Genomic DNA, 56,600 nt, shown 5'->3' with positions numbered 1-56,600 from the left:
GCGGCGCGTGCATCGGCTGGCGTCAGATAAACCGGCTGGATATCTTTGATACTGAGGCCCGCTTCTTCCAGCGCACGTAACAGCAGATTGTGCGAGCTGGACCCCTTTTGAAACGCCACCTTTTTGCCTTTGAGATCGGCAACCGACTTCAACGGACTGTTCTGGCTGACCAGGATAACCTCAGCTTTCGGCTTAGGCGGCTCTGAGCCGATATACAGCAAATCTGCCCCGGCTGCCTGGGCGAAAATAGGCGGAATGTCACCGGTGCTGCCAATGTCAATACTGTTAACGTTCAGCGCTTCCAGCATTTGCGGTCCGGCCGGGAATTCGATCCATTGAATACGGGTAGCAGGGAAACGCTTTTCCAGCAGCTGATGCTCCTTGGCCAGCACCATACTGACCGATCCTTTTTGATAGCCGATACGAACCTGTGCAGGGGCAGGTTCTACGGCATTCACCTGTGCGCCTGCCATTAACATCCCTGCCATTAACCACGCGCCGATTATTCGTTTCATCATTGTTTCCTTACACAGCCAGCGCAACGGGCTGATGACGTCGTGACAGCGCCAGCCAGAACGTGTGCACCGCCTCCTCCAGACGGGTAGCCAGTACCGGATCCAGTTCCGGCTGGCGATCATAGTGATGAATTTGTTTATCTTCGGCGTAAACACCATGAAGCACTTCTTCGGCTTTCAGGGCGTTTAATACGGGCTTGAGTGCGTAATCCAGGGCCAGCATATGACCAGCGCTGCCCCCGCTGGCTAACGGCAGCACCACTTTTTGGGCCAGCGCGCGTTCAGGTAACAGATCTAAGACGGTTTTTAGCGCGCCCGAGAAAGACGCCTTATAAACTGGCGTGGCAATGACCAGGCCATCAGCCTGAGCCAGGTCTTCGCTCAGGGCGAGAATAGCCGGGGAATCGAAGCGGGCGTTGATCAGATCCTCAGGCTGAAAGTTATGGATATTCCAGGGGATAACCTCAACACCGGATGCTTCCAGTTTGCGCTGGCACAGCGCTAATAACGATGTGGACCGTGAAGGAAATCTCGGACTACCTGCCAGCGTGAGCACTCTCATGACGACTCCTTATAACTGAAAGTTATTGATTATCTTTTGTTGAGAACTGATGCTTTCATCCTGGCAGAGGCGACGGCACGGCTTAAATGATTTTTCTGACAATCTAAAGGTGAAAACCGGCAAAAGGCCTGAAGCGAGACCGCCGCATCTCTGAGTAAGACCTGATGCGACAAATCTTAAAAACGCCAGGACGGGCGAGTCGATACATTAATCCGGGTGAATAAAATTCGTTTAAACCCGGAAATCCGTACATTTGGTTACTTGAGTATCAGAAAAGTGAAACATTCAGGTGAAACAAAAAACACGCCTTTCGCTTTTTTAAATTCACAGGAGGAAGGACGAAGAAAAAAGAATTAAAATTCAACGTTATTTAACGCGATGGCGCGAGAAGATTAGGAATAGTTGCATCAGGCGGTGCGTGTTAAGCGCAGCAGTCTGGCGAAGTTTTTAACAACAATTCATTTTTAGTTACAGATGTCCGGCCTGAAAACCTTCTGAACAGAAGGCCGTGCCTAAATGGTTGCTCAACGGGAAGAGGATTATGAGTGAACTATTCTTTAGATTTTCTAACCATGGTTTTTGTCACATTCGGACCCTGTTGAGATTGAGGCAGGCATTTTAGTCATTCAGGCAGTAAAATGTCTCTGCTCAATGTAAGCGCCTGTTATTTTAAAATTACTGTTCGCCTTTGGTCAGTGCCTGTCTCGGGCTGGTGGATTTATTTGTCCTTTTCTAACAGCAGAGAAAACCTGTATGTCTGACATCCTGTTATCGGTCATTATTCCCACTTACAATGTTGAAAAATATATTGTCGAATGTGTGGATTCATTATTAAGACAAATTAGCGCGCCAAACGAAATTATCATTGTTAACGACAGTTCTACCGATGGAACCGTGGCGTTAATTGAACAGCACTATGGCCATCTTCCCCAGGTGAAACTGATCACTATTGCCAACGGTGGCGCAGGTAATGCGCGTGATAAAGGCGTAGAGGTCGCTGAAGGGCAGTTCCTTTTCTTTTGCGACCCGGATGATGTGGTGATGGATGGATTCGTCAATGAGCTGGCCCAGGTTGTCGACAATTATCCCGATACCGATTTGTTTTGTTTTAATTCCAGCGCTTACCGCGAAGACAAACCAGACGTGACGTGGCCTAAAGTCAGGCATAACCTGACCGGCATTCAGAAGCCACAGGATGTCCTGCTAAGTTTGCTGCATAATGGCTCCTATACGTCCGCGGCCTGGAATTATGTGGTAAGAAAAACCGTTATCCAGCAGCATCATTTGCGCTTCGTCGATCGCGTGCATGAAGATCACAAATTTACCTTATCGGTATTTATGCATTGCCAACAGGCATGGGTCACTCGCCAGACGTATTACAAACAGCGTATCCGCGTTGGCTCACTGACTAACAGCAGTAAAAGTCCTTCCTTTTTCGCCCAACGCTACAATGCGTTTATCGCCACCTATGACACCTTATGTTGTGCGCAGACGCAAAGTGAATTAAAAAAGGCGCTGGAAAAAGCTTACCTTATTCACTCCTTCCGTTTAATGATCTATCTGTCGCTCTACAATCAAACGCCTGTACCGGAATATGTGCTTAATGCGATTCGATATCTGGGGCGCCGAATTAAATCCGGCAGCCTCAAAGAATGGCTGCTGCTTAACCGTCCGGAAACCTTCATTTTATTGCAAAGCCATAAAGTGAAGAAAGAACTCAAACGCGTTCCGTAATTCCTAAAAATGGGACCTGATGTTGTTTGCACCTGAGCGAAATGAGAAGGTGAGACATGCAATGTGTATAAGGTTGTTGCGACATGGCAAAAGTGCTCGATAAAAGTTTAGTAGTGAATATCTTATCTTTGCTGGCGTACCGGGGAGCCTCGTTCCTGTTTCCGCTGGCGACGCTCCCCTATCTGGCGCGCGTGCTGGGAGTGGACCATATGGGGATTCTGGCGCTGGCGATTGCCTGCGTCCTTTACTGCAGTACCATTTCCGACTGGGGATTCAATGTTTTTACCACGAAGGACATTGCCCATCACCGTGACGATAAGGCACGTGTTACCCAGCTTTTTTGGTCCACCTTTAACGCCAAGCTGATGCTGTTACTGGTGACCAGCGGTACGTTACTCACTGCGACGTGGTTTAATCCGTCCTGGCATTCGCTGTTCTTTATTATTTTGGCCAACTGCACCACCTTAATCGGTTCACTGTTTTCGTTTGGCTGGTTAATGCAGGGCTTCGAAAAGCTCGGCAAAACCGCAGTGATTGCCACTTTTGGTAATTTTTGTGCCATTCCGCTCACGTTCCTACTGGTTAAAACGCCAGACGATACCTGGCTGGCTGCGTTGATACCGGGCGCGGTATCGATCATCAATGCCATCATTACGCTGAAGTTTGTGCTGGAAATGAAGGTGATTGGCGCGTATCGCTTTGAACCACGTGAAATCAAACAGCGCATCACCGACAGTGCCGATGTCTTTATTGCCATCGCAGGTGCTAATCTGTTTAACAGCGTAAACGTCGTGATTCTGGCGTCGTTTACCTCGCACTATATGGTGGGGATCTATAACGGTGCGGACAGGCTGCGCAAGGCCGCCAATTCGGTGCCGGAGCAGATTGGTAGCGCGTTTTTCCCCCGCGTAAGCCACTTATTTGGGCGTGATAAAGCCGCCGCAGTGGCGGCGACGCGCAAAAGCCTGATGCTGTCATTTGCGTTGAGCCTGTCTATCGTGATCTTCACCTGGCTGTTTGCCGATGAGGTTGTGGCACTGCTGTTAGGGAAAGACTTCCTGCCGTCAGCGGATGTGCTGCGCGTCTTTGTACTCTGCTTCCTGTTTGGCAATATTGCCTATCCGGCGGGCCTGCAGATTTTGATTCCGCATGGACTGGCGCGGCAACGTATGATGGTAATGATGGTTGCGGGGGTGGTTAACGTCCCGGTGTGCTGTCTGCTGGCATGGAAGTTTGGTGCCATCGGTGCGGCCTGGTCGATGGTGCTGGCAGAGGTGCTGGTCTGTATTGGTATCTTCGGCATTATGGTACGGCATAACATCTGGCGCGACTATGCTTTTCCGGACAGGCTGAATTCACCTACAGCAAACGATTCCGTTGTGTAAGATCAAAACGGCTTTAAACAGTCTCCCGACTTAGCGCCCCGCGATTTACTTTTGCGCCAGAGCACCTTACCATTCTGGCGCACAATTTCCCGTGCACTGATTTTCACCATCGCTTCCGTCTTCCAGGAGAGTGCATGTTTTACTCAATTGTCCGACCGGCGTTATTCAGGCTCGATCCTGAACGTGCGCACCATCTCACCTTTCAGCAATTACGCTTTATGAGCGGCACGCCGCTGGAAATGATCATTCGCCAGCATTTACCCTCGCGTCCGGTTACCTGCATGGGGCTGACCTTCGACAATGCGCTTGGCCTGGCGGCGGGCCTGGATAAAAACGCCGAGTGTATTGATGCATTTGGGGCAATGGGATTCGGCTTTGTGGAGGTCGGAACGGTCACGCCGCGCGCGCAGGCGGGCAATGACAAGCCACGCATGTTTCGCTTAGTGGAAGCCGAAGGGATTATTAACCGCATGGGATTTAATAATCTCGGCGTTGATAACCTGGTTGAAAACGTAAAAAAATCCCGCTTCAAAGGCGTACTCGGGATCAATATTGGCAAAAATAAAGACACACCCGTGGAGCAGGGGAAAGACGATTATCTGATCTGTATGGAGAAGGTGTACGCGCACGCCGGTTATATCGCGATCAATATTTCATCACCGAATACGCCGGGTTTACGCGCGTTACAATATGGTGAGGCGCTGGACGATCTGCTCATTTCCATAAAAGCCAAACAGAAAGATCTGGAAAAACGGCATCTCAAATATGTGCCGGTGGCTGTTAAGATCGCGCCGGATCTTTCTGAAGAGGAATTGATCCAGGTTGCCGACAGTTTACTACGTCACCAAATTGATGGTGTCATTGCGACAAATACCACACTCGATCGTTCTCTGGTAATGGGCCTGAAATATGGCGAAGAAACCGGTGGATTAAGCGGTCGACCGGTACAGTCACGCAGTACCGCCGTCATCCAGCGACTGTCGCAGGAGTTACAGGGAAGATTGCCCATTATTGGCGTTGGCGGTATTGATTCGCTTACTGCTGCGCGTGAAAAAATAGCAGCGGGCGCGACATTGGTTCAAATTTATTCTGGCTTTATTTATAAAGGGCCCGGTTTAATTAAAGATATCGTGACCCATATCTAAGACATTCGCCATAATAATGCGCCGGGGGGTTTATTTATCCCTCCGGCTCGTTTATATTTTGTCCTGTTGCACGATTTTTCAGCATGCATTTTATTTTATGGATTTTTAGCTTTAGCGCAGCGGTAAATACAGGGCACATGATGAAAATTAAACCCGATGACAAATGGCGTTGGTTCTACGACGCAGAGCACGACCGTATGATGCTCGATCTGGCTGACGGTATGCTTTTTCGTTCCCGCTATGCACGTAAAATGCTGACCCCTGATGCTTTTACCGAATCCGGATTCTGTGTTGACGATGCGGCGCTTTATTTCACCTTCGAAGAGAAGTGTCGTCAAAGCCCGCTAAGTAGCGACCAGCGTGCCGAGCTGGTTTTAAATGCGCTGGTTGCCGCACGTTTCCTCAAGCCACTAATGCCAAAAAGCTGGCATTTCTCCGCGCACCGCCAGCCTATGCAGCCTGCGGTGGGTGAGATGGTGGCGGTGACGCTGGCGGACAGCGGCGAGCAGGCGCGACTGCTGGTGGTTGAAAACGGCGATAATGCCGCACTCTGCTTACTGGCTCAGCCCGCGCTGACGCTGGCGGGCAAAGGGATGGTGCTTGGCGATGCGATTAAAGTGATGAACGATCGGCTACAACCGCACCAGCAGGAAAAAACCACGCGCTATGCGCGCGCGGTGTAATTCAGATCACCTCGATATCGCTTGCAGGAATACAGCTGCAACTCAATATAGTGCCATCGTGACGGATGGCGCTTTGCTTTAAGGCGTTCACCTTTCCCGCAACCAGCGTTATTTTACAACTGCCGCACAGACCCGCCCGACATGAGTAGGGGATGCGAAAGCCCTGGGCTTCAAGCTGCTCAAGTAAGACCTGCTGATTATCACCGCTGAAACGCTGGCCCTGCCAGGTGATGGTTACCTGCGCGGCGGGTTGCCGTTGCGGTTTCAGTGTTTCAGTCACCTCTCCTGGACCATAGGCGCGCGGCGGCTGGCGTTTCAGTATCCTGACGGCGTCGCCAGCGCGAATAATACCGCTGTTGAGCGCGATCAGATTCAGGCCAAAATCAATGTCCCCGCTGCCATCCTGCGCCGTACGAAAGCCCTGCAGCGTGGTCAAAGGTTGCCCCTCAGGATGCTTCTGACCACTCTCCACGCCAATCGTGGTAAAAACACAGCGGCTACAGGGCTTTGGAACGGCGAAATTAACCTGACCGATAGCGATCTCCGCCCAGCTGTCTTCATCCCACGCAGGTGCGCCACTCACGACCAGGTTCGGCCTGAATTGTTCGATTCGCACGCTGGCGGGACAGCGCTGCTGTAAATCCTGCAGCGAAGCACTGTTCACAAGCAGGTAGGGATATCCATCGGCAAAACCCAGTGGCACATCGGTAAAACGCTTGACGCGGCGTGAAGGCTGCGGTCCGACCCAGCGTAGCTGCACCGGTCGTGGAAAAAATGCACTCAGCCACTGGTTGATCGTCTCGGGTGCGATTCGCGAGGTAAACGTATTGCCCCAGACCTCCGTGGGCTGCTCAGCATGGGTAAAGTCGGCAAAACGAATGAGCGACTGGCTGCCGTCGGGGGCCTGTAAGAACAGACCGTCTGGCGTAATCGCCGGCGTGAACTGCACCATCTCCGGAAACTGACGCGCCGTAATAAAGGTTCCGTCAGGTTCGGTCACCATAAAGATACGGTCATAGGTTAACCCGCTACTGGCAGCCCAGGCATGTGAGACCTGCAATCCGCGCATGGATTTTACGGGATGGATAAATAAGCGGGAAAGCGTGATCATGAAAGTCTCCAGAAGCGGGCGCGCAAGACAAAAGAAGCTAACTTTATGACATAGGTCTGCGATTCGCTATAATGCGCAACAATTTTCTCAAGAGTAAAAAAGTGACGATATGAATTCTCTGTTTGCCAGCACGGCGCGTGGGCTCGAAGAGCTGTTAAAAAATGAGCTGGACGCGCTGGGCGCGCAGGATTTGCAAGTGGTACAGGGAGGCGTTCACTTCAAGGCCGATGACCGCGTAATGTACCAAAGCCTGATGTGGAGTCGTCTGGCTTCGCGTATTTTGCTGCCTCTGACCGAGGTCGGCGTTTACAGCGATCTCGATCTCTATCTGGGCGTGCAGAGCATTGACTGGCCCGCCATGTTCGGTAGCGACAAAACTTTCGTGGTGCACTTTAATGGCACCAACGATGAGATCCGTAACAGTCAGTTTGGCGCGCTGCGCGTCAAAGATGCGATTGTCGACAGTTTTACCCGTCGTAACCTGGCACGCCCGGACGTGGATCGTGAACAGGCCGATATTCGTATCAACGTCTGGCTTGATGACGACCGCGCCAGTATAGCGCTGGACTTAAGCGGCAGCGCCCTGCATCAGCGCGGCTATCGTCAGCAAACGGGTCAGGCGCCGCTGAAAGAAAACCTGGCCGCAGCGATTGTGATGCGTTCAGGCTGGCAGCCGTCCACGCCGCTCATCGATCCGATGTGTGGTTCAGGCACCTTACTGATCGAAGCGGCGCTGATCGCCTGCGACCGCGCGCCGGGTTTACTGCGTAACCAGTGGGGCTTCACGGCATGGGCCGGTTTTAACGAAAGCCTGTGGCGCGAGGTCAAGAGCGATGCTCAGGCCCGCGCCCGTGCCGGGACGGTGGCGTGCCAGGCGCGCTTTTATGGTTATGACAATAATGGCCGGGTGCTGGAATGGGCAAAAGCGAATGCACGTCGTGCCGGGGTTTTTGAACTGTTCACCTTTGGCCAACAGGATTTGCTGAAGCTGCAGAATCCTCTTCAGACTGAGGTGACGGGAACGGTGCTCAGTAACCCACCTTACGGTGAACGTCTTGAAAGTGAGCCTGCGCTTGTTGCGCTGCACAGCCAGCTTGGCCGGTTGATGAAGCAGCACTTCGCCGGCTGGAGTCTGTCGCTGTTTAGCGCATCGCCCGAACTACTGAGCTGTCTGCAACTGCGTGCCGACCGTCAGTTCAAAGCTAAAAATGGCCCGCTGGACTGTGTGCAGAAAAACTATCAGCTGTCGGCGAACAGCGCTGAGCGCGGTAATCAGATTGCTGAAGATTACGCGAACCGCTTGCGCAAGAACCTCAAGAAGCTGGATAAGTGGGCGCGCCAGGAAGGCATCGAGTGCTACCGCATTTATGACGCCGATCTGCCGGACTATAATGTGGCTGTGGATCGCTATGCGGACTGGGTGGTGGTGCAGGAATATGCGCCACCCAAAACCATTGACGCGAATAAAGCCCGTCAGCGCCTGTTTGACGTGATTAGTGCCACGCTGAGCGTGCTGGCGCTGCCGTCAAACCGCTTAATCCTCAAGACGCGCGAACGTCAGAAGGGCAAAGCGCAGTATCAAAAGCTGAGTGAGAAGGGCGACTATTTTGAAGTGCAGGAATTTAACGCCCGTTTCCTGGTGAACCTGACTGACTATCTGGATACGGGATTGTTTCTCGATCACCGTATTGCCCGCAAGATGCTGGGTCAGATGAGTCAGGGCAAGGATTTCCTGAACCTGTTTGCTTACACCGGCTCTGCCAGCGTGCATGCGGGTCTGGGCGGCGCGCGCTCCACCACCACCGTGGATATGTCGCGTACCTATCTGGAGTGGGCAGAGCGTAACCTGCGGCTGAACGGCCTCACCGGTCGTCAGCATCGCCTGCTTCATGCCGACTGCCTGAGCTGGCTGAACGAGAGCGACGAAAATTTCGACCTGATCTTTATCGATCCGCCCACGTTCTCTAACTCAAAACGTATGGAAGAGAGTTTTGATGTGCAGCGCGATCATATGATGCTGATGCGTAACCTGAAACGGCTGTTGCGTAAAGGCGGTACTATCATGTTCTCGAATAATAAACGTGGTTTCAAAATGGATCTGGATGGCCTTAACGCATTGGGGCTCCAGGCTCAGGACATCACTCAGAAAACCCTGTCACAGGATTTTGCGCGTAACCGCCAAATTCATAACTGCTGGCTGATCACTCATGCTGGTAAGGAATAAGTTTCATGTCATTGATTAGTATCCACGGCGCTTATCTGTCTTTTAGCGATGCGCCTCTGTTAGACAATACCGAACTGCATATCGAAGAAAATGAGCGCGTGTGTCTGGTTGGCCGAAACGGGGCGGGCAAATCCACACTGATGAAAATCATCAACGGCGAGCAGCCGCTGGATGACGGACGCATCATTTATGAAACCGATCTGGTCGTGGCGCGGCTCCAGCAGGATCCGCCGCGCAATATCACCGGATCAGTTTATGATTTTGTGGCAGAGGGGGTCGAAGAACAGGCGGAGCACCTCAAAGCCTATCATGCTATCTCGCACCTGGTGATGGACGATCCCAGTGATAAAAATCTCAATGAGATGGCGCGTCTGCAGGGCATCCTGGATCATCACAATTTATGGCAGTTGGAAAGTCGTATCATGGACGTGCTGCAGCAGATTGGTCTGTCGCCGGACACAGAACTGTCGTCTCTGTCCGGTGGCTGGTTGCGTAAAGCCGCGCTGGGCCGTGCGCTGGTGAGTAATCCTCGCGTACTGATGCTGGATGAGCCAACCAACCACCTTGATATTGAAACGATTGACTGGCTGGAGACCTTCCTGAAAAGCTTCAGCGGCAGTATCGTTTTTATCTCTCACGACCGTTCTTTTATCCGTAATATGGCCACCCGTATTGTGGATCTGGACCGCGGCAAGCTGGTCTCCTGGCCGGGTAACTACGACGCGTATCTGGAAGGCAAAGAAGAAGCCCTGCGCGTTGAAGAGATGCAAAATGCTGAGTTTGACCGCAAGCTGGCACAGGAAGAAGTCTGGATCCGTCAGGGCATCAAAGCACGTCGAACCCGTAATGAAGGCCGCGTTCGGGCGTTAAAAGCCTTACGTCGTGAGCGTTCAGAACGCCGTGAAGTCATGGGCAAAGCCAATATGCAGGTCGGTGAAGCATCACGCTCCGGCAAAATTGTCTTTGAACTGGAAAACGTGGATTACGCGGTAGACGGTAAGCAGCTGGTGAAAGATTTCTCTGCCCAGGTGCAGCGCGGGGACAAAATCGCCCTGATTGGGCCGAACGGCTGTGGTAAAACCACGTTACTGCGTCTGATGCTGCAACAGCTGAAGGCCGACCATGGTCGTGTGCACTCCGGGACCAAACTTGAAGTGGCTTATTTCGACCAGCACCGTGCGGAACTCGATCCCGATCGGACCGTGATGGACAATCTGGCGGAAGGCAAACAAGAGGTGCTGGTCAATGGTAAACCGCGTCACGTGCTGGGCTACCTGCAGGATTTCCTGTTCCATCCTAAACGCGCGATGACGCCGGTCAGGGCGCTGTCGGGTGGGGAGCGTAACCGCCTGCTGCTGGCGCGTCTGTTCCTGCGTCCCAGTAACCTGATGATCCTTGATGAACCGACCAATGACCTTGATGTGGAAACGCTGGAGCTGCTGGAAGAACTCATCGACGGTTATCAGGGCACTGTGCTGCTGGTCAGTCACGATCGTCAGTTCGTTGACAACACCGTAACCGAATGCTGGATTTTTGAAGGCAACGGCGAGATAGGGACTTTTGTCGGCGGCTATCACGATGCGCAGCAGCAGCGTGCAGCGTACAAACAGCAAAAGGTGCAGGGCTCAGCAAAGGGGACAAATAGTGCCCCCAGGCCTGCCGATGCGAAAAATGACGCTGCCAAACGTAACGCGAACAAACTAAGCTATAACCTGACGCGTGAACTGGAACAGTTACCGCAAAAGCTGGAACAGTTGGAGGCGCGTATTGGCGAGCTTCAGGCCAAAATGAGTCATCCGGATTTTTTCAGTCAGCCACACGATAAAACGCAGCCGGTGCTTGATGAGCTGGCAGACGTCGAACAGCAGCTGGAAACCGCTTTTGCGCGTTGGGAAGAGCTGGAATCAATGAGAAACGGCGCATAGTCATTAAGGGGCGGGAATGTGTTCAGCTGAGAAAACGAACGCGTGGATGCTCTGTCCACAGTGCGACTTAATGGTAAAACTGCCGGCCATTCCCGTTGGCAGCCGAGCGTCCTGTCCGCGCTGCCATACCTCCCTGACCGTCAACTGGTCGGAGCCGCGTAAGCGTCCGACCGGTTACGCGCTGGCCGCGCTGTTTATGCTGGTGCTGGCCAATCTGTTTCCGTTTATCACCATGAAAGTCGCCGGGCTGTCCAGTCAGATCAGCCTGATGCAAATCCCCAGGGTGATGGTAGCCGACGATTACGCCAGCCTGGCTACACTTTTCCTGTTGTTTGTCCAGGGGATTCCCGCCTTTTGTATGATCACCCTTGTCCTGCTGGTCAATCAGGTGAGAATGCCTGTCAGCCTGAAACTGGGCCTGGCGCGTATTCTTTTTCATATGCGCAGCTGGGGAATGGCAGAAATCTTCATGGCCGGGGTGCTGGTCAGTTTCGTCAAGCTCATGGCCTATGGCGAAATTGGCCTCGAAACCAGCTTCTGGCCCTGGTGTCTGTTTTGTCTTTTGCAACTGCGCGCGTTTCAGTGCCTGGATCGCCGCTGGCTGTGGGATCGTATTGAAGCGATGCCGTCTTTACCCCATGCGCCCCAGGCAGGCGTAAGCGGATTAACGCAGGGCTTGCGCTCCTGTCCGTGCTGCACTGCGGTGTTACCTGTGACACAGCGGGAATGTCCGCGCTGCGGCGTGGTTGCCGATGCCCGCCGTAAACACAGCCTGCAGTGGACAATGGCGCTGCTGATAACCTCCGTTATGCTTTATGTGCCCGCCAATCTGCTGCCGATTATGATTACCGAAACGCTGGGATCGGCGATGCCGTCGAACATCATGGCCGGGGTAATTTTACTTTGGGGCGATGGATCTTATCCGGTCGCGCTGGTGATTTTTATCGCCAGTATTATGGTTCCGTCTCTGAAGATGCTGGCGATTGGCTGGCTGTGCTGGGATGCCAGCGGACGCGGACAGCGCGACAGCCATAAAATGCACTTGATCTATGAGGTGGTTGAGTTTGTTGGGCGTTGGTCAATGATCGACGTCTTTGTGATTGCCGTGCTCTCCGCGCTGGTGCGCATGGGACAGTTAATGAAAGTGTATCCGGCATGGGGAGCGGTGTTGTTTGCGCTGGTGGTGATTCTGACCATGATTGCAGCAATGACGTTTGACCCGCGCTTAACCTGGGATCGTGCTGGTGAGAAAAATATGAAGGAGCCGCATCTTGACGGAAAATAATCACGGTCATGCCAAAGTGGATCAGATTAAGCGCTGGTCACCGGTATGGATCGTCCCTATTGTCACGCTGTTAATTGGCGGCTGGATTCTGTTTTATCATTTTAGCCATCAGGGACCGGAAGTGACGCTGATCACCGAGAGCGCAGAGGGAATCGAAGCGGGTAAAACCACCATCAAAAGCCGCAGCGTCAATGTCGGGGTGGTCGAGAGTGCCGTTCTCACAGACGATCTCCATCACGTCGAGATTAAAGCCCGACTGAATTCAGGTATGGAAAAGCTGCTGCACAGCGACAGCGTATTTTGGGTCGTTAAGCCGCAGGTCGGTCGTGAAGGCATTACGGGCTTAGGAACGTTGCTGTCTGGTGCGTATATCGAGCTGCAGCCGGGTACCAAAAAAGATCCCCTGGATCAGTACACCTTGCTGGATGCCCCGCCGTTAGCGCCGCCAGATGCGAAGGGCATTCGTATTACACTCGACAGCAAAAAAGCGGGTCAGCTTAACGCTGGCGATCCGATACTGTTTCGCGGCTATCGTGTCGGCACCGTTGAAACCAGCAGCTTCGACACCGATAAGCGCATGATGACCTATCAGCTGTTTATCGCCGCCCCTTACGATCGCCTGGTGACCACCAATGTGCGTTTCTGGAAAGACAGCGGCATCGCGGTGGATATGTCGGCATCGGGCATGCGGGTTGAAATGGGGTCGCTCACCACGCTGTTTAGCGGCGGGGTCAGCTTTGACGTGCCTGACGGCTGGGATTTAGGTAAGGCGGCGCAGAATCAGGCTGAATATCACCTGTTTGACGATCAGCGCAGTATTCAGGATTCACTGTATACCAATCATGTCGACTATCTGATGTTCTTCTCTGATTCGATTCGTGGACTGCAGGTGGGCGCGCCAGTTGAATTCCGCGGCATTCGTCTGGGTACCGTTGCGGAGGTGCCGTTCATGAATGCAGGCACTGCGCAGGCGCTGAATAATGACTACCGCGTGCCGGTGTTGATTCGCATTGAACCCGATCGCTTTGTTAACCGCCTGGGTGAAAACTTCGATCTTGAGCAGCATCTGCAGGACGGTAAGAAACGTGGCCTGCGCGGAACGTTGAAAACCGGCAACCTGTTGTCTGGCGCGCTGTTTGTCGATATCGACTTCTATGACAATGCCCCTGCCTATAAAGGGCCGGATAAAGTCGCGGGTTATGAAGTGATCCCGACGGTGAGTGGTGGCCTGAGCCAGATTCAGCAGAAACTGATGGCTGCGCTGGATAAAATTAACGGTCTACCGCTCAACAATATGGTGTCGGAAGCCACCGGAACGCTGAAGGAGAGCCAGAAAACCCTGCGTGATCTGCAACGTACCATCGACAACATTAATGTCGTAACCAGCAGTCCGGCGATGAAAACGCTACCGGAAGAGACACAGCAGACGCTACGTGAACTCAACCGGAGTATGAAAGGCCTGCAGCCCGGCTCACCGGCCTACAGCAAGCTGGTGGGCGATATGCAACGGCTTGATCAGGTGCTGCGCGAACTGCAGCCAGTGCTGAAGACGCTAAATGCCAAAAGTAATGCGTTAGTGTTCGAAGCAAAACCGGGACAGGATCCCCAGCCGAAGAGGGCGAAACAATGAATAAAGGACTCGTTTTTTTGGCCGCTCTTGCACTGAGTGCCTGTAGCAGCACGGTGAATACCACTTACTATCAGCTGCCCTCAGGGGCAGCCTCGATGCAGGTGATCAGCCGTGAGGCAAACACACAGCCGACCTTGTGGGTACAGCAGGTTGTGGTTCCGGACTATCTGGCGGGGAATGGACTGGTGTATCAAACCAGCGAGGTTAAATACGTTATCGCCGCCAATAATTTGTGGGCCAGCCCGCTCGATCAGCAGCTACAGCAAACGATGATAACCAATCTCACCAAAGCGTTACCCGGTCGGCTGGTGACTCAGACGTTAATGGGGCAGGAACATGACACCCTGAACATTACGGTCAACGATTTCCAGGGACGCTATGACGGCAAAGCGGTCATTAGCGGGCAGTGGACGCTGGAACATCAGGGGCGCTTCACAAAGCAGGCCTTCAACCTGGTGCTGCCCCAGCAGGAAGATGGCTATGATGCCCTGGTTAAAACCCTGGCTCAGGGCTGGCAGCAGATAGCTCAACAGATTGCCCGTAATGTGGCCTCTGAGAATGCGGCAGGTTCGGGCTTGTAATTAACCTGTTGTTTCGGTTAGAGCTTATTTTCTGACGTAACATCGGGTTTCTATAGAAATCATGTAGATAAAGCAACAGGCTAACATCACGAAACAGAAATTTCATGTCCACTTTGGGACACATTTGTGACATTGGCGTGAATATTGCGCATTGATCTTTTCATACAGAGCGAGTAAAACAAAAGGGTGGCTGAACATTTAATAGTCACCTTTTTCTTTCCACCAGATTCCACAGACCTTACATGAGGGACACGGAGTATGAAGAGACAGAAACGAGACCGCCTTGAGCGCGCCCATTCACGTGGTTATCAAGCAGGTATTACAGGACGCTCTAAAGAGATGTGTCCGTATCAAATGATAGATGCTAAGTCTCACTGGTTGGGAGGTTGGCGACAAGCCATGGAGGACAGGTCGGCTGCTGCTTAGCCGGATGTCACTGAAAAGGGATATAACCTCCGCACAAAGCGGAGGTTTTCGTTTCTGGGGAACGATCAGAACGCTGCGGTATCTTTAAACAGACCGACTTTTAAATCGCTGGCGGTGTAAATCAGATTACCGTCAACCAGCACTTCACCATCTGCAACGCCCATCACCAGTTTACGATTGATCACACGCTTGAAGTGAATACGGTAGGTGACTTTTTTCGCCTCTGGCAGAACCTGGCCAGTAAATTTAACTTCGCCCACACCCAGCGCACGGCCTTTGCCTTCGCCGCCCAACCAGCCGAGGTAGAAGCCAACCAACTGCCACATTGCATCAAGACCCAGGCAGCCGGGCATCACCGGATCGCCAATAAAGTGGCAACCAAAGAACCACAGGTCCGGATTGATGTCCAGTTCAGCTTCTACGAAGCCTTTATCGTATTTACCGCCGTCTTCGGTCATTTTGACCACGCGGTCCATCATCAGCATATTGCCGGATGGAAGCGGCGGACCATTTTCGCCGAACAGTTCACCGCGACCGGACAGAATCAGGTCTTCTTTGGTATAGGATTCGCGTTTATCTACCATGTTCTCAATATGCCTTCTTTTAGTGAATCACGAATATTAGCGAACAGTTGTACGCTGAGCAAACAGGATTAGCGGTGGTTAAACCAGTTAAGCCAGCGCAGCGGCCAGGATCGCGGTGAGGGCTCAGGCTGATTCATCTGACTGATGCGCTCCTGAATGGTGCGCAGCAGGCATTCGCCTTCGCCGTCTTCCGTATTCCATATTTTCCCCGTGAGCAGCGGCAGCGCTTCATCCGCACTGTCGATCGCCCAGATATGGAAGCGTCCTTCTTCCACCGCGCTCACCACCTGTTGGTTCAGGCTAAGGTGACGAACGTTACAGGCGGGAATAATGACACCTTGCTGACCGGTTAACTCGCGCTGATGGCAGATATCAAAAAATCCTTCAATCTTCTCATTCAGCCCGCCAACCGGTTGCACATTACCAAACTGATCCACCGAGCCCGTAACCGCAATCTGCTGATTCAGTGGTGCACCGGCAAGGGCGCTGATTAATGCGCACAGTTCTGCCAGCGATGCGCTGTCGCCGTCAACTTCGGAATAGGATTGTTCAAATACCAGCGAAGCGGAAAAGGGCAGTTGCTGATCCAGCTCCAGTTCAGCAATTAAATAGGCCTGCATAATCATCATGCCTTTCGCATGAATATTGCCGCCTAACTCCGCTTTGCGTTCGACGTCGGTGAATTCACCGTCGCCAGGATGCACCACACAGGTAATACGGCAGGGATCGCCCCAGGCGCGCGGATGACCGGGATATTCCACAACGGACAGGCCGTTTATCTGGCCGACGACCTCACCTTCCGTTTCAACCAAAATCTGTCGTAGCAGGATTTCATCACGCATACGTTCATTAAGGTAGTTTTCACGCCACAGGCGCGCTTCCAGGGCGTCACGCAGCGCTTCAGCACTGAGCGTCTCTCCCATCAACGCGGTCTCGCGCAGCTGGCGCAGCAGCCAGCGAGGGCAGAGAGGAAGCGTATCCTGATCGCCGCTGTAACGTACACCTTCTTTGATGAGTTCGGGCCAGAAGTCTTCGTCGGGCGCAGCAATATCAGCCTGCCCAGCCAGATCGACCGTCCAGCGACACCATGCGAGCATGTCGTCTTCATCCACAATCTGAATATTTTCTTCAAATTCGGTGTAGATCGCCATTTCATGCGCTGCAGCATCCAGCTCCTGAAAATCGGCCAGTGAATCACGCTCGCCACAGAGCACCAGATTTAGCTTGAGCGGGAGCGGCGGCACGGAAACCGGCAGGGGACGACGTTCGTCCTGGGATTGCCACTCAATGTAGCCTTGCTCAATGCTCTTTTTCAGACGCAGCCACAGCAGCGGCTGAGTGAGTAATGCACGAAGTGAAAGGACTAACGTTCCGCCGTTGGCGCGATGGATCAGCCCCGGCTCAAGTTGGATCCGATCTTTGTGCATCCGCACGCAGCCAAACAGCTGCTCCTGCTCGATCCAGTCAGCATAGTGAATCCCGCCCTGGCTGGTAAAAGGGCGCTGGCTGTCGGTAGGCGGTTGCAACGTGACGTTGTCGGCCAGAATATGGTAGTCACCGCCTGACAGGGTTGATGACTCACCCATAACCCGTTGAGCCGCCTCTACTATCAGCGCAAGGTATTCACGGTTTTCCTGGCTGCGAACCAGCAGCAGGGGAAGACCCTGACTTTGATGATGCAAGTGGGCCAGCGCGTTCAGCAGTCGGGGCTGTACCGTTGCCAGGGCATCGGTCTCTTCGTCAGCGATTCGGGAGAAAACGGATTGATATTGCGTGCTATCCGGCTGTAAGGTTTGCCACGTAAGTTGAGTGCTGGTCAAAATAATCGCATTTGTCTGTTTTGAGAAAAGCGAGATTATACAGGATTCACCCTGCTTAAGCACTGCAGAGTTCATTCAGATGTTGTGACGCTGGCAGCATGTTTTTCGTTGCTGCATCCGGTAAAAAAGCTGTTATTCTTAGTTTGTTACGCGATCACGATGAGATTCCGATGAAATACCAGCAGCTCGAAAATCTTGAAAGTGGATGGAAGTGGAAATACCTGGTGAAAAAACATCGGGAGGGTGAACTGATCACGCGTCACCTTGAACTTAGCGCTGCGCAGGCCGCGGTGGATAAATTACTGGTGATGGAAAATAATCCGGTAGAGATAAATAACTGGATCAGCCAGCATATTCACCCCGACCTGGATAACCGGCTTAAGCAAACTATTCGCGCCCGGCGTAAACGTCACTTCAATGCTGAGCACCAGCACACCCGAAAAAAATCAATCGATCTGGAATATCTGGTCTGGCAGCGACTGGCAGGGCTGGCGCAACGTCGTAACAATACGCTGTCTGAAACCATCGTACAGCTTATTGAAGATGCGGAACGTAAAGAGAAGTATGCCAGTCAGATGTCGACGTTAAAGCAGGACCTGCAGGCAATATTGGGTCATCCCGGGTCTGAAAAAGAGTCCTGAGTCCTCGCGATAAATCACGGATTCAGACTTCGTGATACGGGATGAGCAGCATTGATAAATTCAGACCAAAAAAAACCCCGCACAAGCGGGGTTTTTTTTTAACGGATAACTTAAGCCTGTGGCTGAGTTACCACGTCTTTGATGCCTTTAACGTCGATTTCTACACGACGGTCTGGCGCCAGGCAGTCGATCAGGGCCTTACGACCTTTCACGCTGTCACAGGTGTTGCCAGTCACTGGGTTAGATTCACCCATGCCGCGAGCAGAGATCTTGTTAGCAGGGATACCTTTAGATACCAGGTAATCTACTACTGACTGAGCACGTTTCTCAGACAGTTTCTGGTTGTACTGCTCTGAACCGATGCGATCGGTGAAGCCCAGAACAACAACTGAACCGTCTTTAGGATCCATGGAGCTCAGCTGGCTGTACAGCTGATCCAGAGCCTGCTGACCTTCTGGCTTCAGGGTTGACTTGTTGAAGGTGAACAGAACGTCTGATTTCAGAGTGAAACGCTTGGTCTGTACCACTGGCGCTGGAGCCGGAGCTGGAGCCGGAGCTGGCGCAGCAACATCATCCTGACCGAAGCGGTAAGAAACACCCAGGCTCAGCATGCCGTTGTCTGGACGAGCACCAACGGTCTGTGCATCACCGATGTTGTTAACCCACTGGTAATCCAGACGGGTTGCCCAGTTTTTGGTCAGAGCATATTCAACACCAACGGCTGCCAGTGGAGAAACACCGGTGTCGTGGTCGCTGATGCGAGTGCCAGTAGCCAGGTTCTGCTGAGTAGAGTCTGCACGCCATACCATGCCACCCAGGCGGGTATAGATGTCCAGATCGTCTGCGATTGGGTAGCTCAGTTTAGCAGCCAACTGGATGCCCTGTGCTTTGAATGCGCCGTTAATCTGGTTGCCTTTATTAGGCATACGGCCTAACCAGTCATAGCCCAGTTCGAAACCCAGGTATGGGTTAGCCTGGTAACCAGCGAACGCGCCTGCGCCCAGTTGGCTCTCATGAGTTGGACCGTCGTTGTTTTGGTAACCGTGACCGTAGTAGCCAGTGTCGTGATACTGAGACCAGCCCAGTTTAGCACCGGTGTACCAGGTGTTATCTTTTGGGGCGGCCTGCGCTACGGTAGCGAAGCCAGCCAGTGCCACTGCAATTGCGATAGCTGTCTTTTTCATTTTGCGCCTCGTTATCATCCAAATAGGCAATGAGCATAAAGGTTGCTCTTGGTTTAATCCTTCGCCGGGTCAAAACGCTCGCTTATGACTCTACCGCAAAAAACGGAGGTTATTGAGCACCCTGGCGAGATAAAGTCTACAACGAGATTGGAAACTTACAAGTGTGATGTGAGGCACTTATGTAAAAAAACAGTGTTTTATACATAAATTCTAACAATTTACCCTGAACTTTTGTGAGGTGCTTACCCCACAAAACAGGGGCTAAGCCGTTGTCATTGCTGGGGGGAGCAGAATCAGTGCCTTAGCCTTGAAGGAGATAAAAAATTGCTTGAGATAAATCTCATTTTTTACTTAATGAAACAAATCAGACTGAATTTTTAGCGAGTTTTCTGGTCTTACTGCCGTTTTGAGAGTTTCACCCGAGCGTAAAATCAGCCCCAACGCCTTTCCTTCCGCTGCTGCCTGTTCAAGTTCACGACGTTCGTCCTCATCTAATTCATAAGGAATCCAGGCCAAAACGACGCTGTAATTTCCTGTGCGCAGCGCTTTGATCATCGCTTCAACGGCATTGTAACGTTCGGCATCGGCGATATGCATACTTTTCTCAAGTGGCAAACCGGCTTCCTGCATCCAGACCCGGCTCAACTTGTGCGCAGGGGTTAACCACAGCTGCCAGCGAGACTGCTGGCTTAATTGCTGAAGCAGCGGTAACAGCAGCATCTGCATCATGCCGGGTTGTTCGCTATAGCGTAATTCAGTGATCCAGCCTTTATGAGTCGCCGGAACAGAGGACGAAGCGTAACGGTGAGCAGAGCATACATTACTGGTATGTTGGGTGCGCATAAATTAATCACTCAGCAGTTGACTGTATGGATGTACAGTAATGGTATCCTGGACAAAGATCAACCTGAATTTCTGAAAACGCCTCGCAAAATTTGCATCAGGTTGTCTTTAAACGGATTTATTCATTGAACCTCTAACTGAATTTAATTATCTTCTAACCCACTGAATAGTAACATTTTTAGCAGACTTTTGTTACAAGGAGGTGATGAAATGAAGAAACAGAAGCGGATAATTTTACGCTCAATACAGCAGTTGGCCCCGCTGGGCAAAATTGAATCCCGTACCCAGTTCGGTGGCTATGCACTGGCTGTTGAACGCGTGGTTTTTGCGCTGGTAAAAGAAGACGATCTCTACTTGCGAGCCAGTGAAGAATTACGGCAATACGGGGCAAAGCAGCCGCTGGAACCCTTGACATTCCATAAACGGGGTATTGCGGTAAGCCTCAACTATTTTAAGGTAGACGAGCGCCTGTGGGCGCATCCGGAGCATCTTGTTCGCCTTTCTGCGGCCTCTCTGCAGACCGCCCAACGTGAGCACAATGAGCGGCTGGGTAAGGTGCGGTTAAAAGACTTGCCTAACGTCAGCCTGCGACTGGAAATGATGCTGCATGAGATAGGCATTTGTACCGTCAAACATCTGCGTGAAGCGGGGGCCAGGCAGTGCTGGTTAAGGCTGCGGCGCAATAATCAACACCTCGGCCTTAAAACCTTGTTAGCGCTTCAAGGGGCAATTTCCGGCCATCATCAGGCGGCGCTGCCACAAACCATCAAAACCGAGTTAGGCGAATGGTACCAGGCCGCACTCAGTACGCCGGAATGTAAAGAAAAAGGCCGTTAGCGCCAGTCCAGCGAGCGTCGCAGGCGCGCAATGTCGGGCATCAGGGCAACCAGCAAGCCCAACTGTTGCAAAACCAGCGGCGCACGCGGATCGGGCTCGGCGGTCAGCTGCGCGATGCGCTGCACCAGCTCAATACGCATTTTCTCTGCCCGGCTGTCGCTGACGACATCCGTCTGCAGCACATCTTCAACATAACATACTGTGTCGTCGAGCAGGGCCAGCAGAGCTGGTTGGGTCACTTTGTCGCGATGAGCGCCCAGAGCGGAGATATAGCTCAGTAAGGAGTGATTCAGGCAGAGTAACTGAAACGCCGACTCCCTGAGCTTAATGCTGGTACGGGGTTCGCTGCTCATATTTGATACCACCGATGCCAGCTCAGCATCGGCGTTGTGAGCGTCACGTCGCGCAATACGATAAGCAAGACGATTGTCTTTGCCCTGATGGTACTGCTCCATGATCGCATCAAGATAACGGCAGTTTGCATTAAGCGTGCGAGTGGCAACGGCCGGAAGCTGACGAAAACGCCAGTCAGGCCAGATAAAGCTCACGGCCAGCCAGGCCAGCGCGCAGCCCAGTAAGGTGTCCACTACCCGCGGCAGCGCGACCTCAAAGCCCTCACCCAGCAGATTAAAACAGAGCAGAACCAGCAGGGTGATAAACAAGGTGGCATGCGCGTATTGTACCTGGCGGAAAGCAAAGAAGAGTACGCCCGTCACGACAATCAGAAACAGCTGGCCTTCTACTGAGGGCACCAGCCACAGCAGAGGCAACCCAATGGCAATGCCAGCCAGCGTGCCGCCGATGCGCAGTGCCAGCCTGCGCTGGGTCGCGCTGTAGTTGGGCTGGCAAACGAACAAGCTGGTGAGCAGAATCCAGTAGCCTCGTTCCAGACCGGTAACCTGAATGAATCCGTACCCGGTGCACATGACCACTGACATTCTGACAGCATGACGGAACAGGGCCGAAGAGGGCGTCAGGTGGCGGCTGAAGCGCAGCCTGATGTCGCTCCAGCCGCTGATCTCTTCACGTGACAGCATGTTGTCGCTGTGCTGCGGATCGTCGGCCAGTGCCTGCTCAGATTCGAGAGAAGCCAGCTGCGCATCAATTGCCTGCAGATTACGTAATAACCAAAACAGGGCCCCGGTATGCGTGGCATCCGGATGGCTATCTTCAAGGCGTTGAATCGCATTATGTAAGCGTTCAAAAACACGCTCAAAACGACTGTCATGTTCCCAACGTTCGCGTAGTAAAACAGATCGGGCCAGTTGTCGACAGGCCTGAGCCTGCATATTCAGCAGGCGCTGGAAGCGGAACAGAATTTCGTTATAGCGCCAGTTGCCGCGCAGTAAATGATACTGGAGATGGGAAGAGCTGGCGCGTTCATGAATATCCTGCGCAACAAAATAGTAGTGCAGACTGCGTCGGGTACCACGTGAGCCCCTGTCGCCGCGCAAGCGGCTTTGCAGTGTGGTTTTGGTCAGATTAAGCTGGGCGACCAGCTGGCTGTTCACCATCGCCGCCTCAACAAACGTGGCATCATCCTTCGCATCGGCGTCCGGATCAAACAGATTAGCTTTGGCATCCAGGTATTGCGCTAACTGCGAGAAACTGGCTGCCAGCTGCTCCTGAACCGGGCGAACGGGAAACATGACGTGTCCCAACAGCGTCAACAGGTTATACCAGAGCGCGCCGACCAGCAGCAGGATGGGCTGCAGATACCACTGGGAAAACAGTCCGATGCCCAACATGGTGTAAACGGCAATCAGCAAGGCGCCGAAAGCAATGGTCGCATAGCGCTGACCGAGGGCGCCCAGCAAAATAAAACCCCAGGTGGAGATTGCCAGACCGATAATAAAGGCCAGCGGATGGGGAAAGAGCAGTTCCACTGAAACCGACGCAACGCAAAAACACAACAGGGTAATCAGCAGATTTTTTAAACGACCCGCCAGTCGATCATCCAGATCGGCCAGCGCAGCGGCGACCACCCCAAGCGTGAGGGGAATGGTCCATTCAATCTGCTGCAGCACCCAGGGCACTGCTGCACAGCCGGTTAAGGCGAACAGAATCCGCAGCAGGTAACGCCAGGTGCTGTTAAAAAGATACTTACGCCATCCGGACAGGATACTAATAGCGGCGGCGGGCATTGGCATCACGCGCGGCACGCGCCTCTTCCACAGAGACAACCCGACGACCGACCGGCCACAGTGCAATAGCCGCAATCTTGAAATTCGCGATTCCCACTGGAATACCAATGATGCTGACGCACTGCACAATACCGACAGAGATGTGGGACAGGCAGAGCCACCAGCCGAAAAAAATCAGCCAGAAAATATTCAGGAAGGTGCCGCCGGTGTTCATGATGTGACTTTTGCTGTCGGGACGCAGCACATCCACGTGCACCGCCTCATTGCCGAACGGAAGAAACGAGAGTTTGGTGATTTCCCAGCATGAACGCGTCAACGGCAGGGTAAAGATCAGCACAATGCTGATCAGTGTCGCGAACAGCCAACTGAGCGTGGTGAAGAAGCCACCTAATACAAAATTAAGAATGTTTAAAACAGTGCGCATAACCGCTTTTCCTTTTGCACTCCGCAAGATATGTCGCAGTTTAGCGTGTTTTAAGGCTGGAGCGTCAAGAGTCTGACAGGTAAACTCCGATTACTCTTTATCTCGGTCGTTGGTGTCGGCGTGGAACTTAAAGCAACATCCATGGGCAAACGGCTTGCCCAGCATCCTTACAATCGTGTTCGCCTGTTGACCGCTGGTGTTGAAGTCAGTGGTGATAAACACGAATATCTGATTCCCTTTAACCAGTTGTCGGACATTACCTGTAAGCGTGGCATGGTCTGGGGAGAGCTCGAGTTTCTGCTGGCGGACAATAAGGTTGTGCGTTTGCACGGCACTGAATGGCAGGAGACACAACGTTTCTATCATTATCTGATGCAGGCATGGCAGGACTGGAGCCATGAGATGAGTGACGTGTGTGCCTCGGTTCTGCAGGGCCTTCGTGCTGAAATTGACGGGTTCAGTGAGCAGGACCGCTGGTTAAAACGCAGTGAGCTGCAGGCGATTAACGATCACATTCTCAAGCAGTTTGATGCCATGCCACTCCCGCTGTCACGCATCAACGATTTTGAGTCCTGTCGGGAAAATTGGGCATTTTGCCAACACTGGCTCCAACAGGGCGAGGCCGCAATCCGTCAGCGTAACCGCGACTGGACGGCTGCGATGCTCACGCGTTATCAGGATTTTTTCGCCACGGTTGAGTCCACGCCGCTTAACGGATCTCAGGCTGAAGCCGTGGTAAACGGTGAGGATGCAGTGCTGGTACTGGCGGGCGCGGGCAGTGGCAAAACCTCTGTGCTGGTTGCCCGGGCGGGCTGGTTATTACAACGCCGACTCGCCGGCGCCGATCAGATTCTGCTGTTAGCCTTTGGCCGTCATGCTGCTGAAGAGATGAACGACCGTATCCAAAGCAGGCTCCAGGCAACGGATATGCAGGCACGTACTTTTCATTCTCTGGCCTTGCACATTATCCGCGAAGGCAGTAATAAACAGCCTGTCATCAGTAAACTGGAAAGCGACGCCGCCGCGCGCCGGGCCTTATTAATCGACAACTGGCGTCAGCAATGCCATGAAAAGAAAGCCCAGGCGAATGGCTGGCGGCAATGGCTGCGTGATGAACTGGCGTGGGAGGTCGACGAAGGGCCTTTCTGGCAGGACGATCGCCTGGCTGAGCGTCTGGCACCGCGGCTCGAACGCTGGTTAAGCCTGATGCGCATGCACGGTGGTGCGCAGGCCGCCATGATTGACGGCGTTCCTGAGGCGCTACGTGAGTTGTTCAGTAAACGCATCAAGCTGATGGCACCGCTGCTGAAGGCCTGGAAAAGCGCACTCAAGGAAGAAGGCGCCGTCGATTTTTCAGGGCTGATTCATCAGGCCGTAGCGATCCTGGAAAAAGGGCGTTTTATCAGCCCATGGAAGCATATTCTGGTGGATGAATTTCAGGATATTTCCCCCCAGCGTGCAGCCTTGCTCAGCGCCCTGCGTCAGCAAAACAAGCGCACTACGCTGTTTGCTGTTGGCGATGACTGGCAGGCGATCTACCGCTTCAGCGGGGCTGAAATGAGCCTCACAACGGCATTTCATCACTATTTTGGTGAGGGCGATCGCTGCGTGCTGGACACGACCTATCGCTTTAACGATCGTATTGGTGAAGTTGCAAATCGCTTCATCCAGCAAAATCCGCATCAGCTACGCAAACCCTTAAACAGTCTGGTTAAGGGCAATAAAAAATCCATTGCCCTGTTACCCCAGGATCAGTTGGAGCTGTTGCTGAATAAGCTGAGTGGCTATGCAAAGCCCCACGAGCGGGTGCTGATACTGGCGCGTTACCACTATTTGCGCCCGGACGTACTGGATAAAGCCAACACCCGCTGGCCAAAATTAAACATCGATTTTCTGACCATTCATGCCAGTAAGGGCCAGCAGGCAGATTACGTCATTCTGCTGGGGCTTCAGCAAGGTAAAGAAGGCTTTCCGGCGGCGCAGCGCGAGTCGATCATCGAGGAAGGCTTGCTGCCTCAGCCCGAAGCGTTTCCGGAGGCGGAAGAGCGGCGGCTGGCCTATGTTGCGTTAACCCGCGCGCGCCAGCAGGTCTGGTTGCTGTTTGATAAGCAGCAACCTTCGGTCTTTGTCGAGACCTTCCGTGAGCTGGACGTGCCGGTGCTGCGTAAAGCCTGAGTTATTTCAGGCGATCGGCAAGATAACGTGCATAATCCGGAATACGGATATCGACGGGCTGATCAAACAACGGCGACTGAATGATAAAATCGGCGGTCGCCCGGTTGGTCGCGACCGGGATATTCCAGACCGTCGCCAGACGAAGCAGCGCTTTGACATCAGGATCATGAGGAACCGCATTTAGCGGATCCCAAAAAAAGATTAGCGCATCAATTTTGCCCTCGGCAATAAATGCACCAACCTGCTGGTCTCCGCCCATTGGGCCACTCAGCATTGCATTAACGTTCAGGCCGGTGTGACGATTGATGAGATTGCCAGTCGTGCCTGTCGCATAAAGAATATGAGGTTCCAGCGCGGGTTGATTACGCGTCACCCAATCCAGCAGAGAGTCTTTGCAGTGGTCATGAGCGACCAGCGCGATATGTTTTTGTTTTGCAAGCGTACGTAAGGTGTATTCCATAACAGCATCCTGATGCAAAGGAGCAAAAACGCCCGTTGCAGCAGTTTACCCCGCGCCATTTCACTCTATCAACTTGCCCGCAGCATTTTGACCAGATTGATGAACTGTTGACGAGTGGCCTCATCGAAACGCTGAAACCAGTGCTGAATTGACGGCGTAGTGGTTTCAACCGACCAGGCAAGATCGGCAGTAAGTTGTGCTGACGGGGAAGAGGGGGTGAGACTGGCGAACTGAGGCACCGAAGCCGCTAAGCCCATACGATTGTATCTGACCATCGCTTTTTCAACATCCGCACCAGCCGTAACCGGCAGGCGATCGCGCACGCTGAAAACCTCTTGACCCTTTTCATCAACCAGCCTGAACGTCGGTGAACGGTCAAAGTTATGTCTTTCTCGTGAATTGCTGAGCGGAGGCAGGCGGATGGCGATGCTCCTGGCTTCGGCGGTGAATGTTACGATCATCGGCACAGACTGATACGACTGAGAAGGGGTTTTGCTGTCACCAGGCGGTTGTTCCACCCGAAACAGGAACTGATGTTGACCCCGCTCCAGTTCTAAACTGTCAGCCCCTTTCAGCAGTGAGCCGGAGATCTTGCGACCGTCCAAAACCAGCAACGTGATTTGAGGATCAAGCTTCAGGGTAATAGCAGAGCAGGATGCCGAAACGAGGAGAGCAATGAACCCCGTTACAGCCATTGACAGCTTCATTTCGACTCCGGTTAAAAATGAATGGATGTAGCAAATTCTTACAGTATGGCATTAAGTTTACAATTATACATATTTATTACAGCGAAGCGGCACAATATGTATTTGCGACGCGCCGCGAGTGTGTAAAGGCTCAACTACAATGAAGATCAGACAGAAAGGAGAACCCCATGAATGATCAGACTATTCGCGACGTATTGACCCGCACAAAACGTATTGCGTTGGTTGGCGCCAGCGATCGCCCCGAACGCCCCAGCTATGGGGTAATGAAGTATTTGCTCGATCAGGGTTATGAAGTGATTCCGGTCAGTCCTAAGCTTGCAGGTCAGACTCTGTTGGGACAAACCGCTTATGGTTCGCTGGCAGAAGTACCCGGAAAAATTGACATGGTTGATGTGTTCCGCAATGCGGAAGCGGCATGGGGCGTCGCGCAGGAAGCCATTGCAGTCGGTGCGGACACGCTCTGGTTACAGTTGGGCGTGATTAATGAGCAGGCTGCCGTGCTGGCACAGGATGCGGGCATGACGGTCGTGATGGATCGCTGCCCGAAAATTGAAATCCCGCGACTGGGAATGGGGCAATAACGACAGCGGCGGCAAACAGATTGCCGCCGGCTGTTAGTGACGCAGATGCGGTGCCTGGAGCTGCTTACGTACTGAAGCGGCCAGTTCATCCATTGAGGGTTGCTCTGGATGTTCACGGCTGGTTTCACCGGCAAGTTGAATTTCGGCGACGTAGGTATGGACCTGACTGCCTTCTTCATCTTCCATGACCACGTGATACCAGGGCGCGCTGCGCAACGTGTCAGTTGCCCCGATCTCGTCCAGCTGTGGCTCATCTAACGCATATTCAGGATCGACATCCACGATCACACCCAGCACGCCGGATAACCGATGACGAACCTGCTGACCAATACCAAATTTACTGGCAATCATGATGACCTCCGAAAAAACTGTCCTGCATAAGAGATGGGGGCAAAGACAGTTTTTTCAAGTTACATGACGCGACAGGCAAAACCTTTCAGGTAAAGACCTTCGGGGTAGGTGGCGATCACAGGATGATCGGCAGCCTGGCGGAATTGCTCAACGAACTGGACGTCACGGCCTGCATCCAGCGCGGCATCCGCAATAATTTTCTGGAACAGGTCTGTTGCCATCAAGCCTGAACAGGAGAAGGTCAGTAACATCCCGCCAGGATTCAGCAACTGAATGGCCAGCATATTAATGTCTTTATAGCCACGGCAGGCGCCCATCAATTGGCTTTTGTTCTCAACAAATTTGGGCGGATCCATAATGATAAGATCAAATTTCTCACCCTCATCGCGGTAGCGGCGGAGTAGCTTAAAGACGTCATCGCGCTGAAACTGGGCACGGGACAAATCTAAACCGTTCAGTTCGACGTTTTGACGTGCCACATCCAGGGCATCCTGCGACGTATCAACGCTAATCACTTCTTTACAGCCGCCGATCAATGCCGAAACGGCAAAGCCTCCGGTATAAGAAAAGCAGTTCAGTACGCGCGCGTCTTTGGCATAGCGGCGTGTGGCATAGCGGCTGTCTCGCTGATCAAGGTAGTAGCCCGTTTTATGTCCGCCCTGGATATCTACCAGCAGCTTCATATCGTGCTCTGTGATCGGCAATAGCGCGGGAGGCTGTTCACCGGTTACGGTTCCCTGGGTCAGTTCCAGACCTTCTTTTTTACGTACTGCGACATCTGAGCGATCGTAGATAGCGCAATCCGGAAAACACTGCTGCAACGCGGAGATAATGGCGGGGCGCTGATACTCCGCGCCGGCAGACAGCAGTTGCAGCACCAGAAACTGACCAAAGCGATCGATAGTCACGCCTGGCAGGCCGTCTGACTCCCCGGCAATCAGACGATAGCTGTCCAGGCCGTCGCGTGCAGCCAGCCAGTCGCGCCAGATTTGTGCCTGCTGAAAACGGCGGACAAAAAAAGCGATATCGACAGATTCGTCCTGCTGCCAGCTCCAGACGCGAGCGCGAATTTGTGACTGAGGTGAATAAGCGGCACGCGCCAGCCATTTACCGTTACTGTCACAGACATCAATAGTTTCCCCTTGTTGGGCTTTCCCTTCAAGGCGGGCGACGGCCCCAGAGAAAACCCAGGGATGACGACGGAGCAGGGACTTTTCACGTCCCTTGGCGAGAATCAATCGAACTGTCATAGTTTGCTATGCTTACCTGAAAAAATGAGGCGCTATTGTCCAGTGGATAACGGCAAATTGCAACGAACAGCGGGAGAGAACCATGGCGAGCATGTGTTACAAAGCCTGGGTGCAGGGCACCGTGCAGGGCGTAGGTTTTCGCTACAGCACTCAGGCGAAAGCCAACGCGCTCGGTGTGCAGGGTTATGCGCGTAATCTTGATGATGGCCGGGTTGAAGTGCTCGCCTGCGGTGAGGCAGAGCAGGTCGAGGCGTTAATCGCATGGTTAAAAGCCGGTGGGCCGCGCACGGCCCATGTGGAAAAGGTGCTGCTGGAGCCGCATCAGCCCGGCGACTTCCCCCGCAGTTTTACCACCGGTTAATTAAAGGCATTTGGCAGGCTTGGGCAGGCCAGCAATTTTTGTCGCCTGTTTGGCGGGCCCTTCAGGAAACAGCCGAAACAGGTAGCGGCTGTTACCTTTCTCTTCGCCATACTTTTTCGCCATCGCCTTCACCAGCATACGCACGGCGGGAGAAGTATTAAATTCCAGGTAAAAGTCACGGACAAAGCGCACGACTTCCCAGTGGGCTTCCGTCATTACGATGGCCTCGTTGTCAGCAATCTGCTGTGCCAACTCTTCGCTCCAGTCCTGGTGGTTTTTCAAATAGCCTTCGGCATCCACAGCTATTTCGTCACCCTTATAGTTCATCACGCGTCCTCATTATCATTCGGACTGCAGTTTAGCAAAATGCCACCGCAGAAAAAGCAAAAACCCCGCCTGAGCGGGGTTCGTAGCGCGCAAGCGGCGTCCATTAATTACTGCGGGAAAAACCTAAAATGCTTAACAGGCTAACAAAGATATTATACAGGGAAACATACAGGCTTACCGTGGCGCGAATATAGTTAGTTTCGCCGCCATGAATAATATTGCTGGTTTCCCACAGAATGGCGCCAGCGGAGAACAGGATAAACAGGGCGCTAATCGCCAGGTGAAGAGCAGGCAACTGCAGGAACAGGTTAGCCACAACGGCCACCAGTAACACCACGAAGCCCGCCATCATCATGCCGCCCAGGAATGACATGTCACGACCTGTTGTCAGCACATAGGCGGAGCAGCAGAAGAACACCAGCGCTGTACCGCCTAACGCCAGCGCGATCACATCGCCCATTCCTGCCGTGAGGAAAGAGCTTAAGATTGGCCCAAGGCAGTAACCCAGAAAGCCCGTAAAGGCGAAGGCAGCTAAAATTCCCATTGGGCTGTCAGCCAGGCGATAGGTCAGAAACATCAGACCGTAGAAGCCCACCAGCATCAAAATTAAACCGGGTGCCGGTAATGCCAGGAGTGTACTTGCCGTGGCGGTCACCGCTGAGAAGGCGAGCGTCAGGCCCAGCAGAAAATAGGTGTTACGCAGCACTTTGTGCGTGCTGAGTAATGACTGTCGCGATGATGAAGAAACTATTCTGTCCATGTTGCGCTCCTGTAAGGCAGAACACCAAATATGCTCTGAGAATACGCAGCCCTATAAAGAGGGAAAAGCCGTTTTACCCTTCTTTACGCGTTAAGGTGTTAATTCTTTGAGCAGAATGGCGATTTAGCCAACGAATAACGCGAATTTGGCTGTTTTTCACGCGAACGGATTATCGCAGGCTTTACATCTCCAGAGGGGATGTTTATAGTGCGCGTCATTGCGGAGGGGTGGCCGAGCGGCTTAAGGCAGCGGTCTTGAAAACCGCCGATGGGAAACCATCCGAGAGTTCGAATCTCTCCTCCTCCGCCACTTCATTGCCACCAGGCATGAAGTGGCAAGACAGTATACTATCATCTTGCCTTTGCAGTAGCGTTACAACCCGGAGGGATGGCCGAGCGGCTTAAGGCAGCGGTCTTGAAAACCGCCGATGGGAAACCATCCGAGAGTTCGAATCTCTCTTCCTCCGCCACATTTTACAGGCCAGCACAGTGTGCTGGCCTGTTTCGTTTTGGTTTCTCTTCTCACGCCCGTATAAAATTCTTCCTGCTTTTCAGCGGACTGCGCGATTTTGAACGGCGTCTGGCATCTCTGCTATAGTCCATTAATTGTTTTTGCTGTTGCCTGGCGCTTTTCAGGGGCAAGCTGAGTTACACTATTCGCCACGTCGCTCTGATGCGAGCTAATCGGTTGATAGCCAGAGTGTTTTTTTACTGAATGAATGGAATAGGCACAATGATCAAGAAACTGAGTCTTTGCGCATTGTCGGTACTTGCTGCATTACCGATTGGAACGCTGGCACAGGCCGCTGACAACGATATGCAGTTACAGCAGGTGTTAATGTTCAGCCGCCATAACCTGCGTGCACCGCTTGCGGATAACGGCAGCGTGCTTGCGCAATCTACCAGGAAAACCTGGCCGGAGTGGGATGTGCCGGGTGGACAGCTGACCACGAAAGGCGGCGTGCTGGAAGTGTACATGGGTAACTATACCCGTCAGTGGCTTGCTCAGCAGGGGCTGGTAAAAAATGGCGTTTGTCCGGACAGCAACAGCGTGTTTGTCTACGCCAACAGCCTGCAGCGTACCGTGGCGACGGCTCAGTTCTTCGTAAATGGTGCCTTCCCGGGCTGTGACATCGCTGTGACTCATCAGGATGAAATGGGCAGCATGGATCCGGTATTCAATCCGGTTATTACAGACGGGAACGAAGAATTCATCAAGAAAGCGCTGGCAGGAATGACCGCTGCCAACGAAAAGCTGTCACTGAAACCCTCTTTTCAGCGGCTTGAGAAGATTGTTGACTACAAATCCTCTCCTGCCTGTAATAACAAAAAGCAATGCGATCTGAGCAATGGCCAGAACACCTTTATCGTTGAAAACGGCAAAGAACCCGGCGTGAACGGGCCACTAAAAGTGGGTAATTCGCTAATGGATGCTTTTACGCTGCAATATTATGAAGGCTTCCCGCTGGATCAGGTCGCCTGGGGGCAAATCAAAACCCCTGAACAGTGGCAGGCACTATCCGCTATTAAAAATGGCTATCAGGACACGCTGTTTACCACGCCTGAGGTTGCACGCGACGTTGCCGCGCCACTGGTGGACTACATTCGCAGCCAACTGATTGATCAGGAAAAGTCAGACTCACCCAAAATTACGCTGATGGTCGGGCATGACTCCAACATTGCGTCACTGCTGAGTGCGTTACAGGTTAAGCCTTATGACTTACCTGAGACCTACGAAAAAACGCCAATCGGCGGTCAGGTGGTGTTTGAACGCTGGCACGATGCGAAAAATAACAAAGATCTGCTTAAAATCGAATACGTTTATCAGACCGCCGATCAACTGCGCGATGCAGAGGTTCTGAGCCTTAAGAAGCCGCCTAAGCGCGTTACGCTTCAACTGGCGGGTTGCCCAACAGACGCTAACGGATACTGCAGCTGGGATCAGTTTGCCCAGGTGCTGAACAGCGCACTTCAGGGTACGGCGCTGCAACCTGCTGCGGAAGCCCAGCCGGCACAGCCTGCGACTGCGGCGAAACCTGAGGATGCGAAAGCGGCCACGGCGGGTGATGCGGCGCAAAAGGCGGATGCTGATAAGGCGGCCGCCGACAAAGCCGCCGCGCAGAAAGCGGCTGATGAGAAGGCCAAAGCGGATAAAGCCGCTGAAGAAAAGGCTAATGCTGACAAGGCGGCTGCGCAGAAAGCCGCGGACGAAAAGGCCAAAGCAGATAAGGCTGCCGCGCAAAAAGCGGCTGATGAGAAGGCTAAGGCCGACAGCAGCGCGGCCCCGGCTGGCAACAGCAATGCGCCTGGCAGTAATGCACAGACCAAAGCTGAAACCGGTGAGGCGAAGCAACCCGCTGCCGCCAACTGATCCTGCACTGTACCTGAAAAGAAAAAACCCCGTCGAGACGGGGTTTTTTTATTGCCGGAATCAATCGGCCTGGCCTGCAACGACCACCAGCTTCTGGTTAGCAAACTCTTTAATGCCCAGATCGGACAGTTCACGCCCATAGCCCGAACGTTTAACGCCGCCAAACGGCAGCTCAGCCGAGGTATCGCTTTGCGAGTTAATAAAGACCATGCCGGTTTCGATCGCCGATGCCAGCTTGCGGCCACGCGCAATGTCTTGTGTCCACACCGAACCGCCTAGCCCATAATGCGAATCATTGGCCAGCGCCACCGCTTCTGCGTCGTTAGCCACCACGTACATTTGCGCGACGGGGCCAAAGAACTCTTCAAAGTAAGCAGGATTGTCGCGCGTGATGTGGGTCAGGATGGTGGGCTGATAGAAGCAGCCTACGCCTGCCACGGCTTTACCGCCGGTGATCAGACGGGCGCCTTTCGCCACTGCCTCATCAACCTGTTTTACCAGGCGATCGCGTGCGTCGGCGGAGGAAAGGGGGCCGAGCGTGGTTTTTTCATCCAGCGGATCGCCCAACGTTGCGGCATTCATTGCCGCGCTGAACTTATCGATAAAGGTATCCGCGATTTTCTCATTCAGGATAAAGCGCTTAGCGGCTGTACAAACCTGACCGCAGTTGCTCAGACGCGCCTGCACGCCCTGGCGTACGGCTTCATCCAGGTCGGCGTCCTCAGTTACCACAAAGACATCGTTGCCGCCCAGTTCCAGCGTCGATTTTTTCAGATACTTACCAGCCTGTTCTGCGACAGCACTTCCGGCACGTTCAGATCCGGTCAGTGCCACGCCCTGAACACGATCGTCGGCAATCAGTTCCGCTACCTGATCGGTAGAAATGAACAGGTTAGTCCAGGCCCCTTCAGGCGCGCCGGCTTCTCTGACCAACTTCTCGAATACGTCAGCACAATGCGGGACAATGTTGGCATGCTTGGCCAGTACAGGGTTTCCCAGCGCCAGATTGGGTGCCAGCACGCGCATTAGCTGATAATACGGGAAGTTCCAGGGCTCAACCGCCACCAGCACACCGATGGGATGATATTCAACCCAGGCTTCGCCCAGTTCACTGTCATAAGGTTGTGGCTTAAGAATGCGCTCGGCATGCTCGGCATAGTACCGCGCAATCTGAGAACAGATCTGCACTTCACCGCGGCTTTGGCCTATTAACTTGCCCATTTCTTTACTGGCAATGGCAGCCAGTTCTTCCGCACGGTCATCAATCAGATCAGCCAGTTTTTTCAGCACCTGGAGGCGTGGCTGGATGTCGCCTTTACTCCAGTCTGAATGATAAAGGCGGTCGGCCGTTTCCAGGGCATGACTTACCGCCGCGCTGTCGTGGGAAGGCCAGCTTTTCATTAACTGGTTGTTTGCAGGGTTGATGCTTTGGTAGGAAGACATAGAGTGCTCCTTGGTCAGCGATAAAAAAACATGGCGGGATAACCCGCCATGCTACTAAACGTTCTTTCGTTCTACCGTTTTGTCGTCCCAGGTAAGGACATCCTGGTCGGTTTTTTTAAATGCACGGATTAATACGTCGTCACTGCCCTGTTGCCGCCAGATTTCTTCAGCAAGGCGTTCGTCATAATTCGCGACTTCAAAAATGGCCTCGGCAATTTCAGGCGAGGTGTGACGTAAGCTGGCCCATTCGCCAACATGGTGGGCTTTTGCCTGACTATTCGACATAACGATCTCCTTCCGGGCGTTTAATCCTTGAGTTTTGCTGCCAGTCCGGCAACGTGTTCACCCTGAAAACGGGCGATGATCAATTCTTCTTCCGTAGGCTGACGTGAGCCATCTCCTCCTGCCAGCGTGGTGGCGCCATAGGGCGTACCGCCCCGCACCTGAGAAATGTCAAACATCTCTTTCGTACCGTAGCCGATCGGAACGATAACCATGCCGTGATGGGCGAGGGTGGTCCAGACAGAGGTAATGGTTTGCTCCTGACCGCCGCCTGTACCCGTTGAGGCAAAGACGCTGGCGATTTTGCCGTACAGCGCGCCGGATGCCCACAGGCCGCCTGTGCGGTCCCAAAACGTACGCATCTGACCGGACATATTACCGAAACGGGTAGGTGTGCCGACAATAATGGCGTCGTATTGCGGCAATATCTCAGGCGTGGCTTCAGGCGCGGACTGTTGAGTTTTACCGCCAACCTCTGCAAAGCGGTCAGCATCCATCGTCTCAGGAATGCGCATCACGTCTACCTGCGCACCCGGTACCTTGCGGGCACCCTCTGCCACGGCGTTAGCCATGGTTTCAACATGTCCATACATTGAATAGTACAGCACCAGAATCTTGGCCATTGGTCTCTCCGGGGGTTATTCAACACACCCAAAAGTATAGAAGAGCTTTGAACACCTGCTGGCACGCACTCGGCGTAACGGCTTAAAAAACGCTGAAAATGGGGTTTTGTTGGGTTTAATATTCTAATTCCAGGGCGATTCTTAGCGTTTGCTCTGTTTCTAAATGTAAATTTCTGCCTGAAAGCCTGAAAGCCTGAAAGCCTGAAAGCCTGAAAGCCTGAAAGCCTGAAAGCCTGAAAGTCATTTAATTCGGATGGTTGCAACATGTCGTCGCGCATCCTTTTCGTGATATGACTCATCAAAGCCTGTCCGTTTATAAAGGCGGCTCAATGAAAGTTGCTACGGCGTGCAACCGAAGCGGTAAGCAGGATGCCGCGACTGGCCAGATTCATCTCGTGTAGAAAGGTAACGTGGCCCATTAACGATGGCGGCAGCGCGTTTATTCGTCTTCAGCGGCAGCGCGTTGGCGAGTAACATTGCATTACCCGGCATCGCCGATCACAATAGCGCCTGAATCAATCAGGCAGGTGAACTATGTCGACTACGACGCGCAGACTGACCGTGCGTATAACGCGTCAGGAATGGGTACTTATTTTCATTACGATGATCTGGGGCGGGACGTTTTTAGTGGTACATCGGGCGATGCAGCACTCAGGCCCGTTTTTCTTTGTTGGATTGCGGTTTGCCACTGCGGCCATCCTGCTGGCTCTCTTTTTCCGCCGTTACCTTGCCGCCATCAGCTGGACTGAAATAAAGGCGGGAACGCTTATCGGCCTGACCATTGCCGCGGGTTACGGTCTGCAGACATGGGGAATGCAAACCATCTCCAGCAGCCAGTCGGCCTTTCTGACCGCCTTATACGTTCCGGTTGTGCCGCTTTTACAATGGCTGTTCCTGCGGCGTCCACCTACGTTAATGGCATGGCTGGGTATCTTACTGGCGTTTTGCGGCTTAATACTGGTTGCGGGGCCGCAGGACGGAAGGGTGGTGCTCAATCAGGGTGAGATTGCCACGCTGATCAGTACCCTGGCGATTGCGGGCGAAATTATTCTTATCAGCCGATTTGCCGGTCATGTTGATGTTCGTCGTGTGACCTTTATTCAGCTTACCGTCGCTTCACTCTGTGCCTTCTGCTTTATGCTTCCCAACGGAGAAACGTTGCCTGCCCTGTCGACGCCGTTACTGCTCAGCGCATTAGGTCTGGGCGCCGCCAGCGCGCTTATCCAGGTAACGATGAACTGGGCACAACGCAGCGTGTCGCCCACGCGGGCAACGGTTATTTACGCCGGAGAGCCGGTATGGGCGGGCGTGGTCGGGCGCATCGCCGGCGAACGTTTGCCGGCAGCCGCGATACTTGGTGGCGCTTTTATCGTCTGCGGCGTGATTATCAGTGAACTGCGTCTGAAGCGCCGCAAGGCGGTGCCTTCAGCCTCTTCGCGGGACGAATAAAGGTCGAAAGGATGACGCGAAGGCGCGAGTCGGTTTTTGCGCCTGTTCTGAGAAAAATGTTGTCGCTGTGCGTGTGACTGACATTACCGCAGCGTTTAAACCTTTACTGTTATCACGTGGCAAATTCATGAGTTTGCTGTGATACACAGTGTCAGGCGAGGGGAACCCTATGAAAAAGCAACAATCAGCGCCCACGCGCCGCTCAGTGGCCGTCGCGGCCAAACGGGCGGCTATTCTGCAGGCTGCGCTGAGCTTTTTTTCCCAGTTTGGCATCCACGGTACGCGGCTGGAAAAAGTCGCTGACCGCGCCGGTGTCTCTAAAACGAATTTGCTGTACTACTATCCTTCCAAAGAAGCGCTCTATATTGCCGTGATGAAAGAGATCCTGGATGTCTGGCTGGCACCCCTGCGTGCACTGAGCCACGATCAGGATCCTTTGAGAGCCATTCGGCACTATATCCGTCTAAAACTCGAAGTCTCGCGGGATCATCCGCAGGCATCAAGGCTGTTTTGCCTGGAAATGCTCCAGGGGGCGCCCCTGTTGAAAGGTGAACTGGCAGGCGATTTAAAACAACTTATGGATGATAAAACAGCGATTATACAGCGCTGGATAGCTGAGGGACGGCTGGCGGGTATTCAGCCCCAACACCTGATTTTTATGCTCTGGGCAACCACCCAGCACTACGCCGATTTTGCCAGTCAGGTTGAAGCCATTACGGGAAACAGGCTCACTAATCCGCTGTTTTTTGAAGAAACGGTAGAGAACGTTCAGCGCATTATTATTGAAGGTATTCGGGTGCGTTAAAAGAATAAGGCCATACTGAATACAGGAATGGACAATGGAGCGGGCTGATGGATTCTGTTTCACAATGCGTACTGGGCGCGTCAGTAACCCTGGCGGTGATGGGCCGCCGTGTTCCGGCCTGGCAGGCCGCCATTATCGGCGCGGCCAGCGGAACGTTGCCGGATCTTGATGTCTTTCTCGATCACGGCGATGCTATCCGCAATATGACGCTGCACCGAACCGAAAGCCATGCGCTGCTTTATCTGACGCTGCTTTCCCCCTTAGTGGCCTGGCTGGTTGCACGGCTTTGTCGTGCCGGGCCAGCATGGACGGCCTGGTGGCCCGCCATCTGGCTGGCGCTGATCACCCATCCTCTTCTCGATCTTATGACGGTATATGGCACGCAGCTGGGATTACCGCTTACCGATCATCCTTACGCGATCGGCAGCATATATATTGTCGATCCGCTTTATACCTTACCGCTGCTCGTTGGCTTAGCGGTGGCGTTGTGGCGTCGCAGCGATCGGGGATTACGCTGGAACCGCGCGGGACTGGCATTGAGCTCGGCCTATCTCGTCTGGAGCGTGCTTATTCAGCAGGTGGCGGACGGGCAGATCAAACAGTCACTTGAACAGCAGGGCATTGCAACAAACAAGGTGCTGGTCACGCCCACGGCGCTGAATACCCTTGTCTGGCGTAGCGTCATTATCACGCCCGATCGTTATGGGGAAGCTTACTGGTCTTTGCTGTCGCCGCGGCGTCCCGTTACGGTGACCTGGCGGCCCCGTCATCCTGAGTTATTTGCATCATTCAAGGGGAACGGGTTTGCAGAGCGCATTGCCTGGTTCAGCCACGGCTTTTATGCCATGAGTGAGCGCGACGGACAGGTCACCATCGCCGATTTGCGTATGGGCGACGATGACCACTACACCTTCACCTTTGGTTTAGGAACGGCACAGCGTCCGGATGCCCGGCCGCAGCGCCTTCCGACCGCCGGGCGCACGTTGAAGCGCACGTTCAGCCATATTGCTGAGCAGTTATAAAAAAAGCCCGACTTTTGTCGGGCTTTCTGCATGCTACAGGGGTTAACGGCGCGTGCGTTTACGCAGCTGCCAGCCGATGGCCAGCAGGATAAACCATAATGGCGTCACCATTAATGCCTGACGTGTATCCTCCTGTAGTGTGAGCAGAACGAGGATAAACACGAAGAAGGCCATACAAACCCAACACATGAATTTACCCAACGGCATTTTAAAGTTAGATGCCGCATGGCGTTCCGGAAATTTTTTGCGATAGGCCAGATAACTGCACAGGATGATGGTCCAGACGAACATAAACAGAATGGCCGAAACCGTGGTGACCAGAGTAAAGACGGTCATCACATCCGGAATCAGGTAAATTAGCGCTACGCCGCACAGCAAACAGAAGCAGGAGAAGAACAGGCCGGTCGTGGGAACGGCGCGCGCAGATAACCGCCCAAAAGCCCGGCTGGCAACGCCCTGCTGTGATAAGCCATACAGCATGCGACTGGTCGAGAAAATGCCGCTGTTAGCCGATGAGGCGGCAGATGTTAATACCACGAAATTCACGATACTTGCCGCCGCCGGAAGACCAATTAAAACAAACATCTCAACGAACGGACTGCGATCGGCCATGACTTCTGTCCAGGGCGTGACAGACATGATGACCATCAGAGCCAGGACATAAAACATAATGACGCGCAGAGGAATCGCATTAATGGCGCGCGGTAAGACCTTGTGCGGATCCTGTGTTTCGGCGGCGGCCGTACCGACCAGCTCAATGCCGACAAAGGCAAATACAGCGATCTGAAACCCGGCAAAAAATCCGCTCAGTCCTTTGGGAAACATACCGCCGTGATCCCAGATATTACTCAGGGCTGCGGTGCCGCCACCGGGAGAAGGATAGTGGAGTGAAACCAACACGATTCCGGTCACGATTAAGGCGACAATCGCCACAATTTTGATGATGGCGAACCAGAATTCCATCTCACCGAACATCTTCACCGTGGCGATATTCAACGCCAAAAAGACAAAGACGCACAACAGCGCACTCATCCAGATGGAGAACCCCGGAAACCAGAGCTGGAAGTAGGCGCTGATGGCTACCACGTCGGCGATACCCGTCACCACCCAACAGAACCAGTATGTCCAACCGGTAAAGTAGCCCGCCCACGGCCCAAGTAAGTCGGCAGCAAAATCGCTAAAGGATTTGTATTCAAGATTCGACAGCAGCAGTTCGCCCATTGCGCGCATGACGAAAAACAGCATAAAGCCGATGATCATATAGACGAAAATGATGGACGGGCCGGCCAGACTAATGGTTTTTCCCGAGCCCATAAACAGACCCGTTCCGATAGCGCCGCCGATAGCGATGAGCTGGATGTGCCGGTTATGCAGATTGCGCCGCAATGTGTCTGAGCCTTGCGGGCTCTGCGTGTGATGAGAGTGATCAACCATGAAATTGTCTTTCCTGTCTTGATGTTGTGTCAGCTCTGATGGCTGTTGAGAATGACTGAGTGCCTGAAGCAATTTGGCATAAGATAGAGGAAGTAAGGATAAAAACGGTAATCATTTTTTAACAATATCAGACAACATACTCATCAAAAGAGCATTTTTGCTTCCAGTAGGCGGTTTTTACGTCAGATTAGGTAATATTTCATCACCTTATGTTATCTCCGGGGCAGACAACGCATGGCGCTTCTACACTTTCTCATTATTCGTTGTTTCACATCAGAGGCATTATGCGCACGCTTGTCCTGTTTATTATCGTGACCGGATTGGGGTGGATGAGTTTACCCTGGCTGAAACAGCACTTACCCCCACAGTTTAATCCCTTCACGCCTCTGTCGGTGACCGATCCGCCAGGCTGGATGACGCGGCTGAAAATCAAGCGTCTGCAAAATGATCCTGCCGCCTGTCTCGATGTCATGCGTCGGGCTGAGCAGGCGGGATGGGTGAGTTTCAGTCAGCAACCAGCCATCGCCAGCCAGTGTCCGCTGGCTCAGCCGCTGAGAGTGAAAAAAATGGGCGCAGTATCACTCAGCAGCAGCTTTCTGGCCAGCTGTCCCATGGCCGTAGCGGCCACCCTGTATGTGGTTCACAGCAGTCAGCAGATTCTTCAGCAGTCGGGCACCCGGCTGGTGGGCATTGAGCACGTTGGCAGCTATGCCTGTCGTAATATCTATCACCGAACTCAGGGGCGACTAAGCGAACATGCCACTGCTGACGCCTGGGATATAACGGCCTATCGTCTGGCCAATGGTCAGCGACTGGTGGTCAGTCAAAACTGGCAGCAACCTGAAGAGAAAGCGCTATTACTTCACGGACTGTGGAGAACAGGTTGTGAATTTTTTGGTAATGCCCTTGGGCCAGATTATAATACTGCGCATGCAACACATTTTCATTTAGGTATGCGTGGGGCAGGTTATTGCAGATAATATCAGGAAGACGCTAAGGGTAATTATGGCCCTTTTTATTTCTTATTACCCGACATAAACATAAGCGACTCTTCCGGTTTTTCAGGCTTCGTTTTTTTATTCGCGTTATATCCTGGTGTGCAATATTTTTTATGTGTGGCGATGTGCCTTACAGCGACTGGACGTTATTAAATGCATGTGGGATGATGCATTTTGAGGTCGCTGCGGTGTTTTGTCTTATTAACATCCCGACAATTTTATTGTGATGTGTTTTTCTTATTAAATACGCTGTTGATTTTTTTAGTCTGTATTTTACCCCGTTTAGGAAATATGTTAAGTTAATTCATGTCTGATATTTTATCCTGGTCAAGAATATGAACAGCTTCTTTCTTATCAGGGAAGAGACATTCTCTTTGCGTCACGCGTTTCACTTAAGATGGTGCATCACGCTTGAGCAGAGCATAAAGAGTAGGGCGCCAGGTCCGGTAAGGGAGGCGTTATCGGCAGAGATCATGTTACCCGGACGTCAGAAAAACGCCACATTAGATGTCAGCGATACTGCAGCATGTTCTTTTTTAAGCTTTGTCGTGTACGTTTAATCAGCAATGATGATGCGCAGAAAGTGTACATTGACCCGTTGCTGGTATCAAATGGGTCATCAGGGAAAATAATAAGTTGCTGACCGCAACTTCTTTAGTCTTGTTTTTCAATACTGGCCGCGTTTAAAGATTGAAAAAATATAAGAAAAATCCTATTATTCTGCCCATCACGCGTTGCCTGCATTGCCAGCAGCATTCTTTTATCCCTGGTTTTGGCATTTTGCCCGTAACGGGGCCTGAACACCAAATGAAAATAACGCTTTTTTTGATGTGCTGACACAGGGTAAATTCATTTCTGATGCAAAGATATCAAGCACGTAGTGGAAGTTGAGGCAAAATGGCAAGTGAAGATTATTTTTCCTGGCGGACTGAGACTGAAAATCATTTTCAGGCACTGGCGACGGCTCAACAATTAAAGGGGCTCCTGCAGGATTATATCCAGTCACTGGGTTTCGATTATTTCGCTTTTTTTATCCAGCACCGCGTTCCTTTTACCCGACCACGTGTTTATTTACATGACACTTATCCTAAATTATGGATTAAACGTTATAAAGAGCAGAATTATTATGCGATCGACCCCGTATTGCAGCTTTGCCTGCGCTCAGGAAAGGGGGTTGAGTGGACGCCTGAGCTGTTTAGCTCGGCAAAAGAAATGTGGCAGGATGCCTGTAATTTTGGGCTCCTGAGCGGATTTTCGTGTTCTGCAATGGCAACAAATCGCGCCGTTGGTATATTATCTATAGGGTCAAAGCGCCCCTTTATTACTGGCAGCCGGCGAGTTGAGCTCGAGGTAAAGCTGCATTTTTTGGCTGAGCAAAGCCTGTCCTTACTCGAACGCCTGAATGATGAAGCACTGATGGTCCAGGGAAATGATTTTAGTCAGCGTGAGCTGGAAATTTTGAGATGGACTGCTGAAGGCAAAACGTCACAAGAGATTTCACTTATTTTGTCGATTTCTGAGCACACCGTAAATTTTTACCAAAAAAATATGAAAAAACGTTTTAATGTTTCAAATAAAACTCAAATTGCATGCTACGCCGCAGCAATTGGACTGATTTAAATGAAAAGCAACTGCCAACTTTAGTAGTTTCCTCATTGAGGTCACTTGTCTACCCTGCGCTAGTGCGCTCTTGGGCAGGCGCAAAGAAATCATTGCAAACATGGGGATGTCAGAGGCGCATGATGAAAATAGTTCAAACGCAGTTAAAGGATATGCCATCTTCCTTGCTTGCCGAGCTTGGCAGTTACCGTTATAGCGTGTTTGCACGGGGTGAAGGTTGGTCGATTCCGCCGCGTCTGAGCACGCCTGGGCAAGAGTACGATCGTTTTGATCGCTCTGATGTAACCTGGTTGATCGCATGGAGTGTACGCAATGGCATCAGTGGCTGCGCGCGATTAATGCCCTGGACTGAACCCGAGCAAACGGAAGGTATCGTTTTACCGTTTAACCACGAAAAAGTCTGGGAAATGTCGCGTTTCTCAGCGCGGCTGGAGGTCGATCCTGAGTTGCCACTTACGATTCTCTGGCATGCTGTTCAACTGGCCGAAATTAACGGTATTGAATTTATTATCAGTTCGGCCACGCCGATGCTCGAAAAGATGTTCGAGCAGCATCAGGTCGTCTATCAGCCCTTAACGCCCGGGCTGATTCAGTCGGAAGATAATCTGTTTGCCATCCGTATTCCCGTCAGCCAGCCAGCACTGGCTGAAAAATACCGTGGTGCACGGCGCTTCAGCCCGGAAGAGGTTTTGCCTTCGTTGGGCGTCTCGGTTAACTGGCACCCGCACGGTTGAGTTTATGCCCCCGATGACGGGGGCATCTTAGCGTTACTGACGATAAGCCGCCTTGATTTGCTTGATCGTGTTGCTGAACACTTCCGCCTGCGGCATGTCGCCCAGGGTTTTGACGTAGCGTTCCATGTTAATTATCACTTTGCCCGCATCGGCCTGGCCCATTCCTTTCAGAATCAGTGTAATCATCATCTTCAGGCAAGCCACTTCATCAGATAATTTTTGCGTTTCCTGCGAGGTCGCGAAATCTTCGTCGCTCATGAATTTCTCCTTGGTGGTTAACGTCGTCTCTTATTCGGTACGCACAGCAATCCAAAAGTATACCACAGGGGATTACGCTTGCTGAGTGCATCACGACAGCAGGCGTTCCGGCCTTAATTTGTTCAGTTAAATTTATTAATCACGTGCAGGAATGGTCAGGCCAAAAATACAGACAGCAACGCCGGGAGTATGACCCATTGAGACGTTGCGTTTTTTTTAACTTCATGAAAAGACTATTTTTTTAAAAATCCCATTGAAATACCTGTTTTTTGGGATGTGCTTTCCAATAACCCAGGATGTGCGTTGATATAAATCATTGAAAGCTCGCCTCCCACGACTTTGTATATGTGCTTTTAATGCAAAAACGGGTATGATTGCCGCTCGCAATCGTTAAATGCTACCTCTTTATTAGCTGCGGAGTGCTTCGCGTTGATCACTGTCCTTCTTGTCGATGACCATGAACTGGTACGTGCCGGTATCCGCCGTATTCTCGAAGATATTAAAGGTCTGGTGATCGCTGGCGAAGCCTGTTGTGGTGAAGATGCCGTTAAGTGGTGCCGTGCTAATCAGGTTGATGTCATTTTAATGGATATGAACATGCCGGGCATCGGCGGGCTGGAGGCGACGCGAAAAATCGTGCGCTACAACCCTGATATCAAAATCATCATGCTCACTATCCATACTGAAAACCCCCTGCCGGCAAAAGTCATGCAGGCTGGTGCCGCCGGTTATCTCAGCAAGGGCGCAGCCCCACAGGAAGTGGTCAACGCGATTCGCTCGGTCAACGCCGGGCAGCGCTACATTGCATCTGACATCGCTCAACAAATGGCGCTTAGCCAGATTGAGCCACAAAAAGCCGAATCTCCCTTCAGCTGTTTGTCGGAAAGGGAATTGCAGATTATGCTGATGATCACCAAGGGGCAAAAGGTGACGGAAATTTCCGAGCAGCTTAATCTCAGTCCTAAAACCGTTAACAGCTACCGTTACAGGATGTTCAGCAAACTGAATATCAGTGGCGATGTAGAGTTAACGCATCTGGCCATCAGACATGGCCTGTATAATGCGGAGCCGTTAATAAGTAGTGAGTGACCTCTTTAATCCCAAAATCTTTCTGAGTACGGTCACCAGTGAACCCGGCGTTTACCGGATGTATGACGCTTCCGGAACGGTTATCTATGTCGGCAAAGCCAAAGATCTGAAAAAGCGGCTTACGAGCTATTTTCGCACGAACGTTGGCAGCCGAAAAACCGAAGCGCTGGTGAGTAACATCCATCACATCGATGTCACCGTAACCCATACCGAAACCGAAGCGTTGTTGCTTGAGCACAATTACATCAAGCTTTATCAACCGCGCTACAACGTTCTGTTGCGCGACGACAAATCGTACCCCTACATTTTTCTCAGCAGCGATGTTCATCCTCGCCTGGCGATGCATCGGGGCGCGAAACACGCGAAAGGCGAATATTTCGGCCCGTTCCCCAATGGCTACGCGGTTCGTGAAACGCTGGCGCTGCTGCAAAAAGTGTTTCCCATCCGTCAATGCGAGAACAGCGTGTATCGCAACCGTACGCGCCCCTGCCTGCAATACCAGATTGGCCGCTGCCTTGGTCCCTGTGTTGCCGGGCTGGTGAGTGAAGAAGAGTACGCACAGCAAACGGATTACGTGCGGCTGTTTCTGGCGGGTAAGGATGATCAGGTGCTGAATTTACTGGTCCGCCGTATGGAAGAGGCAAGTCATGCCCTGCGGTTTGAAGAAGCGGCACGCCTGCGCGACCAGATCCAGGCCGTCAGGCGCGTCACCGAAAAACAGTTTGTGTCTAATCAGGGCGACGACCTGGATGTGATTGGCGTGGCCTACGATGCCGGAATGGCCTGCTTACACGTGTTGTTTATCCGTCAGGGTAAAGTGTTGGGAAGCCGAAGCTATTTTCCAAAGGTGCCCGCCGATACCGATCTGGCTGAAGTCGTGCAAACCTTTGTGGGGCAGTTTTATCTGCAGGGTAGCGAAATGCGGACGTTGCCCGGTGAAATTTTGCTGGATTTCACCTTACCTGAGCGCGAACTGCTGTCTGAGTCGCTGACCGAACTAGCCGGGCGTCGGGTGAATATCCAAAGTAAGCCTCGTGGTGATCGCGCGCGCTATCTCAAACTGGCACGAACCAATGCCGGTTCCGCATTAAAAACCCGTCTGTCTCAGCACTCGACCATTCATCAGCGTCTCACTGCCTTAGCCGAGTTTCTGGAGTTAGATAAGATCACCCGAATGGAGTGTTTTGATATCAGCCATACCATGGGAGAGCAGACTATCGCGTCCTGTGTCGTGTTCGATCAAAACGGTCCCCTCCGTGCCGATTATCGCCGCTATAACATTGCCGGCATCACGCCTGGTGATGATTATGCAGCGATGAATCAGGTGCTGCGACGCCGTTATGGAAAAGCGATTGAGGAAGAGAAGATCCCCGATGTCATTTTGATCGACGGCGGTAAAGGCCAACTGGCTCAGGCGAAGCAGGTTTTTGCCGAACTGGATGTAGGCTGGGATAAATCACGTCCTGTTTTACTGGGCGTGGCAAAAGGCACCGATCGCAAAGCCGGCCTCGAAACGCTGTTCTTCGAGGCGGAGGGCGAGGGGATTTCCCTGTCGCCTGATGCACCAGCGCTGCACGTGATTCAGCATATTCGTGATGATGCTCACAATCATGCTATTTCAGGGCACCGTAAAAAACGGGCCAAAGTGAAAAATACCAGTGCCCTGGAAAGCATTGAAGGTGTGGGGCCAAAACGACGCCAGCAGTTGCTTAAGTATATGGGGGGCCTGCAACCGCTGATGAATGCATCGGTGGAAGAGATCGCGAATGTTCCTGGCATATCCCATGCTTTGGCGGAAAAAATCTATTACTCGTTGAAACACTAGCATTGAAACAGGGTGGGCAATGTAGGAACATACGTTAAACACCACCCAATCCAGACAGTTACCAGCATATGCAATTTAACATTCCGACCTGTCTTACCCTGTTTCGCGTCGTTCTTATTCCGTTCTTTGTGCTGGCTTTCTATCTGCCATTCCACTGGGCGCCATTTGTTACCGCGTTGATTTTTGTTGTGGCAGCCGTAACCGACTGGTTCGACGGCTTTCTGGCGCGTCGCTGGAAACAGACAACCCGCTTTGGCGCTTTCCTCGATCCTGTTGCCGATAAAGTCATGGTGGCAATTGCCCTGGTATTGGTTGCGGAGTACTTTCATGCCTGGTGGATCACGCTGCCAGCCGCAACGATGATTGCACGAGAAATTATTATCTCCGCGCTGCGCGAATGGATGGCTGAAATCGGCAAACGCAGCAGCGTTGCCGTTTCCTGGATTGGTAAGGTAAAAACAACGGCACAGATGTTCTCACTTTTTGCCTTGCTGTGGCGTCCGGACAGCATGATTGTTGGCGTGGGTGTCGTTGCGTTATACATTGCGGCAGTGCTGACTTTCTGGTCGATGTTTCAGTATCTGAGCGCGGCGCGCGGGGATTTGCTCGAACCGTGATCGATACGATTTAAAAAGCAGCAAACGGACGCATTGTGGGGATAATTTTATTGACTCATCGCGTCATCTCAGTAGAATGCATCGCATCGAACGGCAGCACAGCTGCAGAAGCTAAGAAAAATCAGTAAGTTCGATGAAGTGCATTAAATATCGAGCCCTTCAGCAGTCAGTAGACTGAACGGTAAGATGATGCGGGAATAGCTCAGTTGGTAGAGCACGACCTTGCCAAGGTCGGGGTCGCGAGTTCGAGTCTCGTTTCCCGCTCCAAATTAGCAGGTCAGGATAACCTGGCAGCAAACAAGTTTAAGGCGCGTTGGCAGAGTGGCTATGCAGCGGATTGCAAATCCGTGTACCTCGGTTCGACTCCGGGACGCGCCTCCAGTTATACCTCGCCCGGGTGGTGAAATCGGTAGACACAAGGGATTTAAAATCCCTCGATCGCAAGGTCGTGCGGGTTCAAGTCCCGCCCCGGGCACCATATTGAAACACCAATAAAATCAAGTAGTAGCAATGTCGTTTAAGCCGCCTCTTTGGGCGGTTTTTTTGTGTCTGACATTTGGCAGTGGCGATGACTTTTTTGCTGCCATTTGCCACCTTTCATTACGGACTCTCAGCCCATCCTTATCATCGTACTATCCTGCCGTGCATAAACCTGCATTTCGGCATCCCTCAGCTTCAGGCCCGCGTCGAAAATCTAAGGCCAGGTCGTGCACGAACTGAAAAGCAAAACAGATGTGTGCAGGCTGCAGTCAGCGCTAGCATTTGAGCGTAGGGGCAACAGCCAAAAGTGTAGGAAAATCTTCAACCGCAGGAATAAAATTAATTGCTCATTGTATGGGCTATGCTGCATTTCCGTTTCACAACTTAGGCTCACATGGACGAGGATGATGAACGGCCCTGTATTATCATTACCGCAATCGGTAAAGCCGTGCTGGAACTGCTTGATGTAAAAGAAGGTTTTTTTTATTTAGAGCTTGCTGAAATACTTGAAGACTGGATGATAGGGGAGACTAATCCACTTCAGGCAGAGGTCTACAGAATAGCGGCGGCGTTTGTCAGAGCAGGGGGGCAATAAATTAAAAAGGCCTGCGTTACACAGGCAGAAACTGTTACAAGGGAAAATCCAGCAGTCAATGTTGACTGACGGAGGAAGCATACAGTGATCGTGCCTTTTAGATACAACTGAATGAGATTTAATCGATTAAAGGCACGATATGCCTCTGTCAGATATAAAAAAGCCCACTCGGATGTGGGCATAGCGAACAGGGCTATAAAGATAAGGTACTATCGATTACAATTTGATTATCGGCCGGAAAGAAGAAACCTTCAGTTTTAAATTTTGATAAAAACGGCAACAACTATTTATTTTATATTCTTATACTTCAATGGCTTGCCGATCTTTAACTTTCCTCAGATATCCTTCATAACATTAATGGCCTCCATTGGCCTCTTCTCTTATTGCGAGACATCTTTTTCCAATGTATATCCCTGTCCTCAACGCTCTATCGTCTGGTATCACGCTACGAGATTGTACAGGCAGGCACGGTATATCTGAGTTAATGCTTGTGACTTTCACCCATAAGCTGGGGAAGTTTTCCTCTGAGATGAAAGGCTTAGCTAAACTGGCGCGAGGGTAGGCACTCGACTTTTAGCGGTCTGGAACATCTGCTGCCTGAGCCTGGGCCAGGGTTGGCACAGGCTCAATGCAACTGTTTTATGCCCGCAATTTTCAGCATACTCCGTATTCAGGCTCAACTGGACATAGTGATTAATCGCGCCCTTACAAAAGATATGTCGAGAGGGTTATTCCTCATACTGTTCTTCCATATGTAATCCCGTCACTGTCCCACACAACCTCACCCAATTAAATGCGCAACGACATATCTTGAAAATCCTGATTGCCAGGCCTTATGACGGCTGTTCTCTCCTGTTAACGTGCCATCGATAGCCGGACGCATGTTCGTAGCACTCTTACAAGCCTCATTACAGAATGAAATCAAGCGCAAGGGCTGTGCCTTGAAGGCCGGGATGCGCTCAGTCAATTACATCAACTTAAACGGGAGTCATCACAATGAAATTAAAATCGTTCATCGCATTGAGTTTAGTATCACTGTCATTTGGTAGTCAGGCTGCATCTTTTGTCGTAGATGCCAAAAATAACTGCTTTGATCCTCAGGCCGTTAACAATAAGGTTCAAAGTGGTTCGCCTCTGAAATTCAACCTCGATGCGGGTACATATAACATTTACCTGACGTCGAATAGCGCCAACTGTGTCACAGGAAGTTCATGTCAGATTGATCGGGTTGTTATGGCTGGTGGAATGAGTACAGCAAGATGGGGGGCTGCAATTAGCAGTAAACCACAACAGATTAATGTGGCTGGTAGCAATTGCTTACATTGGTGATGACAACTGCGCAGACAATACAGGTTCTGTGACCATTCAGGCAGATAAGATCCAGTAAACAAGCACGTTCTTTACATAAAGGTTATCTCAAGGCGCATTTTCGAATGCGTCTGATACTGTTTTATCCGTTGGTGGGCATCAATTAGATATGAAAGAGGGAGAGGTGAGTGTCATATCAATTTCAAAGTAGCGCAGTCTGGATGTGTTCTGCAACTAACAGTAATTTAATTAAAGCTTTAGTCCTTAAACAGGGTGCGTAGACAATAAAAAATTACTGCCGATGCCTGCTTTTTTGTTGAAGGATGATAGTGAATTTTATCAACGCGACGTTGAAAGGCTTTTCCAGGTTTATAACATAACCAGGATATTATAATATAGAGCTCGTCATTCCTTAATCGGATATGGCGAGCTCTCCAATTGTCTGATCTACTTCTAAAGTATGGGTAAAGTCATGATTTCTTGCCAAGATTAATAAAGGGGAGTTCGACAAATTTATAACTTAATGAACAGGCTATTAAGAAGAACAAAAAAACAGTGCCTGATAAAACCATATACTGCGTCTGATCTAAGTGGAAATTATGAGATTGAATGAATCTATTCATGCAAAACCAAGCTACACCGTGCAGCATATAGATGCTATAGCTCGCATCGCCTAATCTAATAAAGCCTTTAATGTTTAAAAGACCAAAAAGATTACCACCGAGGGCTATGAAAAAGAAAGTTGATGCCACTGCAGGCATAAAGTAAATGTTGAAACTGCTGTCGGAAATAAGTATCACCACTGCAAATGATAGTGATGCACCGATATTATAAAAGGTTTTGCTTTTCGCAGATGTTGTTGTAATTTCTTTTCCAATAGCACCAATTGCAAAGAATGAGGCATATGAAGCAAGTGCTGGATTTTGTGTAGATACAAAGTATACGGAAATGAAAATGATTGCCGATGTAACAGGTATCAAACCAATTCTGTCACGTAATACGTAAGCTACAGGGAGTGAGAAATAAAAAGCCCATTCCCAAAAAAGTGTCCATGTTACACCTGCGTTAATAAATTGAGTGTCAGGCATCCCAAAAACATCGGGTTTCTTTCCTGTTAACCCGGCATCGAACCAAAAATACAATTTTGATAATAAATCATTTGTATTAATTTCATGTCGCTGAATCCAGAAGGCAATAGCGAGACAGAGAATTGAAGAAAGCGTAAAAAGTGGAGCGATACGCAAGACTCTTTTTTTGTAGAAGTGGAACCATGATTTTACGTTTGTGTGGGCAAAAACGTAACCAGACACCATAAAAAATAGTGCAACGCCAAAAGAGCCAATTTTTTGATTCACCGGATAATCATTTAATGAGCTAAGAAGCCATGGACGGCCATGGAAATATTCATAACTTAGCACAAAGTGATGAAAGGCAACCATGAATGCGAGGAAAAATCTCAGTCCATCAATTCTGTGAATGCGACCAGAGGTGTCCTTATCCATAAAGGAAAAAAGTTTTGTACTAAACAGAATACCCGTTATAAACAGAAGCGCTAGCATCCATAAAAGCAGAGTAAGTTGAAGTGGCATATTGATTACTTGTGAAATTATTAAAAACGCATTGTAACGTAACATTTATGAGGTTGGTGTTTTTTTTCACACAATATCATTGCAACCTTATCAAGAAAGTTTTGCGAGGGAGGTTAACGCCAATAAATACAATGGGTTGTGAGTTATTTTTGTAAACTTACAAAAGGAGAAGCAAGCTTTGCTCATGCGCATTGGAAGTACATTTGACTGATTTATCGTAAATCTGGCGCATTTAATGATTTCAATGTTAAAACCCGCTTTACGCAGTTTACGTGTAAACGTGAATTATTTAGTCAAGGTAAGTGATCCTCGCTGGAATCATGTTCCATTAAAAGTCAAAATTCCGGCATGTTAAACACTCCCTTGAGCGGAGGTGCCGATGAGAAAGTCACGACTCCGCGAAGAGCAGATTGTCTTTGCCTCGAAACAGGCCGAATCGGATACGCCCGTGCCGGATGTTTATTGCAAGCTGAATATTTCCGATGCCACCTTTCAGGCCCTGCGCAAGAGATAGGGCAGAACTTAACCTTCTAAACTCAATCATACGCGGCAACGTCAGGAAGAAAACCTGCTGCTCAAGAGGCTGGTTGCCGATCTCGGCCTCGACAAGGCGATGCAACAGGATGTTCTGGCAAAAAAGAGCTGACATTGTTATGACTGTGGGATTGGAACGGGAATTAATAGGCCTGATAGGGTGCTAGCGAAAGACAAATCTAATTGCGTTATGGCTCAGCCGCAATTCGTTCAGGTATTGTTCTGTTGCTGCCGATGACAGCGCACTGTGCCTGCTCGTCCATGAATTCATCAAAACGCCCATTCACTATGGATACAGCAGGGTACACGCTATGCTCCGGCGTGAGGGCTGGTGCGACAACCACAAACCGGTCTCCCGCCTCTATTGTGAACAGGGGCTGCCGCTAGAACTCAGAGGGCCATGTCGCAGTAAATCTGCCCTGTAACCACCGCCGCAGGTTCAGGGTTATATCCGAATCACGTCTGGGGCATGGATTTTGTCTCGGACGCGCTACCTGACGGGCGACTTTTGCGCCTGCTTACGGTTATCGATTTCTACACCCGCTGGGAACTGCGTGCGGCAGAATCTGCGTCTGACAGGATTAGCTGAAATGCTGAACAACACAGCGCTCAAAGGGCCTTTACCTCATTAACTCAACCGCTAGTAGTTCTGAATTCGCTGGGAAAATGCAGGGCAGATTGGTTTAGGGAAGAGGAATAAGGATCGACTTCTCAGACCGGAAAAATCGATAGACAGCGCTAAGCTTTAGTCCTTTAACAGCAGGTTGTGGCAGGGAAGTCTGAACGAGAACGGGTTCGTGTCTTTGGAAGATGCATAGGTCAAATCGAGACCTGGTGCATACACTTTAATCATTGTCACCCCCATTCTGTTTTGGGCTGGATGACACCTTACGAATTTGCCAAAAATCTGCCGTTTGACCTAATTTGCAGCCGGATATTCCAGATCATGACTGGATTGCATATGGGATAATTCATAAGCATATGATTTAAAATTAAAAAATTAAGGTTTTTTGTGTCTTTATGTGGAAATAATCTATTCAATGTTTCTGAAAACATGCCAAAGATTGATTGAAAGGAAGTTTGTTTTGTCAAAGCATGACTTGAGTGAAAATGTTAATAAAAATCAAGCAGAAATCGATCTCGGTTCAGACCACATCATCATAGCGCGCCGCTACCGGGCCCTTGGGGCATTGAACGATCTCTTTATCGCGATATGGTTTCTGACAGGAAGCGTTCTTTTTTTCTTCGATTCACTAATGACTGGCGGTACCTGGTTATTTGTGGTCGGCAGTATTCAACTCCTTTTCCGCCCGGCGATAACCCTGGCAGAGCTTATTCATGTCAAACGTGTTTATCGCTCTCGCCCTGCCACTTCGCGGTGACAGCCTGAGACAGGTGGTTCAGATGCGTCAGCCAGGCCGCTAGCCTGCGGCCCGGCTGTAAGTCGGTCGGACTTAACATAGCGGCTAGAACGTTACCAGGTGCGAGCCGGAGGCGGTGGCGGTTGTTCGCCGGTTGCAGGTGGCGGAGGAGGAGGGACGTCAGCCCGAGGCGGTGGCGGCGCGAAAGCCTGTCCAGGCGGTGGAGGCGGTGGTGGTGGACGACGATCGTGCGGCGGCGGCGGCGCGCCGCAACCCGGACCTGGCGGCGGCGGTGCGCAGGCGCTGAGCGTAGAAACGACAAAAGCAGCGGCTAAAAAATTCAGACGATGGTTCATGCTATTTCCTTTATGAAATTAACAGTAAGCTAATTGTAGACACCCGTAACTAAAAATAGGGCGGCGAAGGGGAAAAGCGAAGCGAGGAAAGCCATTTGTTTGTTTTTTGAGATACTTCTCATCTCAAGATGATGATTCGGCTTTTTGTCTTCACTCCGGTTAAGGTAGCGCATCAATGTAGAGGAGTAGTGTTATGAATGGCATTTTGAAATTCGTCCGCGGCTGGCTGATTTTTTCGGTTCTGTGGGGCGTCTTCATGTGGTTTATGTCATGGCAGGCGCAGGGCAAAGAGATTGGACTGGCCATTTTAATGAGCCTGTATGCCGGGTTGCTTTACCAGGCACTCATCACCATGGTGGCCCGCTACAAAGCCCGCCGCCAGCAAGCCTGACTGCGGCCTGCTGCGCTCAGGCAGCAGGCCAGTGACTCAGCTCAGATTACCGGTCAGGCGGCGATGGAAATCACTGCTGCGCAGATCCAGTCCTTCAATGGTCACGTGCGTGCCATAGCGCTGGTAGCGATATTCGATTCCATCCAGCGCGGCGACGCTGGAGGCATCCCAGATTTGCGCGTGAGTGAGATCGATAATGACGGATTTCGGATCCTGTGCGTAATCAAAGTGCTCAAACAAATCGTTGCTGCTGGCAAAAAACAGCGGCCCGCGCACGGTATAACGCACCGACTGCCTGTCTTCGCTTAGCTGCCTTTCGGCATGAATGACATGCGCAACGCGGCGCGCAAATAACATCATCGCAACGATAACCCCGGCCAGTACCCCAAGCGCGAGATTACCGGTGAATACCGTAATGCCTACCGTCAGCACCATCACCAGCGTTTCTGACCAGGGCATCCGTTTCAGGGTTGCCGGTTGCAGGCTGTGCCAGTTTACCGTCTTGACGGCGACCACCATCATGATTCCGGCCAGAACAACCATCGGGATCTTCGCCATAATGTGGCTCAGGCCGGTGACGAGAAGCAGCAGGACCAGACCCGCCGCAATCGTTGATACCCGACTGCGCGCTTTGCCGAGTTCTACGTTAACAATGGTCTGGCCAATCATGGCACAGCCGGCGATGCCGCCGTAAAAGCCAGCAAAAATATTGCCTATGCCCAGCCCCCAGGATTCGCGCCGTTTGCTGGAAGGCGTGTCCGTAAGATCATCAACTAATTTGGCGGTCAGCAGGGATTCCATCAGCCCGACAAACGCAATGCTGAGCGCCGTGGGCCAGACGATTTGCAGCGTGTGGCGATCGAGCGGTACGGCTAAGGTCGTAAAGTCAGGTAAGCCGGCACTCATCGGGCCTTCATCCCCCACATCCGGTACCCGGTAACCCATCAGCAGCGCCACGCCGGTCACAACGATAATGGCGACCAGAGGGGAAGGAACACTTTTAAGCACTCGGGGCAACAGCAGCACAATCGCCAGAGTGAGTGCGAACAGCGCCCACACTACAGGCGACTGACCCCAGACGTGGGGAACCTGAGCAAAGAAAATCAACACGCCAAGCGCATTCACAAAGCCAATCATCACCGAACGTGGTATATAGCGCATCGCCCGTGACATGCCGGTGACACCAAACAGAATCTGGATCAGTCCGGCCATCACGACCGCAGGCAGAATGTAGGCCACGCCATGCGCATGCACCATCGGGCCAATCACCAGCGCCACCGAACCCGCCGCCGCAGTCACCATGGCCGGCCGTCCGCCAAGAATGGACAGCGTCAGGCAAAGTACAACAGAGGCGACCAGGCTGACTTTGGGATCGACGCCCGCAATAACAGAGAAAGAAATCACTTCAGGAATCAGTGCCAGGGCTGTAATGACGCCAGCCAGACATTCTCGGGTAAGCAGTGCAGGCGAGCGCAGTACGCGCCCCACACTGATATCGTTTTCCACAACGGCGGTCGTGGCGACATCGTTTTGTTGAATCATAATGTTGTGCAGGCTCTTTTATTCATATCTTGCGCGAAAGGCAAGGAGGACTGGATATGGTGAGGGGCAGATGTTACCGATGGATAAACGAAGAAGCCAGAGAAAGCGAAATGACTCCATCCATGGAGAAAGGACTATACCGCTAAGTCGTCAGGGGTTTTATACACCACCATCTCCAGCAGGTGACGATAAACATCCAGTGAAACTTCGTCACTTTCCAGTTCAAGACGATGAATCAGCTTAGAAATTATCGCTTTGTTATTCACAGCCATGCCTGACTGCAGAATTTCTGCAACCACCAGTCCAAGAATTTCCATATCACTGTCAGGCTTGTTACCCGCGACGGTAAAGTAGTCAGCAATCTCTTTGTCAGTTTGGGGCAGAGTGTTTTGCATGTGTTAGCCTTTCAAAAGCCAGCTATCCGGGCGGACAGCAGGACAAATAAACCTAAAAGCCATCGCATAAAATACAATGGAACCCAACGCCGTAAACAGGTCGAGATAATTAAAAAAGAAACCTCTGAGGGTGGAAATCCATTACACCTTCAGAGGCGACGCAGATGCATCATTCGTTACAGAGTCGTGATCACAACTCGTTGGCTGTAAAGTTATACAATGAAACTTTGATTGTACAAGTAAATTATTAAGCAAAAAATGCTAATATTTAACAATCAGCATCTTAGGTAAATCATTTGCCGTTAATCTCTACAAGAAAATGTGTACAGGTTGAAAAAATCGGCGCGTGAGCAGCACGGTTCACAGCAGGTTAAGCAAAGAGGTGAAGTTTCGCGGTGAGTTTGCGGACCTTCTTCTTGTCCCCGATGATAGCCACGCCCAGCAGACGCCATTCCGATGCCGGTTGTGTCTTCATGGCGGCAGTAAAGGCGCCATAGTCTGTCGTCGACTGACCTTCTTCCGGAAACACCACAATATCGCATTCCGCCAGCTCAGCCTGCGGCCATAATGCGCTGAGCTGCTGTGCATCAGCGGCCAGCACGGGGATGCCTACCGGTATCAGGCCGGGAAAGCGCCGGGTGGCGGCATCCTCAAGGGCTTCGCCTGCAAGGGAAGGGTGCCGCTGACCCACGGTCAGGGCGATAACGGCTGCGGCATTTGTTGCTTTGCCAGCGGGTAACGCGCTGTTCAGTATCATTACACATCGTGGTTCTGTCATTTTCATCTCCTGAGGCAAAAAGCCATTGTGGCGAGGCTCAGCTCAGG

56 protein-coding genes and 5 tRNA genes (2 of these 61 only partly in view) are annotated in these 56,600 nt (G+C 51.7%); 36 read left to right on the top strand and 25 right to left on the bottom strand.

The features are described from left to right. Nucleotides 1–515 carry the 5' portion of a sulfonate ABC transporter substrate-binding protein gene (locus GKC68_RS14835; RefSeq protein ID WP_342656900.1) on the bottom strand. It extends 439 nt beyond the left edge of the window, so 515 of the gene's 954 nt are visible here — the first part of the coding sequence; its start codon is at nt 513–515; its stop codon lies beyond the left edge, outside the window. Between the two features lie 10 nt (nt 516–525). Then, nucleotides 526–1,077, bottom strand: coding sequence for an NADPH-dependent FMN reductase (gene ssuE / locus GKC68_RS14830; protein ID WP_221611109.1), 552 nt, complete (start codon nt 1,075–1,077; stop codon nt 526–528). Nucleotides 1,078–1,830: 753 nt separating this feature from the next. Between ssuE and GKC68_RS14825 the strand changes: the two genes are divergently transcribed. The 4 genes from GKC68_RS14825 to GKC68_RS14810 all read left to right on the top strand — a co-directional run bounded on the left by GKC68_RS14825 (nt 1,831) and on the right by GKC68_RS14810 (nt 6,024). Then, nucleotides 1,831–2,811, top strand: a complete 981-nt coding sequence (locus GKC68_RS14825) for a glycosyltransferase (protein WP_058706744.1) — start codon at nt 1,831–1,833, stop codon at nt 2,809–2,811. 83 nt (nt 2,812–2,894) lie between these two features. Further along, the gene (locus GKC68_RS14820; protein ID WP_028723680.1) at nt 2,895–4,196 is read left to right on the top strand and encodes a flippase; all 1,302 of its coding nucleotides are present in this window, start codon (nt 2,895–2,897) and stop codon (nt 4,194–4,196) included. Between the two features lie 134 nt (nt 4,197–4,330). Further along, nucleotides 4,331–5,341, top strand: coding sequence for a quinone-dependent dihydroorotate dehydrogenase (gene pyrD, locus GKC68_RS14815; protein WP_047715541.1), 1,011 nt, complete (start codon nt 4,331–4,333; stop codon nt 5,339–5,341). Between the two features lie 140 nt (nt 5,342–5,481). Continuing rightward, nucleotides 5,482–6,024 (top strand): cell division protein ZapC, encoded by a 543-nt coding sequence (locus GKC68_RS14810; RefSeq protein WP_015700640.1) that lies wholly within the window; start codon nt 5,482–5,484, stop codon nt 6,022–6,024. Between the two features lies 1 nt (nt 6,025). Here GKC68_RS14810 and GKC68_RS14805 read toward each other — a convergent pair whose 3' ends face one another. Then, nucleotides 6,026–7,135: a YcbX family protein gene (locus tag GKC68_RS14805; protein WP_047715542.1), complete on the bottom strand. Its 1,110-nt coding sequence runs from the start codon at nt 7,133–7,135 to the stop codon at nt 6,026–6,028. A 109-nt stretch (nt 7,136–7,244) separates the two neighbouring features. Here GKC68_RS14805 and rlmKL point away from each other — a divergent pair, with 109 nt between their 5' ends. From rlmKL to rmf, 6 genes are all read left to right on the top strand, one after another. Further along, complete coding sequence (gene rlmKL, locus GKC68_RS14800) at nt 7,245–9,359, top strand: bifunctional 23S rRNA (guanine(2069)-N(7))-methyltransferase RlmK/23S rRNA (guanine(2445)-N(2))-methyltransferase RlmL (RefSeq protein WP_221611107.1); 2,115 nt, start codon at nt 7,245–7,247, stop codon at nt 9,357–9,359. A 5-nt stretch (nt 9,360–9,364) separates the two neighbouring features. Next, nucleotides 9,365–11,284, top strand: coding sequence for an ABC transporter ATP-binding protein (locus tag GKC68_RS14795; protein WP_047715544.1), 1,920 nt, complete (start codon nt 9,365–9,367; stop codon nt 11,282–11,284). A gap of 16 nt (nt 11,285–11,300) precedes the next feature. After that, entirely contained in the window at nt 11,301–12,569 is a 1,269-nt protein-coding gene (gene pqiA / locus GKC68_RS14790) for a membrane integrity-associated transporter subunit PqiA (RefSeq protein WP_028723674.1), read from the top strand. Then, a complete protein-coding gene (gene pqiB / locus GKC68_RS14785; protein ID WP_047715545.1) occupies nt 12,556–14,199 on the top strand; it encodes an intermembrane transport protein PqiB in 1,644 nt (547 codons plus the stop codon). The genes pqiA and pqiB overlap by 14 nt, the downstream gene beginning before the upstream one ends. Further along, the gene (gene pqiC, locus GKC68_RS14780) at nt 14,196–14,780 is read left to right on the top strand and encodes a membrane integrity-associated transporter subunit PqiC (protein WP_064367303.1); all 585 of its coding nucleotides are present in this window, start codon (nt 14,196–14,198) and stop codon (nt 14,778–14,780) included. The genes pqiB and pqiC overlap by 4 nt, the downstream gene beginning before the upstream one ends. A 258-nt stretch (nt 14,781–15,038) precedes the next feature. Continuing rightward, entirely contained in the window at nt 15,039–15,206 is a 168-nt protein-coding gene (rmf, locus tag GKC68_RS14775; protein ID WP_006118662.1) for a ribosome modulation factor, read from the top strand. Between the two features lie 65 nt (nt 15,207–15,271). Here rmf and fabA read toward each other — a convergent pair whose 3' ends face one another. Both fabA and GKC68_RS14765 read right to left on the bottom strand, forming a co-directional pair. Further along, the gene (gene fabA, locus GKC68_RS14770) at nt 15,272–15,790 is read right to left on the bottom strand and encodes a bifunctional 3-hydroxydecanoyl-ACP dehydratase/trans-2-decenoyl-ACP isomerase (RefSeq protein ID WP_008925876.1); all 519 of its coding nucleotides are present in this window, start codon (nt 15,788–15,790) and stop codon (nt 15,272–15,274) included. Between the two features lie 68 nt (nt 15,791–15,858). After that, nucleotides 15,859–17,685 (bottom strand): Lon protease family protein, encoded by a 1,827-nt coding sequence (locus GKC68_RS14765; RefSeq protein ID WP_028723671.1) that lies wholly within the window; start codon nt 17,683–17,685, stop codon nt 15,859–15,861. 95 nt (nt 17,686–17,780) lie between these two features. Here GKC68_RS14765 and matP point away from each other — a divergent pair, with 95 nt between their 5' ends. Then, nucleotides 17,781–18,251, top strand: coding sequence for a macrodomain Ter protein MatP (gene matP / locus GKC68_RS14760; protein WP_014606174.1), 471 nt, complete (start codon nt 17,781–17,783; stop codon nt 18,249–18,251). A 110-nt stretch (nt 18,252–18,361) separates the two neighbouring features. Here matP and ompA read toward each other — a convergent pair whose 3' ends face one another. Together ompA and sulA are read right to left on the bottom strand one after the other, a co-directional pair. Next, nucleotides 18,362–19,435: a porin OmpA gene (gene ompA / locus GKC68_RS14755; RefSeq protein ID WP_028723670.1), complete on the bottom strand. Its 1,074-nt coding sequence runs from the start codon at nt 19,433–19,435 to the stop codon at nt 18,362–18,364. Between the two features lie 351 nt (nt 19,436–19,786). After that, nucleotides 19,787–20,278: an SOS-induced cell division inhibitor SulA gene (gene sulA, locus GKC68_RS14750; protein ID WP_028723669.1), complete on the bottom strand. Its 492-nt coding sequence runs from the start codon at nt 20,276–20,278 to the stop codon at nt 19,787–19,789. A 210-nt stretch (nt 20,279–20,488) separates the two neighbouring features. On the opposite strand from sulA, the gene GKC68_RS14745 reads away from it, so the two are divergent. Next, nucleotides 20,489–21,115, top strand: coding sequence for a TfoX/Sxy family DNA transformation protein (locus GKC68_RS14745; protein WP_028723668.1), 627 nt, complete (start codon nt 20,489–20,491; stop codon nt 21,113–21,115). Here the strand turns inward: GKC68_RS14745 and yccS are convergent. Together yccS and GKC68_RS14735 are read right to left on the bottom strand one after the other, a co-directional pair. Beyond that, nucleotides 21,112–23,259 carry a YccS family putative transporter gene (gene yccS / locus GKC68_RS14740; protein ID WP_028723667.1) on the bottom strand — a complete coding sequence of 716 codons (2,148 nt, stop codon included), beginning with the start codon at nt 23,257–23,259 and terminating at the stop codon, nt 21,112–21,114. The two genes, GKC68_RS14745 and yccS, sit on opposite strands and share 4 nt — an antisense overlap. Then, complete coding sequence (locus GKC68_RS14735; protein ID WP_014606171.1) at nt 23,240–23,683, bottom strand: YccF domain-containing protein; 444 nt, start codon at nt 23,681–23,683, stop codon at nt 23,240–23,242. Before GKC68_RS14735 ends, yccS begins: the two co-directional genes overlap by 20 nt. Nucleotides 23,684–23,803: 120 nt before the next feature. On the opposite strand from GKC68_RS14735, the gene helD reads away from it, so the two are divergent. After that, the gene (gene helD, locus GKC68_RS14730; RefSeq protein ID WP_058706741.1) at nt 23,804–25,858 is read left to right on the top strand and encodes a DNA helicase IV; all 2,055 of its coding nucleotides are present in this window, start codon (nt 23,804–23,806) and stop codon (nt 25,856–25,858) included. Nucleotide 25,859: 1 nt separating this feature from the next. On the opposite strand, the gene mgsA is transcribed toward helD, so the two are convergent. Both mgsA and GKC68_RS14720 read right to left on the bottom strand, forming a co-directional pair. Next, nucleotides 25,860–26,318 carry a methylglyoxal synthase gene (mgsA, locus tag GKC68_RS14725; RefSeq protein WP_028723665.1) on the bottom strand — a complete coding sequence of 153 codons (459 nt, stop codon included), beginning with the start codon at nt 26,316–26,318 and terminating at the stop codon, nt 25,860–25,862. 68 nt (nt 26,319–26,386) lie between these two features. After that, entirely contained in the window at nt 26,387–27,025 is a 639-nt protein-coding gene (locus tag GKC68_RS14720) for a DUF2057 family protein (protein ID WP_028723664.1), read from the bottom strand. A gap of 167 nt (nt 27,026–27,192) precedes the next feature. Here GKC68_RS14720 and GKC68_RS14715 point away from each other — a divergent pair, with 167 nt between their 5' ends. Then, nucleotides 27,193–27,606 (top strand): CoA-binding protein, encoded by a 414-nt coding sequence (locus GKC68_RS14715; RefSeq protein ID WP_028723663.1) that lies wholly within the window; start codon nt 27,193–27,195, stop codon nt 27,604–27,606. Nucleotides 27,607–27,639: 33 nt separating this feature from the next. On the opposite strand, the gene hspQ is transcribed toward GKC68_RS14715, so the two are convergent. Together hspQ and rlmI are read right to left on the bottom strand one after the other, a co-directional pair. Next, entirely contained in the window at nt 27,640–27,957 is a 318-nt protein-coding gene (gene hspQ / locus GKC68_RS14710; RefSeq protein WP_028723662.1) for a heat shock protein HspQ, read from the bottom strand. 59 nt (nt 27,958–28,016) lie between these two features. Next, nucleotides 28,017–29,207, bottom strand: a complete 1,191-nt coding sequence (gene rlmI, locus GKC68_RS14705) for a 23S rRNA (cytosine(1962)-C(5))-methyltransferase RlmI (protein ID WP_047715552.1) — start codon at nt 29,205–29,207, stop codon at nt 28,017–28,019. 82 nt (nt 29,208–29,289) lie between these two features. Between rlmI and yccX the strand changes: the two genes are divergently transcribed. Further along, nucleotides 29,290–29,568, top strand: coding sequence for an acylphosphatase (gene yccX / locus GKC68_RS14700; protein WP_013025288.1), 279 nt, complete (start codon nt 29,290–29,292; stop codon nt 29,566–29,568). Here the strand turns inward: yccX and tusE are convergent, their stop codons facing one another. Together tusE and yccA are read right to left on the bottom strand one after the other, a co-directional pair. Continuing rightward, nucleotides 29,569–29,895 (bottom strand): sulfurtransferase TusE, encoded by a 327-nt coding sequence (gene tusE / locus GKC68_RS14695; RefSeq protein WP_013025289.1) that lies wholly within the window; start codon nt 29,893–29,895, stop codon nt 29,569–29,571. A gap of 103 nt (nt 29,896–29,998) precedes the next feature. After that, nucleotides 29,999–30,655 carry an FtsH protease modulator YccA gene (yccA, locus tag GKC68_RS14690; protein WP_014606165.1) on the bottom strand — a complete coding sequence of 219 codons (657 nt, stop codon included), beginning with the start codon at nt 30,653–30,655 and terminating at the stop codon, nt 29,999–30,001. 221 nt (nt 30,656–30,876) lie between these two features. On the opposite strand from yccA, the gene GKC68_RS14685 reads away from it, so the two are divergent. From GKC68_RS14685 to agp, 3 genes are all read left to right on the top strand, one after another. Beyond that, nucleotides 30,877–30,964, top strand: a tRNA-Ser gene (locus GKC68_RS14685). Between the two features lie 72 nt (nt 30,965–31,036). Further along, a tRNA-Ser gene (locus GKC68_RS14680) sits at nt 31,037–31,124 on the top strand. 263 nt (nt 31,125–31,387) lie between these two features. After that, the gene (gene agp / locus GKC68_RS14675; RefSeq protein WP_342656287.1) at nt 31,388–33,025 is read left to right on the top strand and encodes a bifunctional glucose-1-phosphatase/inositol phosphatase; all 1,638 of its coding nucleotides are present in this window, start codon (nt 31,388–31,390) and stop codon (nt 33,023–33,025) included. Between the two features lie 60 nt (nt 33,026–33,085). Here agp and GKC68_RS14670 read toward each other — a convergent pair whose 3' ends face one another. From GKC68_RS14670 to wrbA, 3 genes are read right to left on the bottom strand one after another with little or no spacing between them, the layout of a single operon-like run. Further along, complete coding sequence (locus GKC68_RS14670) at nt 33,086–34,468, bottom strand: NAD-dependent succinate-semialdehyde dehydrogenase (RefSeq protein ID WP_033778053.1); 1,383 nt, start codon at nt 34,466–34,468, stop codon at nt 33,086–33,088. Nucleotides 34,469–34,522: 54 nt separating this feature from the next. After that, complete coding sequence (locus GKC68_RS14665) at nt 34,523–34,753, bottom strand: YccJ family protein (RefSeq protein WP_028723657.1); 231 nt, start codon at nt 34,751–34,753, stop codon at nt 34,523–34,525. 20 nt (nt 34,754–34,773) lie between these two features. Then, the gene (gene wrbA, locus GKC68_RS14660; protein ID WP_028723656.1) at nt 34,774–35,373 is read right to left on the bottom strand and encodes an NAD(P)H:quinone oxidoreductase; all 600 of its coding nucleotides are present in this window, start codon (nt 35,371–35,373) and stop codon (nt 34,774–34,776) included. Nucleotides 35,374–35,907: 534 nt separating this feature from the next. Here wrbA and GKC68_RS14655 point away from each other — a divergent pair. The 3 genes from GKC68_RS14655 (at nt 35,908) to GKC68_RS14645 (ending at nt 38,649) form a co-directional block, all read left to right on the top strand. Beyond that, nucleotides 35,908–36,822, top strand: a complete 915-nt coding sequence (locus GKC68_RS14655; RefSeq protein ID WP_028723655.1) for a DMT family transporter — start codon at nt 35,908–35,910, stop codon at nt 36,820–36,822. 169 nt (nt 36,823–36,991) lie between these two features. Next, the gene (gene rutR, locus GKC68_RS14650) at nt 36,992–37,627 is read left to right on the top strand and encodes an HTH-type transcriptional regulator RutR (RefSeq protein WP_342656286.1); all 636 of its coding nucleotides are present in this window, start codon (nt 36,992–36,994) and stop codon (nt 37,625–37,627) included. Between the two features lie 47 nt (nt 37,628–37,674). Then, nucleotides 37,675–38,649 (top strand): metal-dependent hydrolase, encoded by a 975-nt coding sequence (locus GKC68_RS14645; RefSeq protein ID WP_047715556.1) that lies wholly within the window; start codon nt 37,675–37,677, stop codon nt 38,647–38,649. A gap of 42 nt (nt 38,650–38,691) precedes the next feature. On the opposite strand, the gene cycA is transcribed toward GKC68_RS14645, so the two are convergent. After that, a complete protein-coding gene (gene cycA, locus GKC68_RS14640) occupies nt 38,692–40,083 on the bottom strand; it encodes a D-serine/D-alanine/glycine transporter (protein WP_013025298.1) in 1,392 nt (463 codons plus the stop codon). 284 nt (nt 40,084–40,367) lie between these two features. On the opposite strand from cycA, the gene GKC68_RS14635 reads away from it, so the two are divergent. From GKC68_RS14635 to GKC68_RS14625, 3 genes are all read left to right on the top strand, one after another. Beyond that, nucleotides 40,368–41,063 (top strand): extensin family protein, encoded by a 696-nt coding sequence (locus tag GKC68_RS14635; protein ID WP_028722375.1) that lies wholly within the window; start codon nt 40,368–40,370, stop codon nt 41,061–41,063. A 915-nt stretch (nt 41,064–41,978) separates the two neighbouring features. Continuing rightward, nucleotides 41,979–42,701 carry a transcriptional regulator SdiA gene (sdiA, locus tag GKC68_RS14630; protein WP_028722376.1) on the top strand — a complete coding sequence of 241 codons (723 nt, stop codon included), beginning with the start codon at nt 41,979–41,981 and terminating at the stop codon, nt 42,699–42,701. A gap of 122 nt (nt 42,702–42,823) precedes the next feature. Further along, on the top strand, nt 42,824–43,435 hold the full coding sequence (locus tag GKC68_RS14625; RefSeq protein WP_014606161.1) for an acyl-homoserine-lactone synthase: 612 nt from the start codon (nt 42,824–42,826) through the stop codon (nt 43,433–43,435). Between the two features lie 33 nt (nt 43,436–43,468). Here GKC68_RS14625 and GKC68_RS14620 read toward each other — a convergent pair whose 3' ends face one another. Then, nucleotides 43,469–43,693 carry a DUF2594 family protein gene (locus GKC68_RS14620; RefSeq protein WP_013025302.1) on the bottom strand — a complete coding sequence of 75 codons (225 nt, stop codon included), beginning with the start codon at nt 43,691–43,693 and terminating at the stop codon, nt 43,469–43,471. A 429-nt stretch (nt 43,694–44,122) separates the two neighbouring features. On the opposite strand from GKC68_RS14620, the gene uvrY reads away from it, so the two are divergent. The 8 genes from uvrY (at nt 44,123) to GKC68_RS14580 (ending at nt 49,628) form a co-directional block, all read left to right on the top strand. Then, nucleotides 44,123–44,782 carry a UvrY/SirA/GacA family response regulator transcription factor gene (gene uvrY, locus GKC68_RS14615; RefSeq protein WP_013025303.1) on the top strand — a complete coding sequence of 220 codons (660 nt, stop codon included), beginning with the start codon at nt 44,123–44,125 and terminating at the stop codon, nt 44,780–44,782. Next, nucleotides 44,775–46,607: an excinuclease ABC subunit UvrC gene (gene uvrC, locus GKC68_RS14610; protein WP_047715558.1), complete on the top strand. Its 1,833-nt coding sequence runs from the start codon at nt 44,775–44,777 to the stop codon at nt 46,605–46,607. The genes uvrY and uvrC overlap by 8 nt, the downstream gene beginning before the upstream one ends. 68 nt (nt 46,608–46,675) lie before the next feature. After that, the gene (pgsA, locus tag GKC68_RS14605) at nt 46,676–47,224 is read left to right on the top strand and encodes a CDP-diacylglycerol--glycerol-3-phosphate 3-phosphatidyltransferase (protein ID WP_047715559.1); all 549 of its coding nucleotides are present in this window, start codon (nt 46,676–46,678) and stop codon (nt 47,222–47,224) included. 191 nt (nt 47,225–47,415) lie between these two features. Next, nucleotides 47,416–47,491 (top strand) — tRNA-Gly (locus tag GKC68_RS14600). Nucleotides 47,492–47,531: 40 nt separating this feature from the next. Then, nucleotides 47,532–47,605: transfer RNA gene (locus GKC68_RS14595), tRNA-Cys, on the top strand. 10 nt (nt 47,606–47,615) lie between these two features. Then, nucleotides 47,616–47,702 (top strand) — tRNA-Leu (locus GKC68_RS14590). A gap of 396 nt (nt 47,703–48,098) precedes the next feature. After that, nucleotides 48,099–48,299, top strand: a complete 201-nt coding sequence (locus GKC68_RS14585) for a hypothetical protein (RefSeq protein WP_047715560.1) — start codon at nt 48,099–48,101, stop codon at nt 48,297–48,299. Between the two features lie 996 nt (nt 48,300–49,295). Then, complete coding sequence (locus GKC68_RS14580; protein WP_342656285.1) at nt 49,296–49,628, top strand: hypothetical protein; 333 nt, start codon at nt 49,296–49,298, stop codon at nt 49,626–49,628. Between the two features lie 449 nt (nt 49,629–50,077). Here the strand turns inward: GKC68_RS14580 and GKC68_RS14575 are convergent, their stop codons facing one another. Then, on the bottom strand, nt 50,078–51,196 hold the full coding sequence (locus GKC68_RS14575; protein ID WP_342656284.1) for an acyltransferase: 1,119 nt from the start codon (nt 51,194–51,196) through the stop codon (nt 50,078–50,080). A 379-nt stretch (nt 51,197–51,575) separates the two neighbouring features. Between GKC68_RS14575 and GKC68_RS14570 the strand changes: the two genes are divergently transcribed. From GKC68_RS14570 to GKC68_RS14555, 4 genes are all read left to right on the top strand, one after another. After that, nucleotides 51,576–51,710 carry a hypothetical protein gene (locus tag GKC68_RS14570; protein ID WP_342656283.1) on the top strand — a complete coding sequence of 45 codons (135 nt, stop codon included), beginning with the start codon at nt 51,576–51,578 and terminating at the stop codon, nt 51,708–51,710. A 1,105-nt stretch (nt 51,711–52,815) separates the two neighbouring features. After that, nucleotides 52,816–53,112 carry a YrhK family protein gene (locus GKC68_RS14565; protein WP_258378966.1) on the top strand — a complete coding sequence of 99 codons (297 nt, stop codon included), beginning with the start codon at nt 52,816–52,818 and terminating at the stop codon, nt 53,110–53,112. A 115-nt stretch (nt 53,113–53,227) separates the two neighbouring features. Continuing rightward, nucleotides 53,228–53,398 (top strand): hypothetical protein, encoded by a 171-nt coding sequence (locus GKC68_RS14560; RefSeq protein ID WP_155301430.1) that lies wholly within the window; start codon nt 53,228–53,230, stop codon nt 53,396–53,398. A gap of 242 nt (nt 53,399–53,640) precedes the next feature. Next, on the top strand, nt 53,641–53,838 hold the full coding sequence (locus tag GKC68_RS14555) for a DUF6404 family protein (RefSeq protein ID WP_013025308.1): 198 nt from the start codon (nt 53,641–53,643) through the stop codon (nt 53,836–53,838). Nucleotides 53,839–53,874: 36 nt separating this feature from the next. Here GKC68_RS14555 and GKC68_RS14550 read toward each other — a convergent pair whose 3' ends face one another. From GKC68_RS14550 to GKC68_RS14535, 4 genes are all read right to left on the bottom strand, one after another. Next, a complete protein-coding gene (locus GKC68_RS14550; protein WP_342656282.1) occupies nt 53,875–55,380 on the bottom strand; it encodes a SulP family inorganic anion transporter in 1,506 nt (501 codons plus the stop codon). Between the two features lie 134 nt (nt 55,381–55,514). Next, nucleotides 55,515–55,775 (bottom strand): biofilm/acid-resistance regulator YmgB/AriR, encoded by a 261-nt coding sequence (locus GKC68_RS14545; protein WP_028722384.1) that lies wholly within the window; start codon nt 55,773–55,775, stop codon nt 55,515–55,517. 370 nt (nt 55,776–56,145) lie between these two features. After that, nucleotides 56,146–56,553, bottom strand: a complete 408-nt coding sequence (locus GKC68_RS14540; RefSeq protein ID WP_028722385.1) for a DUF2000 domain-containing protein — start codon at nt 56,551–56,553, stop codon at nt 56,146–56,148. A 42-nt stretch (nt 56,554–56,595) separates the two neighbouring features. Then, nucleotides 56,596–56,600, bottom strand: the 3' end of a protein-coding gene (locus tag GKC68_RS14535) for an AraC family transcriptional regulator (RefSeq protein ID WP_342656281.1). Its footprint extends 850 nt past the window's final position; 5 of the gene's 855 nt are visible here — the last part of the coding sequence; its start codon lies off the right edge, out of view; its stop codon occupies nt 56,596–56,598.

This window comes from Pantoea sp. RSPAM1, from assembly GCF_038816185.1.
Classification (GTDB): Bacteria; Pseudomonadota; Gammaproteobacteria; order Enterobacterales; family Enterobacteriaceae; genus Pantoea; species Pantoea ananatis.
This window is presented reverse-complemented; position numbering and strand designations above follow the sequence as displayed.

Excerpts from the sequence above, each read along its gene's own strand:
- ssuE (WP_221611109.1), bottom strand. The coding sequence starts at position 1,077 with ATGAGAGTGCTCACGCTGGCAGGTAGTCCGAGATTTCCTTCACGGTCC.
- GKC68_RS14825 (WP_058706744.1), top strand. The coding sequence starts at position 1,831 with ATGTCTGACATCCTGTTATCGGTCATTATTCCCACTTACAATGTTGAA.
- GKC68_RS14820 (WP_028723680.1), top strand. The coding sequence starts at position 2,895 with ATGGCAAAAGTGCTCGATAAAAGTTTAGTAGTGAATATCTTATCTTTG.
- pyrD (WP_047715541.1), top strand. The coding sequence starts at position 4,331 with ATGTTTTACTCAATTGTCCGACCGGCGTTATTCAGGCTCGATCCTGAA.
- GKC68_RS14810 (WP_015700640.1), top strand. The coding sequence starts at position 5,482 with ATGAAAATTAAACCCGATGACAAATGGCGTTGGTTCTACGACGCAGAG.
- GKC68_RS14805 (WP_047715542.1), bottom strand. The coding sequence starts at position 7,135 with ATGATCACGCTTTCCCGCTTATTTATCCATCCCGTAAAATCCATGCGC.
- rlmKL (WP_221611107.1), top strand. The coding sequence starts at position 7,245 with ATGAATTCTCTGTTTGCCAGCACGGCGCGTGGGCTCGAAGAGCTGTTA.
- GKC68_RS14795 (WP_047715544.1), top strand. The coding sequence starts at position 9,365 with ATGTCATTGATTAGTATCCACGGCGCTTATCTGTCTTTTAGCGATGCG.
- pqiA (WP_028723674.1), top strand. The coding sequence starts at position 11,301 with ATGTGTTCAGCTGAGAAAACGAACGCGTGGATGCTCTGTCCACAGTGC.
- pqiC (WP_064367303.1), top strand. The coding sequence starts at position 14,196 with ATGAATAAAGGACTCGTTTTTTTGGCCGCTCTTGCACTGAGTGCCTGT.
- rmf (WP_006118662.1), top strand. The coding sequence starts at position 15,039 with ATGAAGAGACAGAAACGAGACCGCCTTGAGCGCGCCCATTCACGTGGT.
- fabA (WP_008925876.1), bottom strand. The coding sequence starts at position 15,790 with ATGGTAGATAAACGCGAATCCTATACCAAAGAAGACCTGATTCTGTCC.
- GKC68_RS14765 (WP_028723671.1), bottom strand. The coding sequence starts at position 17,685 with ATGAACTCTGCAGTGCTTAAGCAGGGTGAATCCTGTATAATCTCGCTT.
- matP (WP_014606174.1), top strand. The coding sequence starts at position 17,781 with ATGAAATACCAGCAGCTCGAAAATCTTGAAAGTGGATGGAAGTGGAAA.
- ompA (WP_028723670.1), bottom strand. The coding sequence starts at position 19,435 with ATGAAAAAGACAGCTATCGCAATTGCAGTGGCACTGGCTGGCTTCGCT.
- sulA (WP_028723669.1), bottom strand. The coding sequence starts at position 20,278 with ATGCGCACCCAACATACCAGTAATGTATGCTCTGCTCACCGTTACGCT.
- GKC68_RS14745 (WP_028723668.1), top strand. The coding sequence starts at position 20,489 with ATGAAGAAACAGAAGCGGATAATTTTACGCTCAATACAGCAGTTGGCC.
- yccS (WP_028723667.1), bottom strand. The coding sequence starts at position 23,259 with ATGCCCGCCGCCGCTATTAGTATCCTGTCCGGATGGCGTAAGTATCTT.
- GKC68_RS14735 (WP_014606171.1), bottom strand. The coding sequence starts at position 23,683 with ATGCGCACTGTTTTAAACATTCTTAATTTTGTATTAGGTGGCTTCTTC.
- mgsA (WP_028723665.1), bottom strand. The coding sequence starts at position 26,318 with ATGGAATACACCTTACGTACGCTTGCAAAACAAAAACATATCGCGCTG.
- GKC68_RS14720 (WP_028723664.1), bottom strand. The coding sequence starts at position 27,025 with ATGAAGCTGTCAATGGCTGTAACGGGGTTCATTGCTCTCCTCGTTTCG.
- GKC68_RS14715 (WP_028723663.1), top strand. The coding sequence starts at position 27,193 with ATGAATGATCAGACTATTCGCGACGTATTGACCCGCACAAAACGTATT.
- hspQ (WP_028723662.1), bottom strand. The coding sequence starts at position 27,957 with ATGATTGCCAGTAAATTTGGTATTGGTCAGCAGGTTCGTCATCGGTTA.
- rlmI (WP_047715552.1), bottom strand. The coding sequence starts at position 29,207 with ATGACAGTTCGATTGATTCTCGCCAAGGGACGTGAAAAGTCCCTGCTC.
- yccX (WP_013025288.1), top strand. The coding sequence starts at position 29,290 with ATGGCGAGCATGTGTTACAAAGCCTGGGTGCAGGGCACCGTGCAGGGC.
- tusE (WP_013025289.1), bottom strand. The coding sequence starts at position 29,895 with ATGAACTATAAGGGTGACGAAATAGCTGTGGATGCCGAAGGCTATTTG.
- yccA (WP_014606165.1), bottom strand. The coding sequence starts at position 30,655 with ATGGACAGAATAGTTTCTTCATCATCGCGACAGTCATTACTCAGCACG.
- agp (WP_342656287.1), top strand. The coding sequence starts at position 31,388 with ATGATCAAGAAACTGAGTCTTTGCGCATTGTCGGTACTTGCTGCATTA.
- GKC68_RS14670 (WP_033778053.1), bottom strand. The coding sequence starts at position 34,468 with ATGTCTTCCTACCAAAGCATCAACCCTGCAAACAACCAGTTAATGAAA.
- GKC68_RS14665 (WP_028723657.1), bottom strand. The coding sequence starts at position 34,753 with ATGTCGAATAGTCAGGCAAAAGCCCACCATGTTGGCGAATGGGCCAGC.
- wrbA (WP_028723656.1), bottom strand. The coding sequence starts at position 35,373 with ATGGCCAAGATTCTGGTGCTGTACTATTCAATGTATGGACATGTTGAA.
- GKC68_RS14655 (WP_028723655.1), top strand. The coding sequence starts at position 35,908 with ATGTCGACTACGACGCGCAGACTGACCGTGCGTATAACGCGTCAGGAA.
- rutR (WP_342656286.1), top strand. The coding sequence starts at position 36,992 with ATGAAAAAGCAACAATCAGCGCCCACGCGCCGCTCAGTGGCCGTCGCG.
- GKC68_RS14645 (WP_047715556.1), top strand. The coding sequence starts at position 37,675 with ATGGATTCTGTTTCACAATGCGTACTGGGCGCGTCAGTAACCCTGGCG.
- cycA (WP_013025298.1), bottom strand. The coding sequence starts at position 40,083 with ATGGTTGATCACTCTCATCACACGCAGAGCCCGCAAGGCTCAGACACA.
- GKC68_RS14635 (WP_028722375.1), top strand. The coding sequence starts at position 40,368 with ATGCGCACGCTTGTCCTGTTTATTATCGTGACCGGATTGGGGTGGATG.
- sdiA (WP_028722376.1), top strand. The coding sequence starts at position 41,979 with ATGGCAAGTGAAGATTATTTTTCCTGGCGGACTGAGACTGAAAATCAT.
- GKC68_RS14625 (WP_014606161.1), top strand. The coding sequence starts at position 42,824 with ATGAAAATAGTTCAAACGCAGTTAAAGGATATGCCATCTTCCTTGCTT.
- GKC68_RS14620 (WP_013025302.1), bottom strand. The coding sequence starts at position 43,693 with ATGAGCGACGAAGATTTCGCGACCTCGCAGGAAACGCAAAAATTATCT.
- pgsA (WP_047715559.1), top strand. The coding sequence starts at position 46,676 with ATGCAATTTAACATTCCGACCTGTCTTACCCTGTTTCGCGTCGTTCTT.
- GKC68_RS14585 (WP_047715560.1), top strand. The coding sequence starts at position 48,099 with ATGGACGAGGATGATGAACGGCCCTGTATTATCATTACCGCAATCGGT.
- GKC68_RS14580 (WP_342656285.1), top strand. The coding sequence starts at position 49,296 with ATGAAATTAAAATCGTTCATCGCATTGAGTTTAGTATCACTGTCATTT.
- GKC68_RS14575 (WP_342656284.1), bottom strand. The coding sequence starts at position 51,196 with ATGCCACTTCAACTTACTCTGCTTTTATGGATGCTAGCGCTTCTGTTT.
- GKC68_RS14570 (WP_342656283.1), top strand. The coding sequence starts at position 51,576 with ATGAGAAAGTCACGACTCCGCGAAGAGCAGATTGTCTTTGCCTCGAAA.
- GKC68_RS14555 (WP_013025308.1), top strand. The coding sequence starts at position 53,641 with ATGAATGGCATTTTGAAATTCGTCCGCGGCTGGCTGATTTTTTCGGTT.
- GKC68_RS14550 (WP_342656282.1), bottom strand. The coding sequence starts at position 55,380 with ATGATTCAACAAAACGATGTCGCCACGACCGCCGTTGTGGAAAACGAT.
- GKC68_RS14545 (WP_028722384.1), bottom strand. The coding sequence starts at position 55,775 with ATGCAAAACACTCTGCCCCAAACTGACAAAGAGATTGCTGACTACTTT.
- GKC68_RS14540 (WP_028722385.1), bottom strand. The coding sequence starts at position 56,553 with ATGACAGAACCACGATGTGTAATGATACTGAACAGCGCGTTACCCGCT.